Origin of the sequence: Corynebacterium sp. MSK012 (genome assembly GCF_030232435.1) — a bacterium.
GTDB lineage: Bacteria > Actinomycetota > Actinomycetes > Mycobacteriales > Mycobacteriaceae > Corynebacterium > Corynebacterium jeikeium_D.
This window is the reverse complement of record NZ_JASPJU010000007.1, coordinates 115,343-173,013: the sequence shown is the minus strand read 5'-3', so window position 1 is coordinate 173,013 and position 57,671 is coordinate 115,343. Positions and strand designations below refer to the sequence as shown.

The window sequence follows — 57,671 nt, the reverse complement described above, 5'->3', positions numbered from 1 at the left end:
CGGCCTTGGGTACGCCGATCCTTCAATCCGGTGCACCGCGCCCCCTTCGCCCCCGCTTGACGACGATTCCCTCGCCTCCTCGCGGGCTTCCTTCTCTCGGGCACTGGCGGCTTTAAGCTGTTCATCCTGCCGCTGACGCAGCAAGAGTCGCATCTGATCGGCGTCGAGAAGCCCTGGCAAACCCAGGTAATCGGCCTCTTCGGCGGAACCGGCAACGGTTGCGGTGCCGTAGGAGGAGCCGTCGTAGATGAGGTAGTCGAGTTCAGCATCCGCGCCAATGGATTCGTAGGCCGGCAGCAATTCGTCGGGCTCATCCTTGCGACGATTGGCCTCAGCGACCAAGTCATCTTCCCAGCCTTCCGAAGGCCGATCCGGCTTGCCGAGCACGTGGTTGCGCTGCACCTCCATCTGCGAGGCCAAGTCGAGCAGCACCGGAATCGACGGCAAGAAGACGGAAGCAGTCTCCCCCGGCATGCGGCTTCGCACGAATCGTCCGATAGCCTGCGCGAAGAATAGTGGAGTCGAGGAACTGGTCGCGTACACGCCGACCGCCAGCCTCGGCACGTCCACGCCTTCGGAGACCATGCGCACGGCTACCATCCACTCATCGGTGGACTCGGAGAAAGTCTTGATTCGTTCCGACGAGCCCGGTTCATCCGAGAGCACTAACGCCACCGGCGTAGAGGCAATCTGCTCGAGAATGCGTTTGTACGCACGGGCAGTTGCCGCATCGGAGGCGATAACTAGGCCACCCGCGTCCGGGATATGCTGCCTCATCTGCGAGAGCCGGGTGTGCGCTGCCCGCAGCACAGATGGCATCCACTCGCCCTTTGGGTCAAGCGCGGTGCGCCAAGCACGCGTGGTCTCCTCTGGGCTCATCACGGTGCCCAGTCGCGCAGCGAACTCATCACCCGCGCTATCACGCCAGCGAGCTTCACCGGAATAAGCCAAAAAGACCACTGGGCGCACGACGCCGTCGGCAAGCGCATTGGAATAGCCGTACGTGTAATCGGCGACGGAACGCGAGTAACCATCGCCGTCCGGCGAGTAGCGAACAAACGGAATCGCCGCGTCATCGGAGCGGAACGGCGTACCAGTTAGGCACAGGCGGCGTTCGACATCGCCGTAAGCTTCGGAAATACCGTCGCCCCAGCTCTTGGCATCGCCGCCGTGGTGCACCTCGTCCAGAATCACCAATGTCGGCCGAGCGGTGGCTACGGCATGGTGCTTAAACGGATGCACTGCGACTTGGGCGTAGGTCACAACAATTCCCTGGTAGGAGGGGTTTACCACACCCTTGGCGTTAGAGAATTTGGGATCCAACGCAATCCCCGAACGAGCAGCAGAAGCAGCCCACTGCACTTTCAGGTGTTCAGTGGGAACTACGACGATGATGCGCTCGACAATCCGGCGCGACAGCAACTCACTGGCGATACGCAGGGCGAAGGTCGTCTTACCTGCGCCCGGTGTCGCCACTGCAAGGAAGTCCTTGGGGTTAGTCGCCAGGTATTTGTCGAGAGCCTCCTGCTGCCATTTACGAAGCCCGCTCACTTGCGACGCAGGGATTTGTAAATCCGCTCGCAGTCAGGGCATACCGGTGAACCCGGCTTCGCTGACTTCTTCACAGGGAAGGTTTCACCGCACAGAGCAACGACGTAGGAGCCGTTGACCGCGGAGTTCACGATCTGGTCCTTCTTGACGTAATGGAAGAACTTCGGGGTATCGTCCCTCGTCGACTCATCGACGCGGGTATCGGTGCGTTCAATCGTCTTTGTCGTCTTCAATGGAGTGCTCACAGATTCCAATTGTGCCCCATCGGTCAAATTATGCCCAGTGACCCAGGTGCTGGCCGCTGCTGACTGCTGCCTTCCACAGCCATCCACAACATCGCTACGACTACGCGAGCATGCGGCTGCAACGGACATAGCTAGTTGAGACGACCCCACGCCACAGGCGTATGCTAGACAACCATGGCGCGAATCAATGACCGTCGCGACTCCGCGCTGCCGAAACGCGGAAGTTCCCGGCGACGCAAGAAAGACGCGGCGTTGATTACCGACGCCCGCGGCTCTCGGATTCGCAACTATGACCACCGCCGCCACGTCTACGCGGCTCTGCAATGGTCTCGCATTCCGCTGCTGCTTCTTTCCGGCGCTTTTTATCTGTGGTGGGATGTGCCGTGGATTGCAGCGATTCTCATGGTCGTCTCCGTACCCATGCCGTGGATCGCGGTTGTCATCGCCAATGGCGTTGGAGAACCCGCTGACAAGCGTAAGCCGCGCGTCTACAAGCCTGGAGTTGTACGCGAGCAAAACCGCAAATGGGAGGAGCAGCAACGCCAGCGCGCCCTCAAGGAAGCAGAGATGCGCGCGCTCGGTTCTGCCGCCAGTACCGAAGACACCGACGCACCGACGCAGTCCGGTAACGAGACCACCTCAAATCCCTTCGATGACGCAAATGTCATCGATATGCCGGAAGACGACGATTCGTCGTCAAGCTCCCCTAACTAGCCCCTCCGCCCCGCTTTACGACGAAGGTAGTGCCTACGATGACCTTTTCCCCCTCCACCTTCACCCCACCGACTGATCAGCAGCTTCGTGATTTTGTCGACTGTGCGGAGGAATTTGCCACCGCGCTCAGGCGCCTTGAGTTTTCCAGTGAGTCACTGCGTCGAGTCCTAGGCGCCGAGGGACTGGCCGCGCTGGACCGCGGTGAGCCCGGCGTTGTCGATGTTCTACTTACCGAAACTGAGGGCGTTTCTGCGGACACTGTGACCGCGTTGCGTCTTTTCATCCTGGGCGATTTCGCCGACGCACAGCAGCTATTTGGGGCTGAGCTGACAGCCAAGTTACTGGGCAGCGGCATACTTGCCGGCACCGCCACCAACGCACAGGTGTGTATCGATGTGCGCCCGGTCGAGATTGCGGGAGTCGACCGTATTGTCTTTTCCGACCGCGATGCCTCTATGAGCGATCACGTTCCTGGACCCGATCATGTCTTGGGCGTAGGGCGGGCTTCCCGCTCCCTCCTCGATATTTCGCCGACCTCGGCGGTGGAATCCGTACTCGACCTCGGTGCCGGTTGTGGCGTCCAGAGTCTTGCCCAGCCGGATGCAAAGTCGATTGTCGCGACGGACATTCACCCCCGGGCGCTGTTTTTTGCCCGCGCTACTTTCGCCGCAAATGGCTTCGACCAGGCGCAGGCCGTCGAAGGTTCGTGGTTTGAACCGGTTGCAGGCAAGAAGTTTGACCGCATTGTGGCGAACCCGCCGTTCGTCGTAGGGCTGCCAAGTGTGGAACATGTTTACCGTGACTCAGGATTGAATCTGGACGGTGCCACCGAACTTATGATCCGCGGTCTGGCCGACCATCTCACCGACGGCGGCACGGCGCATCTGCTCGGTGCTTGGGCCCATATCGAAGGCGAAAGTTGGCAACAGCGCATCGCCTCTTGGCTCCCTGCTGAAGGCCTCGAAGTGTGGGTAACACAACGAGATGTCGCCACGCCGGCGGAATACATCGGCACCTGGCTTCGAGACGAGTCCATCGACCCCCGCAGCCCAGAAGGCTGCGAGCGCTCCCGTGCCTGGCTGGAGCACTTCCGCAACAGCGGCGTGACAGGCATCGGGTTCGGCTACATCACAGTCCAACGCATTGCCGGCCCGACTTCCGCCGTGTGCGAAGAAATGCCGCAGCCTTTGGCCGCTCCCTTCGGCGCCGAAGCCCAGGAGTATCTCGGCCGCGCCGAATGGCTTCGCGCACAAACTGCTAACACCATCCTCGAAGCTGCCTTTACTGTGCGACCCGGCGTCGCCTTAGAACGCGTTTCGCTTGCCGACGTCGACAGCGGCCAGGGCTTCACTGAGTTCGATACGCGCATCTCACGCACCGACGGCCCCGCCTGGACACACTCAATCGATGAGTCCGTCGCAACCATCCTGGGTGCACTGCATCCCGAAGCTGCCCTGGGCTCCGTCATCGACATCATGGCAATGTTTGGAGCCTTTGATGAGTCCGAAGTCCCTGCAATCAAGGACGCCCTAGTTCCCATCGTCGTTGACTTGGTTCGCCATGGTCTGATTCTCCCCGCCGAGCTCTTGGAGGATAAACAGTAAATGAAAGCCGTTCTCACCCGAGTTAAATCCGCGTCAGTCACTGTCGACGGCTCCGTTGTTGGCCACGTTGACGGAGGCGATACCGGCGCCATTTTGGCGCTCGTAGGTGTTGGCCGCGAGGACACTGCCGATGCTTGGGAAACGATGGCCCGCAAGATTGCGGAGCTGCGCATTCTGGATGGCGAGCTCAGCGCTGTCGACGCTGGCGCCCCGGTGCTCGTTGTTAGCCAATTCACGTTGATGGGGGCGACAAAGAAGGGACGGCGGCCGTCGTGGGTAGACGCGGCTCCGGGCCCAGAGGCCGGACCCGTCATAGAAAAAATTGTCGAGAACTTGCGCAATCGTGGCTTGACGGTCGAAACGGGACAATTTGGAGCGATGATGGAGGTCGCATCCGTCAATGATGGACCCTTTACAGTTCTCATAGAATGCTAGTCGCGGCAGTTTTTCTTAACATTATATTTGCATGGCAAAATTACCCTATTGACATTCATCAACTTTCACGGGAACATTTCCGTAACTCCGTGCGTTGTAGTTATCGAGTCCACTTAAAAATCCAGGAGGCAGATTCATGAAGAGTGCCGATATTCAAAATGACGAACTGGAAGGTCAGCCACGGGACAAGGGGCGCCGCACTGGCAATAACTCCAATCCGTCCGCCGATTTGGTTCGTGTGTATTTGAACGGCATCGGAAAGACTGCTCTTCTCAGCGCTGAAGAAGAGGTGGAACTTTCTAAGCGCATTGAAGCCGGTGTATACGCCGAGCATTTGCTGCAGACCGGCGCGAAAATGACCCGCGCAAAGAAGCGTGATGTCAAGATTTTGGCAAAGGAAGGTAAGGCTGCACGCGCCCACCTACTCGAAGCCAATCTCCGTCTTGTGGTCTCGCTGGCGAAGCGCTACACCAACCGCGGTATGCCTCTGCTGGATCTAATCCAGGAGGGCAACTTGGGCCTCATCCGCGCCATGGAAAAGTTCGACTACACCAAGGGTTTCAAGTTCTCCACTTACGCAACGTGGTGGATTCGCCAAGCTATTACCCGCGGTATGGCTGATCAGTCGCGCACCATTCGCCTCCCTGTTCATTTGGTTGAGCAGGTCAACAAGATTTCTCGTATCAAGCGTGAGCTCTACCAGCAACTCGGCCGTGAGGCTACGAATGAGGAATTGGCAGAGGAATCCGGCATTCCAGAAGCCAAGATTGAGATGCTGCTGCGTCAGTCCCGCGACCCGGTGAGCTTGGACATGCCGGTGGGCACTGATGAGGAAGCTCCTCTGGGAGACTTCATCGAGGACTCAGAGGCAACTGATGCCGAGGAGGCAGTTGTCGCTTCCCTGCGTCACCACGATGTCCGCAAGGTTCTGTCCACTCTCGAGATTCGAGAGCAGGAAGTTATTAAGCTCCGCTACGGTCTCGACGATGGCCTGCCCCGCACGCTGGATCAGATTGGCCGCCACTTTGGCCTGTCTCGAGAGCGCGTCCGCCAGATTGAGCGGGAAGTTATGTCCAAGCTCCGCGAGGGTGACCGTGCTGACAAGCTGCGTGAGTACGCAAACTAACGCCACATGGCGGTGACATCGATAGGGTTCCTAATTTCAGCCCTGAGATAGAGCTGGACTTCAATGCCGACCCCGTGCCGGAGTTTCATCCACACTGGCGGTCGGCGTTTTCGTCTGCACGTCGAACTTTCGACATCGCGTACGCTCCCTTCCGTCTCAGCAGCGCCCACCGAACCAAGCTTTTCGCTGCCTAATCAGCACCAAAGCCACTAGATTTGCGAGCCCTAACATCTTTCTTGCTCAAGTGTGGTTATCCTAATACTTGAGTGAAAACTTTTAAGACTGTGTTATCGGAGGAAAACCGTGAGGGATTTGGTTGACACCACGGAAATGTACTTACGTACGATTTTCGAACTCGAAGAAGAGGGCATCATTCCTTTGCGTGCTCGCATTGCCGAACGCCTTGAGCAGTCGGGGCCGACCGTTAGCCAAACCGTTGCGCGCATGGAGCGCGATGGCCTTCTCGTAGTTGCCCCAGATCGCAGCTTGCAGCTTTCCGACGAGGGCCGCAGGCTGGCCACGGCTGTCATGCGTAAGCACCGCCTAGCTGAGCGCCTACTTACGGATGTCATTGGCCTCGAATGGGACAAGGTTCACGACGAAGCCTGCCGCTGGGAGCACGTAATGAGTGACGAGGTCGAGCGCAAACTTCTCGACGTGCTTGACTCTTACACACGCTCCCCATTCGGCAATCCGATTCCCGGTTTGGGAGACCTCGGTGGGACTCAGTCACCAGAGTCGTTAGAGAACGTTCGCCGACTGTCCGATCTAAACCCCGGCGAGTACACCGTTGAGATCGTCCAGATTAACGAAATCCTGCAGGTCGAGCAGAGCTACATGAAGCGTCTCCACAAGGCTGGAATTATGCCGGGTACTGAGGCACTTGCCGAGGTTGCCGCCGGCCGCGTGACTCTCGCCCGTGGTGATCATTCTCTTGACATTCCGGATACTCTGTCTCACGCAATCATGGTGATTATCAAATGAAACTCCTCGTCACTGGTGGTGCCGGCTACGTCGGTAGCGTGTGCTCGGCAGTATTGATTTCTCTTGGCCACGACGTCACCATTCTGGACAACTTCTCTGTTGGCAACCGTGATGCGGTGCCAGAGGGCGCGACCCTAGTCGAAGGCGATGTGGCGGACAAGGCCTACGAGGTTCTGTCCTCCGACAGCTTCGACGGCGTCGTTCATTTCGCTGCGAAATCGCTTGTTGGCGAGTCTGTTGAGGTTCCTTCCGACTACTGGCACAACAATGTGGGCCAAACCCTGAAGCTACTCGACGCAATGCGTGATACCGGTACGAATAACCTGGTGTTCTCTTCGACAGCTGCAACCTACGGTGAGCCAGAGAAGACACCAATTACCGAAGACATGCCAACCGCACCGACCAACCCTTACGGTGCCACCAAGCTGGCCATGGACTACGCCATCTCGTCTTACGCCAAGGCATACAACATCGGCGCTACCAGCTTGCGTTACTTCAATGTGGCGGGTGCCTGGGGCGGTTTTGGCGAAAACCGTGAGGTGGAAACTCACCTCATCCCCCTGGTACTGCAGGTTGCGCTCGGTCACCGCGACAAGATTATGGTCTTTGGCAATGACTGGCCGACTCCGGACGGCACCGCGGTTCGTGACTACATCCACATCAAAGACCTCGCCGATGCGCACGTCTTGGCACTGGAGTCCAACACGCCGGGAACCCACCGTATCTTCAACCTCGGTTCTGGCGACGGCTTTTCGGTTCGCCAGGTTATTGAGACCTGCCGTAAGGTCACCGGTCACCCGATTCCTGCTGAGGATGCACCGCGTAGAGCCGGTGATCCGGCAACCCTTATTGCCTCTTCTCAGCGCGCCATGGACGAGCTCGGATGGAAGCCCAATCATACGGAGCTGGAAACCATCGTCGCCGATGCATGGGAGTACACCAAGAACCTCGGCGACCGAGCCCACTCGGCGCACCGCTAGGTACTGCAGCACAGCTTGCAGGGTCGCTAATCAATACGCGGCATTTTCACCTTGTATACCCTGCGCAGCACCTCTTGTGCCGCACCAAGAATTGTGCCAACGCACCTCGGCACAATTTGATTGGCGACCGCAATTTCCAGCAACTGAGTCAGTGAATGATTCGGTTGCTCCCCCGCTGCCTCATCGAGAGCTGTTTGCGCATAGTTCTCCAGCCCAGCCGCGAACTTTGCGATGGCAAAACACGCTAAAGCGTTAGCACGCAGGCTGCCGCGGTGGACGATTGCGGCCTCGCGCCAGATTTCTCCCATTGATTGCGCCAACTGCGTAGTAATGAAAATCATGGACATATCGCGCAAGGTGACGTTGGTCAGTGCTGCAGCAATGGCATATCCCGCGGTTTCATCGCGAACCGCCTCATGTGCATCCATCACACCATCGGCCACGTTTTCCACGGCGGCTTTTAGCATGTCGAAATGCTCGATGAGCGCGGGATTGTCCGAACCAATTTTGAGCTTCCTAGGCTGCTCAACGGCTGTCGCTCGTTCCCGGAGGCGTTCAATCAGAGCCCTGTCTTTACTGTCGCGGAATTGGCCACCTCGAAAATAGCTGCGGTACTCCTCATAGTTTTTGAAAATCTGCTCTCCCTGCCGAGAGATTAGATTTGCATTGTCGGTCATCAGACTGTCACCGACAATGCCGACGATCTCTCCCTGCTCGTCCGTGACAACTTCCCCCGCAGCAATAGTGGCAACGCCCGCCAAACGCACCTCATGCAGGCCGCCTTCTCGCAGCCAGCCTGTAATAGGTGTGGAGTCCTTTTCAATCCCCCAGGATTCGTCGATGATAAACACATCTGCGTGAGTGCATCCTTCATCGAGCAGGAAGTCCGCGGCTGCCCGCACCAAGTCAGGATTGTTCTCCATCGAGGCCACATCCTTAATCAGCATCGGGCCAGCATGCGCTGTCGGATCAAACTCGACCTTGCCATCGATGAGATCTTCGACCTGCTGACGATACAACGCCGCAATCACTACCTGCCCCCGCGGATAGAATCCAACGATTCCCGGCAGGTTCGTCAGAAAAACACTCGGCTCAATTTCAGGCTTTTGTCCTGCACCGAAGTTCTGTTTGTTTCCCATTAATTCCTTACCCCTTTTCCCCCATTGGAATAGCTCGACAGCGGACAATCCTCTCGCCATCTGGTGGCTCTCATTGTTATCGAATCCGCAACAGCCTTGCTTGTGCGCGACCGGAAAAATCGGCCCATCTGTGGACTACTTTCTACTTGTGGATAACTGGAATAGTTTCTGCGGTATCGTGGTTGTTTACTTCAAATGACGAAAAATGTGATGCAGGAGGTAGTCGTACGTGAGTGATCCGACCGACAAGCCTCAGGGCAATATGTACGAGGTAGTTTTTCCGGTTCCTGACGTAACGGGAAGCGAGGGCCATCTGACCCTGGTCATTGCACTTAGCGGTTATGCGGATGCCGGTAATGCCGTCTCGGAATCAGCTAGTTTCCTCTTGGATGCTCTCGAGCACCGTCCATTGGTGAACTTTTCTATCGACGAGCTGATTGATTATCGTTCTCGCCGTCCCTCTGTGACGATGAACCACGACCAGATTGTGGATGTATCCGATTTGAACCTGTCACTCAATGTGGTTCGCGACAACGTCGGTAAGCCGTTCTTGCTGCTTTCTGGCCCTGAGCCAGACATGCGGTGGGAGGCTTTCTCGACTGCCGTTGCAGAGTTGGCGGAGCGCTACGATGTCGGTCGGACTGTGTCGCTGTACTCGGCTCCGATGACGGTTCCGCACACCCGACCACTGGGCATCATCGCCCATGGCACAGATAAGCGGAAACTCGGTGATATGCATACCTGGGGAAACCGCGTCACAGTTCCGGGTGCTGCGAGCCTGAACATTGAGTACGAGCTCGCAAGCCGCGGTTGTGATGCCTTTGGTTTCACCGCACAGGTGCCACACTATGTCGCGGCCTCTGAGTATCCGCTGGCGTCACTGCGGCTGTTGCAGGAGGTAGCAAAACTAGCCAAGCTCGAGCTCCCGCTTGAGGCGTTGGAGAAGGAATCCGCGCGGGTGGCGGAGCTGCTCAATACGCAGACGAATGATTCCGGCGAGGTCTCTCAGCTGGTCAATCTTCTCGAGGAACAGTACGACCAGGAAGTTCAACGTCGTCAAGAGCTGGAGACTTCTCCCCTGCTTGGACCTAACGGCGAGATGCCTTCGGCCGACGAGATTGGCGCTGAGTTCGAAAGGTTCCTCGCTTCTCAACCGCTGCGCCCAGTAGAGGATTCTTCCTCGCTTGACGACGAGGCGGAGACCCCGGCCAGCTCGGATTCCTCGGCAACTACATCAGAGGACACTGACGCACACTCGGAAGAATCCGAGTCGGCCTCGGCGGATGATAGGTCTGCGGAGTTTTCTGCAGACGGCACTGCCGAACAGCCTGAGTCAGAACAGCCTCGGGAAGAGCAGGCGGAAAGCGAAGAATCCGGTGAACCGGAACAACCTCGCCGTCGGCGCGGCTGGAAGCCCTGGTTCCGCTTCTAATCCGGGGTTACCGCTAGGGTGGGAAGCGTGTCACTATCTGAAATGCTTCCCGACCTAGCTGAGGTTCCAGAGTCCCTTTTCGACGATGCGATTATGGACTCGTTCATTGCCTGGACCAGGGATCAGGGCATCACGCTCTACCCGGCCCAGGAGGAGGCCGCTATTGGTCTCGCTGGTGGCGACCACGTCATCCTTGCCACTCCGACAGGTTCGGGCAAGTCCATGGTGGCTATTGCTGCCCACTTCTGCGCCCTCGCTCGTGGCCAGCGCAGCTTTTACACAGCGCCTATTAAGGCCTTGGTCAGCGAGAAGTTCTTTGCCCTCTGCGAGGTCTTTGGCGCTGAGAACGTCGGTATGATGACCGGCGATGCCACCGTCAACGGTGGTGCACCCATCATCTGCGCAACTGCGGAAATTGTCGCCAATATCGCCCTGCGCGACGGGGCCGACGCCGATATTGACCAGGTGGTAATGGATGAATTCCACTTCTATGCGGATCCCGATCGCGGGTGGGCATGGCAAGTGCCCTTGCTCGAGCTTTCCCGTTGCCAATTCCTGTTGATGTCCGCCACTCTCGGCGATACTCAAAAGTTTGAGACGGATTTGAAGGAACGCACGGGACTCGACGTCAACCTCGTTACAGGTACGACGCGCCCGGTACCGCTGGATTTCCACTATGTCTACACACCAGTTCATGACACGCTGGCGGAGTTGCTGGAATCCGGCAAAGCCCCAATCTACATCGTCTTTTTCTCCCAGCGCCAAGCAGCTGAACAGGCTCAGGCACTGACCGGTCTGAAGCTGCTGACGAAGGAGGAGAAGGAGCGGATTCGCGAAGAGATTGGCGATTTCCGGTTTACCACGGCCTTTGGTCGAGTTCTTTCCAAGTTGGTGCGCCAGGGCATTGGCGTCCACCATGCGGGAATGCTGCCGAAGTACCGTCGTTTGGTTGAGCGTCTCTCTCAGACTGGTCTGCTGAAGGTCATCTGTGGCACGGATACCCTCGGCGTCGGCATTAACGTGCCTATTCGCACGGTGCTGATTACCGGTTTGGCCAAGTTCGATGGCCGTCGTAGCCGTATTCTCAAGTCACGCGAGTTCCACCAGATCGCTGGACGCGCCGGCCGTGCTGGCTACGACACCGAGGGCACCGTAGTTGTCGAAGCACCTGAACACGAAATCGAAAACGCCAAGCTGCGGCGCCGTGCCGGCCAGGATGAGGCCAAACTGAAGAAGTTGCGGCTGAAGTCCGTTCCCAAGGGCGAAGTGACATGGTCGGAGAAGACCTTCGACAAAATCGTTTCTCAGCCACCGGAGCCGCTGACCAGCCGCTTTGCAGTTACCAACGGTATGTTGCTCAACGTCATTGCACGTGGTGGCGATACCTACGAACACATGCGTCATCTGCTGCGCACCAATCACGACACCCGCCACCAGCAAAATGAGGCTATTCTGACCGCAATTGAGCTCTACCGCGGTTTGGTCAACGCGGGAATCGTCGTCATGCATGGCGAGGGCGATGACTGCCGCCCCGAGCTGACAATGGAGCTGCAGCGTGACTTCGCGCTCAATCAGCCGCTGTCGCCTTTCGCCATCGCCGCGCTCGAACTGTTGGATAAGGACAGCCCGAACTACGCACTCGATGTCATCAGTGTGTTTGAGTCAATTCTGGAAGACCCTCGCCCACTGCTCATCGCGCAGCAGAAAAAGGCACGCGGTGAAGAAATCGCCGCGCTCAAGGCCGAGGGTGTTGATTACACCGAACGTATGAACATCGTCGAAGACATCACATGGCCGATGCCGCTTGCCGACGAGCTGGAGGGCGCATTCGACACCTATGCTCAAGGTCACCCGTGGGTGCGTGAGTTTTCGCTGTCGCCCAAGTCTGTGGTGCGCGAGATGGTGGAAAAGGCCATGACTTTCTCGGACGTGGTATCTGAGTATGGAATTGCCCGCTCTGAAGGTATTTTCCTGCGCTACCTCACCGATGCCTGGCGCACTTTGCGACACACTCTCCCTCCGGAAGCCGCTAACGAGGAACTCCGGGACATTGTGGAATGGCTCGGCGAGCTCGTTGTGCAGGTGGATAACTCCCTGGTGGATGAATGGGCGCAGATGGCCGATCCGGACAAGCCATTGGACGAGGAAACTCTCAAGGAAGCGGCTTTTGGCACCGACGAGTCGCGGCCCCTTACAGGCAACGAACGTGCATTTACCCGTATGGTGCGCAATCTCATGTTTCGCCACGTGCAGCTCTTTGCCTTTGAAAAGGAGGAGGAGCTGGCCGACCTGGACAACTACCTCGACGATGCGCCAGATTGGCCTGCCGCGATGGATGACTACTTCGATGAATACGATGACCTAGGGATCGATGCAAAGGCTCGCGGCGGCGATATGATTTCGATTGACCGCAAGGCTGGTGAGGGCCTATGGCATGTGATCCAGATACTCGATGACCCTGAGGGCGACCACGGCTGGCGCTTTGAAGCGGGCGTTGACTTGGCTGCATCTGATGAATACGGCGAGGTCAGGTTGGCATCGCTGCGAATTATTCAGGGATAAACGCGAAAAACCGGGCTGGAACTACCAGCCCGGTTTTGCTTATTTCATACGCTACTGCGGCATGCGCCAAGAGAGCTTTAGGCAACAGCGTCTATGTAGGCCTGCCGTACCAGTTCAGCAATTCGATTGAACTCGCCGCCGCGTACCGATGATGCGCGGTGAACCAGCCCAATGGTGCGTCCCGGCCGTGCCGGACCTTCGAATCGCGCAACAGCCAGGCCGGGACGGTCGGCCTCAATCTTGACAGCCGATTCCGGTACAAGCGACTGCCCCAACCCACCGGCAACACACTGCACGACGGTCGATAGAGAAGCCGCCCGTGTTTCCAAGCTGGAGGTCTCGCCGTGAACAGCATCGACCTTGCGACAAATATCCAACACTTGGTCGCGCAGGCAATGACCGTCGTCAAGCAGAAGCAAGTCCAAGTCTCTGATTGCCTCAAGCTTTACCTCTTCCTTACCTGCCAGCGGATGATCCTCTGGCACGACGATGTAGAACTCTTCGTCGTAGAGGTAGATCTCTTCAAAGGAAGGCACATCGGACGGCAGTGCCATGATGGCTGCATCAATGGTGCCGGAGCGAAGTGATTCGATGAGGCGCTCGGTCGGCTCTTCGACGATCCTAGGCTTTAGATCTGGCAGCTCGTCACGAACCAACTGGAGGAAGTTGGGCAGCACGTATGGAGCAACCGTAGGGATAACACCAATGGATAGTGGTCCGGACAAATCATCTGTACGGCCAGAGGCGCGAGCAACGATCTCGTCAACAATTTCAGATGCTTGGCGGGCATATGGAATCAGACCGCGACCGAGTGGCGTCACCAGCACTCGGCGAGTCGAACGCTCTACAAGCTGCACCCCCAGTCCCTGCTCAAGGGTGGAAAGCGCTTGTGACAGGCTGGGCTGTGAAATGCCGAGGCGGGCAGCGGCTTGACCGAAGTGACCGGTATCGGCAATCGCGACAAAGGCACGTAACTGAGGCAAAGTGGGCCGATAATCTCTATTACGCATACCTATAAGCCTACACGAGCTTATTAACTTTTTCCTCTTGACGGTTCGGGAATCCATAGGCATAATGGTGTGTGACCCCAAAAGGAATACATTCAGGAGGATTCCATGGCAATTTTGACTGTTGGCGACAAGTTCCCCGAGTTTTCTCTGACCGCTCTGAAGGGCGGCAACCTGCGTGATGCAAACGCTTCTTCTCCGGATGACTACTTCGAGCAGGTAACCAATGAGTCCTACGAGGGTAAGTGGAAGGTCGTCTTCTTCTACCCGAAGGACTTCACCTTTGTCTGCCCGACTGAGATTGCTGCATTCGGCAAGCTGAATGAGGAATTCGAGGACCGTGACACCGTTATTCTCGGTGGCTCTGGCGACAACGAGTTCTCCCACTTCAACTGGCGTGCAACCCACGAGGAACTGCTGGACATCCCGTTCCCGATGTTCTCCGACATCCGCCATGACCTGATGCGTGCACTCGGCGTCGAGAACGCTGACGGTGTTGCAGACCGCGCAACCTTCATCATTGACCCGGACGGCATCATTCAGTTCGTCTCCGTTACCCCGGACGCTGTCGGTCGTAACGTTGACGAGGTTCTGCGTGTTCTCGACGCTCTTCAGTCTGAAGAGGTCTGCGCATGTAACTGGCAGAAGAATGACCCGACCAAGAACATCGACAAGATGGACGTTCTGAAGCAGGAGCTGAAGTAACTCATATGAGCATCGATAACCTTCGTTCCGGTCTACCGGAGTACGCCAAGGACATGAAGCTGAACCTTGGCACTCTCACCCGTTCTACGGAACTCTCCGAGCAGCAGCTGTGGGGTACCCTGCTTGCATCCGCTGCTGCCACCCGCAACGAGACCGTTTTCTCCGAGATCGCTGAGGAAGCCGAGGAGCACCTGTCTGACGAGGCTTTCGAGTCTGCGCTTGGTGCGGCCACCGTTATGGGCATGAACAACGTTGCTTACCGCACTCGCCACATGCTCGGTGATGACTACGCACAGGTCAAGTTCGGCCTGCGCATGAACATCATCTCCAATCCGGGTGTCGAGAAGGAAGACTTCGAGCTGTGGTCTCTGGCAGTTTCTGCCATCAACGGCTGTGAAGCTTGCGTGACTTCTCACGCAAAGGTCGTCCGCGATGCTGGTCTGACCAAGGAGCAGGTCTGGGAAGCTGTGAAGATTGCAGGCACCGTCTCTGGTGTTGCACAGGCTGTCTTCGCTGAGGCTACCCGCTAAATATTCAGAGCTTAGGTTCGGCTTTTGATAGCCGAACGCTCCCCCGCAGGATTACCTGCTGACGAAATAGCGCCCGAGGAACCAATTTTTATCGGTTCCTTGGGCGCTTTTTCTTGTACGTTTTTGGCTACTGCTGTGGCGGGTAATAACCCGGATTCTCCTGGGCTTCATTAACTACTCGACGGCCACCGATGAGCTGACGGTAGATATGTACTTGCACGAGGAGAGCAAGCGGGACTGTGTACAACATACCGATATAGAAGAGCATTGCACCTGCGGAAGAAACAATTGACGTCAGAATGAATGCAACGAGCATCGTCCAATACTGAGGCTTCACCAAGCGCCATGCGACGACCGGAGCCTCAAGTGCTGTTGCTCGACCATCAAAAACAAGAAGCGGCATAGTCGCTGTGATTGGCATGATGAAGATGGACAGCACAAGTACCAACAGGTAGCCGATGGGAATCATCGCAGCTGCAGCTTCACTGCCGTTGGCAGACAGGGATACTCCAGCGATGAAGAGCACCATCCCCGGAAGCATGGCGAGCAGCCCCACCAGGAACGTGACAATGTAGGCACCGATAAGAGATCCCCACCGGTTTACACGGAAGAAAGTACCGTAGCTCGGCACTCGGCCGTCGACAGCTTCGAATGCACCGCGCAGCATAAATGCCTGCATCGCGAACATGCCCACGGCAAATAGGAGTGCCATCGCGCCGAGAGTCGCGAACATTGACCCTAGATCCTCAAACGGAACATCGCCTGGATAGTTCGGCTCAAAGTCCGGATCGAAGTCACCAGTCGCAAAGAGAATTGCCGCTGCGCCAACAATCAGTGCGACTAGTACGGCGAAGAACGTCAGCATGATGCCAAGCCAGGAAGCAAAATTGCTGTTTAGACTACGAAACGCCGCGGAAAAGGCACTTCCAATGTCGACCTTCGTCGGCCCCTGTGCCACAGGCTTCACCGGCGGCTCATCGCCACCTGGCATGTTGACTCCGGGAGCAAGTGCACCGGCTGCAGAAGCCCCGCTGGACTGGTGCTGCCAGTAGCTCGAGTCCGCACCATAGGGTTGCCCGCCGTAACTATCGCGCGACTCGCCAGTTCCATAAGAAGGAATTTCGCCATAAGCCTGTTCACGGCCGTAAGTCTGATTCCACTGTGGCGAATCCTCTGGTCCACGCGGGCCATGTTGTGCGTCCGAATCGAACCCGTAAGGGTTGTAGTCCTGCGAACCATTGTTGGGAAAACCGTGACTCTGGGAGTCATAGTTATTGGACTCATTGTCCCGGCTGCCGTCACCGTAAGAATCGTTGTTGCTATATGGATCGTTTGAGGTATTCATGAAGCAAATTGCTCCTGCCAAATTGACGGATACATACAAATAACGCGCACAACGGACTATACGTGAGACAAGCCCTTGATGAGTTTTTAAAGGCCGAAGTATAAGTCACATTGTGCGCATGGACGTATTTAATTGGACGTTCTTACACGAGCTCCACCGCGGCGACTCCCTCGAACTCGTTCAGCGAATCACCGGCACCCAACGCGCTACCACGCACGATGATGTCATACTTGCCCGGCGCGACTCCTCCGGTCTCCCAAGTGACCTTGGCGGTGGTGTAATTACCGTCCTTGGCAAATTCAATGACAGTTGCCTGGTCCCAGTCGTCAGAAACGATCTCACCGCGGTCATTCTTGATGAGTAGGTAGCCGTCTTCCAGTCGCAAGTCGTTATTCGGATTTGCCGCGACGAATTGGGCAACGGCCTGCTGCCCTACCGTGACGCTTGCAGTCGATTCGAGCACGTCACCAAAATTCTTGCCCATTGGTACGGAATCGATAGTCTTTCCTCCTGCTGGCGACGGCGGGATGATGCCAGTGAGATCACCTGCAGCACTGCCCGGGTCGACAGCCATGCCGTCGGCAAGCGCGTGGGCGAGATCGTGATAGATGGAGATCATCGCACTGAGCGTGTACTTGCCGAAAGCCGTTGCGCCGCCCTCGTAGTCCTGCTGATCGTATTCCTCTGGGGTAACGACGTAGTGTCCATAGCTGTTGGTGTAGCCCTGGCAGATGACAGTGTCGATTGGAACGCCGAGGACATCGGCGACGTGCTGACGCATGCGGTAACCCGACATCGTGGTGGGTTCAAGGCCGTTGGTAATCAAGGTGAAGCCACCGATGCGGGTGATGGAGAACATGTGGGTCTGCTGGAGAAGACCATCGATGTAGCCCACTGGCAGCAGGCATTCTTTCTCGCCCTGAATCTCCCCGATATTTTTCGGGAGTACGACGTTATTGAGCTGACGTACCCACGGTGTGCCTCCACGCTGGCCCTCGTTGAAACCTAGGGCTGGTTCGCCGCCGCCGTCCTCCTGGCTACTGGCTGCGAAGGCCGCACCGAGGATTGCAGGTCCAGTGCGGTGCGGCTGGCCGTCGGGCGTGAATTGGCCGTCAATGTCGACATCGCCGAGGTTGACCCACTTGTGGACGGTAGAGATTCCGCCTCCTGGCAGTGCAATGGTCTGACCCTGGGTAGCGTCAATCTGACGCTGACCGAGAATGCGGGCGGACTCTGCTTCGTCTCCGTTGCCGGGACCCGAATTTGGCACGAGCCCCATGTTCGGGCTGATGTCACCCGGGCACGACATGGTAAATGCGGCGACAAAGGGGGCATCGGCCGGCTCACGGTGGGTAACCCCGCGGTCGACCTCAACCTTCCATGCTGCATAGCCCTTGTTGTCGCCGTCGATGATGGTGTGCTCGGGGCCGAAGGTGGTCGGATGAATTCCATACCAGTTAATGAATCCGACTTCGCGACCACCGCGACTCACGTGCAGTGTATGGCTTTCCGGGTTGACTCCGTCGGGGAAAAGACGCTGTTCTTCCTCGGGGTTACGCCTGAATGCCTCCAGGGAGCGGTTAACACCCGCATCCTTGGCAATCCCCTTGGTCAGGTGGATAGTCGACGGCTGGTAATCAGCGTGTGCACGTTCAATAGCCTTGACCACACCGACGACCACAGCTTCGAAAGTGACGGGACGGAAACCGAGAGTAGTCAGGTCGACCATAAGATGGCCCGATGTACCACCCGGCGCGACATGCGTATGAGATGCGCAGATAAGCACGTTGCCCTCGTGGTAGAGGTCTCCGAAGAGAGCTCGCAGTCGCCGCAGAACTTCCATCTGGATGGACTGGAACATGAGCCCCATATCTGCGGTGACGTGGACGACACGGTTGTCGTTGTCATCACCGAAGATGAATGCACGCGCCATCTGGCGAAGACGCAGACCCGAGGTGGTCTGGTCCATGACCGCATACCCGTTCATGCCAGCGCCGAGTGGCTCGCCTGTCATGTCAGCCATTCCTCGACCGACATTCAAAGTGGTGGTCGAATTCCCCGCGGCGGCAGAAGCCCCGTTTGCAGGAGCGGCGTTTGCCTTTGATGCACCATTTACGGCAGGCATCATACTCGCAGCTGACACGGCAGTTGCTCCGACGAGGAAGCCTCGCCTGCCCACTTGGTACGGGGCGCGTGCGGTTGGTTCTGCCGAATTCGACGATGATGCCATCTGGGGATCGAGCATGTCACATCCTCTTCATATTTCTTTTTGAATATCAATATGTTGGACTTTAATCAGACAATCCCCTACGCGTGGCCTAATAAGCCAAAGTTCCCAAAATTCCCCCCGCGACAGCAGTAACCGATACGACATTCGCAAGGCAGTATCACTACCATGGACACAGTAGAATTTCGCAAGCTTTAGCGCGCTCCTCGCAGACACAACTTCAGAAAGGGCACCATGGCTCAGGCTGTCGGTTTTAACCGCGAAAAGTACATCGAAATGCAATCCGCTCATATTAAGAAGCGGCGCGCAGACATCGCAGGTGAAGGCGGCAAGCTCTATCTCGAAATGGGCGGCAAGCTATTTGATGACATGCATGCCTCGCGCGTGCTCCCCGGCTTCACGCCTGACAATAAAATCGCTATGCTCGATCGCCTCAAAGACGATCTGGAAATCATGGTGTGCATCAATGCCAAGGATTTGGAGCGCCACAAGGTCCGCGCTGACCTCGACATCACTTACGAAGACGATGTGCTGCGCCTCGTCGATGTCTTTCGTGAACGCGGGTTTCTAGTCGACAGCGTCGTCGTCACGCAGCTTTCCGACGACAACACCCTGGCAAAGAACTTCATTGAGCGCCTGCAGCGACTCGGATTGAGCGTAATCCGCCATCGCAATATCGAGGGCTACCCGACAAACACGGAGAAAATTGTCAGTGAAGCCGGCTTCGGGCTGAATGAATGGGCGCAAACGTCGCGGGACTTGGTCGTTGTTACAGCGCCGGGCCCGGGCTCTGGAAAGCTGGCGACCTGTCTATCGCAGATTTATCACGATCACAAACACGGAATTCGTTCCGGTTACGCAAAGTTTGAGACCTTCCCTATCTGGAACCTGGCACTCGAACACCCGGTAAATCTGGCCTACGAGGCGGCAACAGCTGATCTCGATGACATCAATCTCATCGACCCTTTTCATTTGGCCGCCTATGACACCAAGGTCACCAGCTATAACCGTGATGTCGAGGTCTTCCCACTGCTGCGCACTCTGTTGGAGAAGCTCGCGGGCGAGTCGCCGTACAAGTCACCGACCGACATGGGCGTCAATATGGCCGGTTACTGTATCGACGATGACGAAGTGTGCCGAGAGGCATCCAACCAGGAAATCGTTCGCCGTTACTACAAGGCTCTTGTCGACGAACACAAGAACAGCGCAGACGACGAAGTCTCACAGCGCATTGCCATGATTATGAGCAAGGCCAACGTGTCGACAGCCGCCCGCCGAGTCGTCGCACCAGCACTTGAAGTTGAGAAATCTACCGGGGCACCGGGTAGCGCAATCGAATTGCACGACGGCACAATCATCACGGGCAAGACTTCTGAACTACTCGGATGCTCAGCAGCAATGCTCCTCAACGCTCTCAAGAAGCTCGCCAATATCGACCCGGACTTGCACTTGCTCTCCCCAGCTGCCATTGAGCCAATTCAAACGCTTAAGACGCATCACCTGGGCAGCCGCAACCCCCGCTTACATACCGACGAGGTTCTTATCGCCCTTTCCGTGTCGGCGGCCACCAGCGACGATGCCCGCGCAGCCCTCGCCGAGCTGAAGAACCTTCGAAACTGCGATGTCCACACCACCACCATTCTGGGCAGCGTGGACGAAACAATTTTCCGCAACCTCGGTGTGCTAGTGACTTCGGAGCCTAAGTACCAGAAGAAGGCTCTCTATCAGAAGCACTAAGCCATACCAGCAGCTCACGCCGAAAATAGGATAACTGAGAGAGCAGACTAGAATAGTCCCCGTGAGCATCAGCAAGATTCTTCTGTACTACCAGTTCGCCCCACTGTCCGATCCGCGTGCCATCATGCTATGGCAGCGCGATCTTTGCGAGTCGTTAGGGCTCAAGGGCCGCATTCTGGTGTCCGAGCACGGCATCAATGGCACCGTCGGCGGTGATCTCGATGCCTGCAAGAAGTACATCAAGAAAACCAAGCAGTACCCCGCTTTTCACTCCATGCAGTTCAAGTGGAGCGAAGGCGGCGCTGATGACTTTCCAAAACTCTCCGTCAGGGTTCGCGACGAAATCGTCGCTTTCGGTGCTCCGGGTGAGCTGAAAGTCGATGTCGATGGTGTCATTGGCGGCGGCACACATTTGAAGCCGGAAGAGGTCAATAAACTGGTCGAGGAACGCGGCGACGATGTCATCTTCTTCGATGGCCGCAACGCAATGGAAGCCGAGATTGGCAAGTTTAAAAACGCTGTCGTCCCGGACGTAAAGACCACGCACGACTTCATCGACGAACTGGAATCCGGTAAGTACGACTGGATGAAGGACAAGCCGGTTATCTCCTACTGCACCGGCGGCATCCGCTGCGAGATCCTCTCCGCACTTATGAAGAACCGCGGTTTCGAAGAGGTCTACCAAATCGACGGCGGTATTGTGCGCTACGGCGAAAAGTTTGGCAATAAGGGGCTGTGGGAAGGCTCCCTATATGTCTTCGACAAGCGCATGCATATGGAGTTTGGCGATGGCATCGAAGACGAGGACTACGTACAGCTCGGGCACTGCGTCCACTGCGGCAAGCCCACAAACACCTTCCAGAACTGCATCAACGAAGATACCTGCCGTCGTCAGGTGCTTATTTGCGATGATTGCTGGGAGCACACCGAGACACAGCACTGTGGGCGCGAGGACTGCAAGGAAGTTGCCGAAGAGCTAGCAGCCGCAAAGTAGGACGCTCCCTGCTGCCATCGGACTATCTCGAGCACCTCTTAATCAGCACAGATGTGGGTTGTCTCCCCAGACGCGGCTAATCTAGTAGGCAACCATGAGTACTCCTAGCCGTTCTGATAAACCAGCTCCACGTGCCCAGTCGGGAAACCACCACTCCGGCCACCGCAATTCCGCCAGGCCACAGCGCTCTGGCAAACCTGCTAAGGACACGCGTAAAAAGGAGCTCTACCAGCTCGCTGATCAATTGCCGATTCGGGAGGCTCAGTCCTTCCGACGCCGGCTAAAGCGAGCATCCGCGCCGAAGGCGCTGTCTGCAATCTCTGCAGACCTCGACTTTGCGCTGGAGCGGTTAGAAGATCGTCGTAAAGCGATTCCTCGCATCACCTACCCTGCCCAGTTGCCGGTGTCCGCGCGCCGCGACGACATTGCAGAGGCGATTGAGAACAATCAGGTCGTCATTATTGCTGGTGAGACTGGTTCTGGTAAGACTACGCAGATTCCGAAGATATGCCTCGAACTGGGACGGGGCGTACGCGGCAAGATTGGCCATACGCAGCCCCGTCGTATTGCGGCGCGTTCGGTGGCGGAGCGAATTGCTCATGAGCTGGGCGAAAAGATTGGTCAGCACGTCGGCTATGCGGTGCGTTTCGATGACCGTGTCGGCAAGGATACCTGCATCAAACTGATGACCGACGGTATTCTGCTGGCCGAAATTGGCCGCGACCGCCTGCTACGTGAGTACGACACCATCATCATCGACGAGGCGCACGAACGCAGCCTCAACATCGACTTCCTGCTGGGATATTTAAAGCATATTCTGCCGCAGCGCCCAGATCTGAAGATCATTATCACTTCGGCGACGATTGATCCGGAACGGTTCGCCCGTCATTTCGCGCCTGACGACGAGCACCCTGCGCCCATCATCGAGGTGTCAGGGCGCACCTACCCGGTAGAAATCCGCTATCGCCCTCTGGTGCGGACTGTTGTTGCGAAAAATGGGCAAGAAAAGGAAGTCGCCATTGAGCAGATCGATGGTGTTATCGCTGCGTGCGAGGAGCTCATGCGGCTTGGCGATGGCGATATCCTGGTGTTCTTTTCGGGTGAGCGCGAGATCCGAGAAGCAGCCGAGGCCATCGAGGGCAAGCACTGGAAGGGGGTAGAAGCCGTTCCACTATTCGGACGGCTATCTAATGCAGAGCAGCATCGGATCTTCACCCCGCATTCCGGGCGTCGCATTGTGCTGGCGACCAACATTGCGGAAACGTCGCTGACAGTACCGGGTATCGAGTACGTCGTCGATACTGGTACCGCACGCATTTCCCGCTACTCCACCCGCACGAAGGTCCAACGTCTACCAGTCGAGGACATCAGCCAGGCATCCGCGAATCAGCGCTCTGGACGCTGTGGTCGTGTAGCTGATGGCGTGGCGATTCGTCTCTACAGCGAGGAGGATTTTCTCTCGCGCCCCGAGTTTACGGATCCGGAGATTCTGCGCACCAATCTCGCTTCGGTTGTACTGCAAATGATTTCGCTGCGGCTTGGCGCGATTGAGGCCTTCCCCTTTGTCCAGCCACCAGAGCAGAAGGCAGTGCGCGATGGCATTAACCTCCTCACAGAGCTTCAGGCTATTACCACAACGTCGGGGTCTGGGAGAGGCCGTGAATCTGGCTCCGGCTCCAGTGCCGACGCCCCCGAACTGACGGACATCGGCCGACAGATTGCCCGTATACCTGTCGACCCGCGCCTTGCCCGCATGCTGGTCGAAGGGTACGAAAACACCACTCTTGGGGCTGTGACCGTCATTGTCGCCGCGTTGTCTTTGCAGGATGTCCGCGAACGTCCGCTGGAGTGCCAAGCTCAGGCAGATCAGCTACATGCCCGTTTTAAGGACACCACCAGCGACTTCAACTCCCTGCTGAAGCTTTGGCAATACCTGGAGGAAAAGCGCCGCGAGCTTAGCGGTAACCAGTTCCGCAAGATGTGCAAGCGCGAGTACCTCCACTATTTGCGCGTTCGGGAGTGGCAGGACTTGGTGCGTCAACTCCACCAGGCAACGGCTGAGCTGGGCTGGAGTCTTTCGGCCCGCAGCTCAACCAGTGGTGTCGACGATCCCGACGAGGTGGCAAAGTCGCTGTTACCGGGTCTGTTATCGATGATTGGTACGCGCGAGGGCGAGGGCAAGGAATTTACTGGCACCCGAAACACGAAGTTCCTCATTCACCCCTCGTCCGCGTTGGCAAAGAAGCCGCCTCGCTGGGTGATGGCTGCGGAAATCGTCGAGACCTCGCGCACTTTTGCGCGCAACGTAGGCACGATTCAGCCACAGTGGGTAGAGAAGGTAGCCCCTCATCTGCTCAAGCACCAGTACTCAGAGCCTCACTGGTCGACTAAACGCGGTGCAGCGATGGCTTACCAGAAGTCGACGCTCTACGGCGTGCCTGTGGTGGTTGATCGCCTGGTGCCATATCACCGAGTCGATGCCGATGCCGCCCGCTCGATCTTCATTCGCTCTGCGCTTGTCGACGGCGAGTGGAACACACATCACGAGTTCTTCAAGAACAACCAAGACAAACTGGCCGAGGCCGAGAAGATCGAGGAAAAGCAGCGTTCGCGCGGCATTGTCGTCGATGACGACGTGCTCTACGCGTTCTACGACTCCAAGCTGCCCGCCTCTATCACCACGGCCGCCAATTTTGACCGCTGGTGGAAGAAAACTAAGCCCAAACAGCCGAATCTACTGGACTTTGATCCCAATAAGCTTCTCAACCCCGAAGCCGGCGACATCGATGACAATGCCTTCCCCGAAATGTGGCAGCAGGGCTCGGTCGATTTCTCACTGTCCTATAAATTCGAACCGGGCGCCCCTGATGACGGTGTGACTCTCCGTGTCCCCGTGCCTCTTCTTGCGGGTTTGCGTGAAGATGGCTTCGACTGGCAGGTGCCAGGTCTTCGCGCTGAGCTCGCAGAAGCCTACATTCGCACTCTGCCGAAGGCAATGCGCAAGTCCGTTGTCCCCGCACCGGATTTCGCACGCCGCGCGCTGGAGACGATGACTCCGTACTCAGGCCGTTTCGTCGATGTTTTTGCCGATGCTTTACGACGACTCGGAGGCTCGGGCATCAATGGTGCAGACTTTGCGCCTTCGAAGCTGCCAGCACACTTGCGCTTTAACTACGCAGTGGTAGACCGCCATGGAAAGATCGTCGATCAGAGCCGGGATCTTGCTGGGCTTCGAGACAAGCATGCCACGACCGTCTCAACGGCTGTGTCGAAACGTTCGAAGTCTGCAGCTCGCGAAGCTGTGAAAAAGTGGACTTCAGACAACTTGGGCGCCGTCTCAGAAACGGTCAAAAGTACTGTCGACGGTCAGTCCGTCACCATGTATCCGACGCTGGTGACCACTAAGGATGGCGTGGCCATCGAGGTCAAACCAACTAAGGCGCAGGCAGAGGCGACGTTGGCGACCACAAATCTGACAATGCTACTGCGGGAGTGCCCAGTAAATGGTGCACAAATGACTAAGGGGCTTCCACTCCAACAACGTGTTGGCGTGGACGCATGGCCACATGGGGGCGCCGATGGACTTGTCGAGGACTGCCGTGTCGCCGTGATCCGCGACCGTATGATGGCTGCCGGTGGCCCCGTCCGCGATCCGAAGGAATTCGACAAGCTACTCGAACACGTTCGTTCTGGTGTTGCCTCAGAGGTACGTCAATTGGTCGTCGGCGTTGCCCAGGCAATGCCCCGTTATGTCTCGGTGGTGAATCAGCTAAACAAGTGGGAAGGCGATGCCATCGACGATATGCGTCGCCAGCTGGCGTTCATGTTCCCTAAGGGCGCTGTGGCAAGGCACGGTTGGCAGCACCTACGCCATTTGCCGCGTTATCTCCAAGCAATGGAGATTCGATTTGAGGAAATGAACCGTGACCCGGACCGTGATGCTGAACGTGAGGATGAGGTGACTGAGGCCCGCGAATACTTGGCGGCAAAGCTTAAGCAGCTACCTAAGGCACGTTCGAATTCCGCGGAAGTACGGGATATTCAGTGGCTCATCCAAGAGCTGCGCGTCAGCCTTTTCGCACAACGCTTGGGTACCGCCCAGAGCGTATCCCTGACCCGAGTAAAGAAACGTGTGGATAAACTGCGTTAGTTCTTTTTAACCTCGTTGCCATTAGCCTGCGGTCCTTTCCCCTTGCGCATGCTGGCAATCTCTTGCGCGAAATCGTCCGCGGAGGAAAAGGACTTGTACACCGAAGCGAAGCGGAGATAGCCAACTTCGTCCAGTTCTTTGAGCGGCTCAAGGATGGCAAGGCCGATATCGTTTGAGTCCACCCGGGGCGTGCCTTTCTCGCGGAGGCTCTCCTCCACTTTTTGTGCAAGTTTCTTCAGCTGAGACTCTGATACTTCGCGCCCCTGGCACGCACGTCGAACACCCTGGATAACCTTTTCGCGGTTGAATTCCTCAGGGATTCCATCCCGTTTAACGACCATCAGCTGCGAGCGTTCAATCGTAGAAAAACGTTTGCCGCAATTCAGGCATTCCCTTCGGCGACGAATCCCCATACCGTTATCTATCAACCGTGAGTCCAAGACTCGTGTCTGATCATGATGACAAAACTGGCAATACACGGTCTCCAGTCTACGTCCCACCCCAACACCGGAAACTGGAATGATTATTGCGCGGAGTAGGAAGCGTACGTAGACGTAAAGGTGCTTTCGACCGCCTCACTTTGTCCCTGTTCAAAGACCATGCTGCCGAAAACTCCGAAGAAAGCACCAAGCCCTAGAGCCCATACCGCCATCAGGCGAGTCAGGTTAGTGCCTGCGGATACATCACTACGATTGGACTGCTGCGCCCTGCTAACGGATAGAGACGGACGCCCGTAGTTGACCGAGACATGACTGGGCCGCGACCTGTCCCTCCGCATTCGCGCCGATGAAGCCCCATTTCGATTGCGCTGTGCAATACGTGCACGCTGACCGGGCCGAACGATGTGCTGTGTGCAAGACGCACTACGTTCACCCCACACCAACGGAGCTTTCCGTGTCGTCCGAGCAGGGAGCTCGGAAACTTGAGAAAAGTCAATATCAGATGTGCTGCTAACACCAAGTGCGGTTGAAACCGTAGACATCATGTTTTCTCCCTTTCCAACGTTGACTCTCCCACCGTTGCCGGCCTGGAGAGAATAAGAGTTGTACGACCGTTTCCCGACGCTGTGGAGACTATGTCCAAGGGCGGATGCGGAGAATCCGTCTAGACCCTTTCATCAAACGACTGTTCGAGTAACTTGTCATGTTCGATTTATAACACCATGTTCGAATATTGTCTACTGCTATCCGGATTTATTTTCGATTTTCGACATCATCACCGCCTCCGAGCACGGATAATGTACACGTTTTCTAAAGAATTCAAGGGCGCACAGTGTTCGATGCTCGACGATTCGAACAGTTTTGAGTTATGATTCATTCGAAAGAGTTTGAGAAGGGATGTTCCATGGCTCAAAAGAAGAAAGCGAACCCTAAAACACTCACCGATCGGCAGCGTCGGATTCTTGACGTCATTTCGGATGCCGTCGTACTTCGCGGATACCCACCGAGCATTCGAGAAATTGGGGATGCTGTGGGCTTGAATTCCACCTCGTCGGTGGCATACCAACTCAAGGAGTTGGAGAAGAAGGGCTTTCTCCGCCGCGACCCACACAAACCCCGCGCGGTAAACGTAAGGGATTCGAAGTCCTCCGCTGGCACTTTCACTCCGGTAAAGCCTGGGCCAAAGGCTACTGGCACCACCCAAACTCCCGAGATGCCAGAGGACATGCCAGAGCCAATCTTCGTTCCTATCGTTGGACAGATTGCGGCTGGCAACCCTATTTTGGCGGAGCAGCATGTGGAAAGTCACATGGCACTTCCGATGGAGATTACGGGCTCTGGTCAGCTATACCTACTCAAGGTCGTGGGTGATTCCATGGTTGACGCGGGCATTCTCGACGGAGACTGGGTGGTAGTCCGTTCCCAAGACGTGGTCGAACAGGGAGATTTCGTTGCAGCCCTGTTTGAAGATGAAGCAACAGTCAAGGAATGGCACGAAGACGCTGCTGGCAAGTGGCTCATGCCCCATAATCGCGCCTTTGACCCACTCCCCGCGGAGCACGCCAAAATCCTCGGCAAGATTGTCAGCGTCCTACGCAGCCTCTAATTTCCCACATTTTCGTTGCCCGAAACAGACATAAACGGGCATACTGGGAACAGATAGTAAAGCTGAAATTTCTTAACAGCTAAGGAGCGGGGAATGTACGCAGAGGAACGCCGCCGGAAGATTGCGTCTTTGACAGCAGTCGAAGGGCGCGTGACGGTCGCTGATCTTGCGGAAGCTTTCGATGTCACAGCAGAGACGATTCGCCGTGACCTAGCTCAGTTGGATGCAGAGGGCGCAGTTCACCGCGTACACGGTGGCGCTGTGGCTACTCGTTCTTTTCAGACTGTTGAGTTTTCAGTTGCCGCTCGAAAGAACGCGCAAAAGGACGCGAAGCTCTCTATTGCCCGCTGTGCTGCGGATTTTCTGCCTGACTCTGGTGGTGGAATTTTTCTCGATGCTGGAACTACCACCGAGGCTCTTGCAGAGCTGATGGTCCACTCCCCTGATAACCGCCGTTGGTCGGTTGTCACAAACTCTCTTCCCAACGCCATCACACTCGCAGGATCGAACCGCATTGAGCTTCAACTCCTTGGCGGCCAAGTTCGCGTCATTACTCAGGCGGTTGCTGGCGATACGGCACTCCGCACTCTCGCGGTTATGCGTGCCGATGTCGCTTTCATTGGTTCTAATGCCTTGACAATTGACCACGGTCTTTCTACTGCTGATCCGCAGGAAGCGGCGGTAAAGCGCGCGATGATTACGAATGCGCGCAAGGTCATCGTTATGGCGGACTCGACGAAACTTGGCCGCGACTTTCTCGTCAGCTTTGCAGCATTGGAAGATATCGACGTCGTGATTACAGATTCCTCTGCCCCGGAACAGTTCGTCAACGATCTCAGGGAGCAAGGTGTCGAGGTTGTGGTTGCTTCATGATCCTGACCTTGACTGTAAATCCGTCAATCGATCGACTTGCTCGACTCGATACGGAGCTCAAGCGAGGTGGCGTGTTCCGCCTACCAATGGCTGAGGACATGGCTGGTGGCAAGGGAATTAATGTGTCCAAGGCGTTGCACTACGCCGGAGAAAAGACGCTCGCGCTCTACCCGGCATCGGACTCCGGAAAATTCACGCGCCTGTTGGAAGTCTCTGGCATACCCCATGAAGCCATCAACACGACTAACGAAGCCCGCGTTAATCTCACACTCGCAGAGCCAGATGGGACGACCACCAAGCTCAATTCCCCTGGCATGACATTGACGAAAGCGCACCGTAGGCGTGTCCTGGAGAAACTTATCCACCATGCTAAACACGCCACGTGGGTAGTTTTCGCAGGTTCATTGCCCCCTGGTGTCCCCAGGGATTTTTACGTTCAATGCACCGAGGCGGTGTATTCGGTCAACCCGAATATTCGTGTTGCTATGGATACGAGCGACGGCCCACTGACTGAGGTCGTTCGCGCATTTCCAAAGGTGCGACCTTTTTTGATGAAGCCGAACGCCTACGAACTTGGTCAAATCATTGATCAGGACGGCGAAGAACTTGAGGCCGCTGCAGCCGAAGGGAACTATCTTCCCGTAGCGCAGGCTGCTCGTGCGCTGAACGAGCTTGGCGTTTCCGAAGTCCTGGCCACTCTCGGCGAAGCAGGGGCGGTGCTTTCAGTGAAGTCAGGCGGTTGTTTCGCTGCTACCTCCCCCTCGATAGTCGCTCAGTCGACGGTCGGTGCTGGAGACTGTGCTTTGGCCGGCTACGTTATGTCCCGCGAACGCGGTGATAGCTACCAAGATGCACTAACCACCGCCGTAGCTTATGGGGCGGCGGCAACCAGTCTTCCCGGTACGACCATCCCCTATCCAGAACAGGTTCACCCCGAGGCCGGCCGGTTATGGCAGCTCGACACTTAGCTTTTCGATGCCTAGATAAGGAGCATTAGAAAACCATGTCTTCTTCGGCAGATTTTTCCGCTATTGCATCAGACCTAGCCGATGAGTCGACAGTGTTCCTTGACCTAGATATCGGTCCGCAAAAGGAGAAGATCCTTAACTATCTCATCGCTAAAGCTGTAGAGACCGGCCGCGCCACCGACAGCAACGGCATCGTCGCAGCAGCCCTCGAACGCGAAGAGAAGGCCCCGACAGGTCTGTCGGGAGGGATAGCCATCCCCCACTGCCGCCATGAGGACTGGTCGAAGCCGACCCTGATGTTTGCCCGCTTAACCAGCGCTACAGAATTCACCACACCAGATGGGCCGGCGGACCTGCTCTTTTTCATTGGTGTCCCATCTAGTAACAGCGATGTCCACGTCGATATTCTGGCCGCACTCGCAAAAGCACTTCGCGATAAGGGGTTTCGCGCAGCTCTTCGCGGTGCTGAAAGCGATGAAGAGACTGCCCGGATCATTAGCGAGCACGTCACCAAAGCGCCTCGTCGGAAAGCGAAAAAACCTCCGGCGAAGACCAATATCGTCGCCATCACGGCCTGCCCCACGGGCATCGCACACACTTATTTGGCAGCCGAAGCGCTTACTGGCGCGGCAGAAAGCATGTCTGATGTCACACTAACTGTAGAGACGCAGGGCTCGGCAGGAACCCAGGAAGCCCCCGCAGAGGCAATTGTCCGGGCCGACGTGCTAGTAATCGCAGCCGATATTGGGGTTACGGGGCTTAAGCGCTTCAGCGATAAACCACAGGTCAAAGTGCCAATTCGTAAGGCAGTCAATGAACCTACTGCGGTTATTAAACAAGCGAAGGCAAAAGCAGAACAATCACGGGTTCGCGCCTACGACCGAAAGGCGCCGCAACCTAAGGATGACCACGACAAGGAGGCCGGTTCGCAAACCGGTACTACAGGCGCAGACCCTTCATCTGAGAGGGTACAAGCAACTACGAAGGTGGGGGCACATAAATCATCGTTAGGCGGTGACAAAGCCTTCGGACACTGGGTTCGTGATGCCATTATGACCGGTGTCAGCTATATGGTGCCGTTCGTGGCCGCATCGGGGTTGTTGATTGCGCTGGGATTCCTCGTCGGCGGTCATCAGGTTGGTGTAGTAGCTGACGCCGTGACTAGGGATTTGCGGCTGCCGGAGATTATCGGACTCGATGCCCCGATTGCTGTGCCGACAGAAGATCTCAGCACCGTGCTAATTGATCGTAGTGGGCTGTGGCTGTATCTCGGCTCGGCGCTTTTTGCCATTGGCAACCACGGCATGCAGGTCATTGTGGCTGTAATGAGTGCTTATATCGCCTTTGGCATGGCTGGCAGAGCCGGCATTGCACCAGGCTTTATTGGCGGTGCCATCGCGGTCACGGTTGGCGCCGGCTTCCTTGGGGGCCTGGTGACAGGCATCCTGGCGGGACTAGTTGTAGCCCTACTGTTGAGGATGAAAGTCCCGGACTGGCTGCGACCGCTGATGCCGGTTGTCGTGATTCCTATGCTCGGCGCTATGTCCGTTGGGCTCACCATGTACCTGCTGCTCGGGATGCCGCTGGCGTGGCTGATGACGGCTCTGCAGCAGTGGCTGCAATCACTGGATACGACGGCGGCGTTCCTGTTCGGTGGTCTTCTCGGCGCAATGATGTGCGTGGATATGGGCGGAATGATCAACAAGGCTGCTTATCTTTTTGCCGTCGCAAACATCGCCTCAGCAGATCCCGCATCATGGAAGGTCATGGCCGCTGTGATGGCGGCGGGCATGGTACCTCCATTGGCTACATCTCTGGCAGTTGTGCTCCGACCAAAGCTGTTCAGTTCGGCGGAGCGTCAAAACGGCAAAGCGGGCTGGGTGCTCGGTGCGGCCTTCATTTCAGAGGGAGTAATTCCCTTCGCCGCCGCAGATCCGCTACGTGTGATTCCGTCGATTGTGATTGGCGGTGCCGTCACCGGTGGCACCTCAATGGCTTTGGGTGCGGCCACACGTGTTCCGCACGGAGGTATTTTTGTGCTGTTTGCAATCGACAACCCTGTCGCATGGCTTACTGCAATCGTCTTGGGCAGCATAGTGGCAGCAATTCTCGTTGTGGCAGCTAAAAGCCTGTGGCCGCGGCAAGTCAGCACCGATAATCAAAACCTAGAAGCAGACGTTTCAGCGGAAGCGTAGTTTTTACCGCACCGGCTGGTTTATCCCAACGAGCATTTCTACGATTTTCAGCAAACATTCCCCAACCCATCCGGGCAACCTATTAAGCTCAGAAATGGCATCGAGGAAATCGAGAAGCAGAAAGGCAGGATGCCGCTCGCATGGTTACTCAACATGTCCACGTCGGCTCCAAGGTGGGTATTCATGCCCGCCCTGCAACGGTCATCGCTGAGCGTGCCTCCCGTTTTCAGGAAGAAATTCTGGTCGAGCTCCTTGACTCAGACGAGCCCGACAACGAACCGGCCGATGCTTCATCCTCGTTGATGCTCATGGCACTCGGTGCCGAATTCGGCGATGAAGTCACTGTGACCAGTAGTAACGCGGTTGCGGTAGAGAAAATCGCCGAACTCATCGCCCAAGACCTGAGCGATTAAAAAGCAAAAGAGCTTAACGACGAAACATCGTGGCAACGGTCACGGGGTCCGTCGTTAAGCATTCGTGCGAGATTCTGCCCTGGACGGGTGGCCTACGAGCGGTTCTCGCCGATGCGATTGTAGAGCCAGTTCAAAATTGGATAGCCGATAATAATGCCGACCGACCCCCAAGCAATACCCTCCAGCGTCAGCGAACCAATGTCGAGGGTGAGGTTACCGATACCCGCGATCAGCGCGGTGGCGGCAGCGGTGAGATTAACCGGGTTGTTGAAGTCGACCTTTTCGTCCATCCAGATGCGCACACCGAGCAAACCGATCAGGCCGTAGAGCACCATCGTTGCCCCACCGAGCACGCCGGTAGGAATGGTCAAGATGAGTGCGCCGAACTTTGGAATGAAAGCCAGTGCAATGGCGGTGAAAGCTGCCACCCAGTAAGCTGCGGTCGAATAGACACGGGTAGCGGCCATAACACCGATATTTTCAGCGTAGGTAGTGGTACCAGAACCACCAGCTGAACCGGCGATGGTGGTGGCTAGACCGTCTGCAATAAGAGCATCGCCAGCGATGTCATCGAGGTTTCGGCCGGTCATGGCAGCAACAGCCTTGACGTGACCGACATTCTCTGCGATGAGTACTACGATGACGGGCAGACCAATCAGCATCGCATTGAAGTGGAACTCCGGCGCGTGGAATGCGGGCAGACCAATCCAGGCGGCATTGCCGACAGTTTCTGTAGCCTCGGGCGAGAGATTTCCAGTGGCAGCGGCGAAGACCCAGCCGATTAGTACGCCGATAAGGACACCCAGACGGCTGACCATACCGCGGCCAGCGACGGTTGCGAAGACAATGGATGCCATCGTGACAAATGCGACCAACGGCTGAGTGGCGAAGTTCTCCGTGGCGGCAGGCGCCAGGTTAAGTCCGATGAGAGCGACGATGGCACCGGTTACTGCAGGTGGCATCACTGCATCGAGGACACGCTTGCCGGCGAACTTTACAACGCAGCCAACGAGCATGAGCGCGATGCCGGCGCAGAGCACGACACCGAGCTGAACACCAATACCCTGCGCCTGTGTCGCGGTCAGTGGTGCGATGAAGGCAAACGACGAGCCCAGGTAAGAGGGCAAGCGGTTTCGGGTGATTAGCAGGAAGACAATCGTGCCGATACCCGAGAACAGCAGTGTGGTATTGACTGGGAAACCAGTCAACAGCGGCACCAGAAGAGTTGCACCAAACATAGCAATGACGTGCTGTGCGCCAATGCCAATTGTACGAGGCCAATCGAGGCGTTCGTTGGGAGCCACCACGGCTCCCGGTGCAATCTTTCGACCGTCACCGTGAATATCCCAACCGAAAAGACGGCCACGTTCGGCGTTTTCAGCAGGCGGATTTGCGGAGGTTCCCTGTTGGGTCTCCGCGTCAGAAGTAGAATTCATGGTTGTAATGCTAGTGGATGCCCACCGCAGATCACGCCACGGATACCGCATTAAACCCAGGACTGCCGGAGCTCTTTGTCGCTCTCCCTATTCCAACTCCGCTCTCCCTATTCCGACTAGGCGTCGTTGCTACTATCCTCATTCGCATCCGCCGTGAAGTGAGGATCCGCTGCAGGTTCGATGCGGTATGCCGACAGTTCATCCGCGAGGCTAGTGGGCAAACGCACATCCATCTGGGTGCCTTGCTCCGTCCATGTTTCCGACAGCACAGTCGCATCTTCGTGGAGCGTGGAGACAATATTGCCCTTGTCATAGGGAATCAACATATGGACGTGAGACTCCAACTCATTGAGAGCAAGCTCGAGTCGGGTCTCCAGTTCACCAATCCCCTCACCCGTTCGCGCAGAGACAAAGACCGCATCATCGAGCTGGTGGCGCAGTTGCGCCAGGGTAATGCCATCGGCCTTGTCCACCTTGTTGACTACCAACAGCTCGGGCGGAATCTCGGCCTTTTCTTCCTCCGCGATTTCGTTGATGACTTTGTTGACAGCCTTAATCTGCTCCAGCGGGAATGGGTCAGAGGAGTCTACGACGTGCATGATGACGTCGGCTTCGAGCACCTCTTCCAAGGTCGAGCGAAAAGCTTCAATGAGCTGCGTCGGCAAGTGGCGAACAAATCCGACCGTATCGGTCATAATCACCGTGCGACCGTCGCGAAGCTTGGTGCGACGAGTCGTCGGATCCAGCGTTGCAAACAGCGCGTCTTCCACCAGCACACCAGCGCCTGTCAGTGCGTTGAGCAACGAAGATTTACCCGCGTTGGTGTAGCCGACAATTGCCACGCGCGGCAGGTGTCCAGCCTTACGACGTGCGCGTTTAATCTCACGCGCAGTCTTCATGCCAGCTAATTCCTTGCGGATTCGCGCCATATCTTGGCGTAGGCGCTGACGATCGGTTTCGATCTTAGTTTCACCCGGACCACGCAGACCCACGCCGCCGTTGGAGCCCGCGCGACCACCAGCCTGACGCGATAGGTTGCCGCCCCAGCCGCGCAGACGCGTGTACAGGTACTGCATTTGTGCCAGCGAGACCTGCGCCTTGCCCTCCTTGGACTTCGCGTGCTGAGCAAAGATATCCAGAATCAGCATGGTGCGGTCAATAACCTTGGCGTCAAGGCGATCCTCCAGCGCCACCAATTGACCGGGAGACAGTTCACCGTCGCAAATAACTGTATCTGCGCCGGTAGAGGCGACAATATCGCGAAGCTCGTTGAGCTTGCCAGATCCCACGTAAGTACCAGGGTCCGGCTTATCGCGGCGCTGCAGCACCATCTCTAAAACTTCCGAACCTGCAGTCTCTGCCAGTGCGGCGAGCTCCTCCATCGCCACTTCAGCTTCCTGAAGGGTCCCGGATGTCCAGACACCGAGCAGCACCACGCGTTCCAGTCGGAGCTGACGGTACTCGACCATCACTTCTTCAGACTCAGTATGTGCTACTGACCTGGTCAGCCGGCGCAGAGAGGAACGCGCCTCCAGATCCAAATCACCGACGGTAGGTTCCCTTTGCGTGCCGACGTCCGTTGCGAACGCATCCCCGGAGGCACTATCGGCGTTTTCGCCAGCATCGTTAGCGTCGATGAAAAAATCGTCCATCTCGTGCGAGGTGCGAGCTTGCTGCGACGTTTCGTCGCTGACCTCATCAAAGTTGTTGGAAAAATTCGTCATACTAGCTGCTATTGTCGCATGACAAGCCAAATTCTCCGCATTGTGTGCGGAGAATACCGAGCCGAAGCTCAAGACTTAGGCTGCAGAAGGTGGCCTGCGTGTCAGAACCAGTGCGACCGGACCACTCTTAGAACTACCACCAGCACACGTACCACTGTCGGACATTCCACAGTTGGAACAACCTCCGCCTGGGCACATGCCACCGAGGGATTCCCGGCGCAGTTGGCCGGTGTGTTCCATGCGGTCAAGGATGAGGTCTACCGTTGCTCGCTGCAGGCCAGTGATTTCGCAAATCTTGCGTCGGGAGCTAATGCCCTGCGCAATTGCATCCTGAACGGCTTCTGAAGGCCGACGAGTAACCGTCGTATTCTTCCTGGCTCTAAAGAGTCCCACGGCGATAGCTCCTTTCCGTATCGCGATTCTTGTTGGATCTGATTTCTAGTTCGCAAGTGTGACTTAGTAGCTTTGCCGAAGCTACTAGGAATCAACGAGGCTTTACAGGAACAGCTTCAACCCTTGGAAAACAATCACGGCCAGTGCCCATGCAACGACCAGCTGCGCTAGCAAACCGAAGCCCGTCCACTTCACGCCGATCTCTCGACGTTGTGCCGCGAGCGTAGCCACGCACGGTGTGTAAGCCAGCAGGAAGATCATATAGGCCCAGACTGCTGCCAATCCGTGTCCATCGGATGCATTGTCAAAGTCACGTCGAATATTCTCCGCGAGCGGGCTGGAGGCCTGTTCGCTCGAATTGGAGTCGGTGACGTCCTCCACTGCATAGGTCTGTGCCCAGGTAGAAATGACGGCTTCCTTGGCCACAAAGCCCGTCACCAACGGACCTGTCAGAGACCATGTACCGAATCCTGCCGGGTTAAACACAGGAGCAATAGTTTCGCTGACTGCACCGTATGCGGAGTCCTGCGGTGCCAGGTCTTCATCGGCAAAGGAGTGCCCGGAGACAACCGGAATAGACATCAGTAGCCATACGACGATGACGGTGCTGACGATGATTCCACTAGCGGTCTGCAGGAATCCCTTCAGACGCATCCACATCACAGATAGTGCCAGCCGTGCGGTCGGAAGCTGGTAGGTTGGCAGGTCAATGACCAGCGGTTCCGACGGCATGGTGCGCCACAGGGTCTTACGCAGTGCAAGGCCGGTCAGAACGATCAGCAGAATCGAGATCACGTACATAGCGAAGACGACTGTGCCCGCGTGTTCCGGAAAGAACACCGCACCCAACATGACATACACGGTCAGGCGCGCCGAGCAGGAGGTAAACGGAACCAGTAGAGCCGTCAAAATGCGGTGGCGCGGATTACTCAGCACACGTGTTGCCGAGATTGCTGGCACATTACAGCCAAAGCCGACGATGAGCGGAATAAATGCCTTACCCGGAAGACCAATTGCACGCATGACACGGTCCGCCACCACGGCTGCACGCGCCATATACCCTGAATCCTCGAGTACTGCGAGGCACAGGAACATGAGTGCCATTAGCGGAACGAAGGTCAGCACCATGCCGACACCACCGATGATGCCGTTTACAAGCAGCCCGGTGACAATCGGATGGCCCCATCCCACCGCTTCTAATCCACGGGTAACCAAATCTGCGAAATTACCGGTAATAAGGGTTTCCAAACCGTCCTGCAACGGTGCTGCTACCGTCGTCGTGATTTGGAAGACTGCCCACATAACTGCCAGGAACACAATCGGTCCGAGCACCGGGTGAAGAACCACGTTATCAATGCGGTCGGAGAAAGTCTGGCGATCTTCCACCCCGCCCGTAGATGCCGCAACCGCCGCATCAATCGCGGCAAAGCGTGCGTCGTCCCGGCGTTCAATCGATTCACCATCGACCTGGCGAATCGGTGACGACACCGAACTACATCCGTCCAGAGCCGCTGCTACCGCGTCGGCCAACCGCGCCATTCCCGCTTTACGACGGGGATCCAGCGCCACCACCGGCATCCCCATAGCTGACTGCAATGCGTCCGGATTCACATCGATGCCCTTGGCCTTGGCAACATCTAGTTTGGTCAGAGCCAGAACGATGCGCTGGGGCTGTTCCGCCAATTCCGCGGCCATGTAGAGACCACGGCCCAGTGCCGTGGCGTCGACAACGACAACGACGAGATCCGGGCGTTCTTCTTCCGGTTTCTCGATGAGCATCTCGCGAGTGAGCTCTTCGTCCGGACTCATGGCATCCAGCGAGTAGGCACCCGGGAAATCGATGACATCGTACTCAGCGGCATCGGTCTTCCACGCGCCGCGGCTGACCTCTACGGTCGTACCAGGCCAATTGCCCATCTGCGCTTTCGCACCAGTCAAACTATTGAACAGTGTTGACTTACCGGAGTTCGGTGCGCCGACTACTGCGACAACAGGTGCACCATCCTTTGCTGGTGCTCCGCCACTGCATGCATGGCAGCTGGGCGTGGATGCGAATTTTCGCGTTGAGGAATCCGTAGGTGTTGTCATTGTTTACTTTCAGGAGGGAGGTGAGAAAAGAGATGTAGGGGACCTAACCCACGACGGACATCTTGTGCAGCGTGCTGGCATCGATGGCGTAGCGCGTTGCGCCAGCATGGACGATTCGCCCACCGCCGCTGGTGCTCCGTCCCACAGTGACACTCATTCCAGGGCGAAGCCCCAGTTGCGAAAGCCTGCGGCACAGGCGCTCATCCACATGCGACGCTCCCAGAGTGACGGTTACCCCCACCGGGACGTCGGCAAGCGACTGAATGTCATCCGACTGTTTTCGAGACCGCAATCCGAGCATGAGAAACCTCGCTTATATAGATAAGAATTAAGCTAAGCAAATCGTGTTTACGGAGATGAGCTTACTCTTAGGCATGCCTAAATGGAATAAACCGGGCACACCTAAGGAAAGTTATTTATGCCACACTTAATATTTGCCTATTTAGCGTGGCAGAATTGTTAGTCCCATCCGAATAGTTGCCGCGGCGTGGAGGAATGGTTCTAGGTACCCCAGAGCACAATGTGCTCACGTGCGATTCGTTAGTTCGCAGATGAAGATATGGGAAGTATCATCGAAAAGTATGACTACTGACTTGCGAAGCATTGGCATGGACTACCCCAGCTGGCGAGACGCGATGGAAGCCGCGATTGCCAGTGACAATCTGTCGGTCATCGGCGAGGTCCGCGGTGGCCAGCTGGTCCGTTTCGAAGATTCCTCTGGTGCGCGTCTGCACATCCTGGGTGTTGAACCATTTTCTACCTACGCCGGCTTCGCGGGCAGCCCGACCGTCACTGCCCATGTATCCAGCGTGGACGATGTCTTGGCGCTCGTGGAAATCGTCGAGGATGATCCCTCCTCGGATAACTTTGACAAGGTCATCGAGGTCGCTACCTGCCTGCTGTCACAGGGGCCAATGATTGTTGATGCCGGAACTCAGACTTTTGAGCATGTCGCGCTATCAGCTCTGGCAACTGATTTCACCCTCGACGCATCCGCTGAGGAGTACGAAAAGCGCACTGGGGCAACCCCGACAACATTGGACTTCGAAGGTGCTAAGGCAATTGTCGGAGATCAGGTCGGCAAGGCATCGCCTAGCGCAACCGTCAAACTGGCTGGTGTTATCAATAACTCCCGCAAGCATGTCAATGAGCTGACCGGCAAGAAGTTCTGGGTGCTCAACCTTGCTCTTCCGACCCCCATGGACGTACTTGTCCCCGGCGGCGACGAAGCTCCCCAGCCAGGTATGGTCGTCTCCGGCACTTTCTCACTGACCGGTGAGATCATTCCGCCTCAAGGTTGCGGAGGCGGCTGTGGCGATGGCGGCTGTGGTTGTGGCGACGGTGGCTGCGGCGGACACTAGTCCGCTAACTCCCCACCGCTTCCACTACCCTGCTAGGGCTCCTGCTGCACTAGCTACCAGTCACAGGGCTTCCAGCTCAATATCGCCGAGCGTGTGAATCACGCTCGGCCCGGTCAAGGTCGCCGAGAAGTCCCCATCCGCATTGCTGGCCTTGTGGACATCCACAGTCACCACACCGCCAGGCACCTTGACTGTCACAACCCCCTCAGTCCGGCCGGCATCGGCCAGCGCGGCAATAGCTGCCGCAACCGTACCGGTGCCACACGAGCGGGTCTCACCAACTCCACGTTCAATTACTCGCATGGACACCGAATCAGAGGCATCCAGCGGGGTGACAATTTCCACATTGAGGCCGTTCGGGAACATGGCTTCGTCGGCACGCACTGGCTTCGCGACACTACCCGCCGCTTCCAATTCCAGCTCCGCCAGAGCGGCGGCATTTAGGCCAGGCATGACGCAGGCCAAATGCGGATTTCCCACGTCGACACCAATCCCGGCGAATTTCTGGGCATTGTTGCCCGAACCGATGAACGCAGTAGCGAGGCCGAGGACTTCTGGCTGGCCCATATCCACCCCAACGACCGCGTGCCTGCGGCTGAGCTCATCAATCGAAACAGCGCGCAGCCCTGCTCGAGTGCCCACCCGCAAGGTTCCGTCGACGACACTGTCCGGGCTGTGAATCGCGGCAATATAGTGTGCAAAGACGCGGACACCATTCCCGCACATCTCGGCAATAGAACCGTCACTATTGCGGTAGTCCATAAACCAATCGTCGGCTTTAACGCCCTCCGGCAATGCCGCCAAAACACCGGCATCGACGAGTTTCCCCGCACGGGCAACCCGCAGGACGCCGTCAGCGCCAAGACCTCGCTGTCGATCGCACACTGCTGCGACCAGTGATTCGGTCAAATCAATCGACACCAAATCATCTGGAAAAATCAAGAAATCGTTTTGCGTACCGTGGCCTTTGGCAAATGAAACCATGCCCTTGATGCTAGCGGGAGGTCCGAATCTCTTACAGACCAAGTGCGGAAAACGCCTGTCCCGGCACGTCACCGGCAGCGTCTAGCCACATGATCCGATGATCACGGTTGAACCAGGAGCGCTGACGTCGCACATACCTGCGCGTACCAGTAATCGTGCGTTCACAAGCCGTATCCAGGTCGTAAACCCCATCGAAGTAGTCCAGCACCTGCGCATAGCCAATCGCGCGACTAGCGGTCACACCTTCGCGCAACCCTTGCGCAATCAGACTCTCAGTTTCTTCCACCAGGCCAGCGGCAAACATGCCCCGCGTACGCTGTTCAATCCGCGGATTTAGCCATTCCGCCTGCGTGCGCAACCCCAATATGCGAGTGTTCCACCGCGGTGGCTTATCAATCGACGGCTTCGACGCTGCAAAAGGTTTGCCCGTGAGCTCGATGACCTCCAGGGCGCGGACGGTGCGCCGCGGGTCATTGGTCTCAATAATTGCCGCCGCATCCGGATCAATCTCTGCCAGCCGATCATGCAACGCCGCCGGACCGATCTCGTCCTGCACTGTCTCCCACTTCGCACGTACTTCAGGGTCCGTAGGTGGGAACTGCCAGTCGTCCACCAACGCCTGCACATACATCATCGACCCGCCGACAAGGATGGGGACTTTCCCCCGCGCGCGAATGGCCTCAACATCCGCGACCGCCTCACGCTGATACGTCGCCACACTCGCCGGCTGCGTCACGTTCAGCACATCGAGTTGGTGGTGCGGAATCCCCCGCCGCTGGTCCACCGACAGCTTCGCTGTTCCGATATCCATTCCTTGATAGAGCTGCATCGAATCAACATTGACGACCTCACCGCCAAGCTGCTCCGCAAGTACCAGCCCCAAATCCGACTTTCCCGACGCCGTCGGCCCTACCACCGCAATCGGCACCGGCAAGCTCTCACTCTCGAAAGCCGTCACTACCCAGTTCACACTCCTGCACAAAAACTAAAAACGCGCGCTCTTACTTCGCAACACACCGCCAGCTGGCCACGTGGTAGCCGATTCCATAAGGCGCCCCGTCATAGTAAGAACGCTTTACGACGGTCATTCCAGACCCCGTCCAGCTTTCAGCAGCTTTACTCAGCTGCTGCCATAACTCGGCCGCGTACGCGCCGGGAGCTGGAAACACAATATTTTCCACGTTAATGCTTGAGCAGTCCTGACCAGCAATCAGACTGCACAGCGCATCAACCTCCGCTGCACCTTCAATTACGCCGACCGGGGAATCGTCCGCAAGGCCGAATGCGCCGTCGACAAGCACAAGCAGACGCGTGTGACCGGCAGCGAGTGCCTCAGCGATAGAGTCGAAGCACGTTGCCTGAATGACGCGGCCAGTGGGTCCTTCAGAATTCCGTCGCGCGTAGTCTTCGATAAGCCAGCGTCCCAGCAGCTCAGGTAATTCGGTTCCGCCTGACACCGTGACATCAACCCCATACGGAGAAAAACTGCCGGGTGCGCTGGTCTGGTGCGGGGACTTCGCCTGCATCCTGCCAGTGATAATAGCGACCGCGCCGGGCTCCCCGGGTTCGTCATCTGTCCACAGCGTCGCGACGGTTTCACGGGCATGACGGCGCAATTCCGTGGCGGTGGGCGCAAAACCACCTAGCTCCTCGACGATGAGGAGCGCACGCGGAACGATAACAAGCCGAGGCAAACGCGAATTCACGTCCTCAACGCTACCGTGAGGGGCTAGTCGATGCCTTAATCCGGCGGTGTTACGCGCGCTGTGCCAAAATTTTTGGGATACTCGAGCACATACCGTAAGTGTTTGATGGCAGCCGTGTCGCGCGGCAGTTCTGCATGAAGATTGGAAGAGGTTTACCCACTATGACCGGTACCAGCAATTCCCCTAAGCCAGGTCCACGCCCGGGTCCACGCCCGGGACCTCGACCAGGCTCAATGCCGGCTCATCGTAAGGCCCCTGGAGCTACTCCAGCGCCTGCGGGGTCGGCCGCTGTGGCACATGCCGTCCACAATGATCCAAAGAAGTTTGGCCGCATCGACGAAGACGGCACTGTTTGGCTGGTCACCAGCGCCGGCGAACGCAATATTGGCTCCTGGCAGGCTGGCACCGTAGAAGAGGGTTATGCCCACTACGGCAAGCGCTACGAGGATCTGGCCACCGAGGTCGAGCTACTGGAATCTCGTGTAGTCTCCCACCCGCAGGAGGCAAAGACCATTTCTCACAACGCAGTTGAACTGCGTGAGAGCCTTGCCACCGCCACGGTTCTCGGCGATATCGATGCGCTGGATAAGCGCCTTGCAGAGGTCATTGCCACCTCCCACGTCGCAGAGGAGAAAGTCGCTCACGACAAGGCAGAGCGCCGTAAGAACGCCATCGCACGTAAGGAAGAGCTCGCCGCAGAGGCCGAGGAGCTCGCAGAGAACTCCACCGAGTGGAAGGTCGCCGGCGACCGTATCCGCGAGATTCTCACGGAGTGGAAGCAGATTCGCGGCATCGACCGCAAAACTGATGATCAACTCTGGCGCCGTTACTCTCGCGCGCGTGATTCTTTCAACCGCCGCCGCGGTGCCCATTTTGCGGAACTGGACCGCAACCGTGCGGCTGCTCGCCGCGTTAAGGAGGACATCATTGAGCGAGCTGAGGCCCTGAAGACCTCCACTGATTGGGGTGGCACCGCTGCTGCCTTCCGTGACCTGATGGCTGAGTGGAAGGCCGCTGGTCGAGCCCCGCGCGAGGTCGATGACAAGCTGTGGGCGCAGTTCAAGGCCGCCCAGGATGAGTTCTTTGGTGCTCGCAACGCGGTCAATGAAGCTCGAGACAGGGAGTTCGAGGAAAACGCTGCGGCCAAGGACGCACTGCTGGCTGAATACGAAGACCGCATTGATCCGTCCAAGGGCCTCGATCACGCTCGCAACGAACTGCGTCAGTTGCAGGAGAAATGGGAGGCCATCGGCTTTGTGCCGCGTGGTCGTGTGCGTGAGTATGAAAACCGCATTGGCGCACTGGAAAAGCGCGTCTCCGATGCTGCCGACTCGCAGTGGCGCCGTACCGACCCCGAAGCACAGGCTCGCGTCCAGCAGTTCGCCGACCGCGCAGCGGAGTTTGAGCAGAAGGCCGCCGAACTTGAGGCGAAGGGCAAGGCTTCTCAGGCAGCCAAGGCTCGGGAGCAGGCCGAACAGTGGCGACAGTGGGCAGAGCAGGCCGCGGAGACTCTCAAGGAGCTCTAACAGAAGCTAGTTGTGTGTCGGGGAAGCATGTTCTCGCTCTCCGGCGTCCGCAACAGAATCCTGGCTCAGCTACGCGCTGGCAACGCGTCGATGGTTAAAAGTAAGGGGCTCTCTTCCGGAGTGGAAGAGAGCCCCTTACTTACTGCGCTAGTTAAAAAGCCTCACTACTCGTCGCTGACCTGTTCGTCCTGTTCGCCGGTCTGCTGAGAGACATTGTCCGCACTACTGCCCTGCTGGCCGCGATTGCGTCGGCGAGCACGTTCACGGCGGTCGTCGACGACCTCAACATCCGTTGTCGTATTCGGTGTCAGGCCCGCCCGCAGGTAAACCTGCTGCGCGCGCAGTACCGGATCGGTGTCAGCGTGCTTGCGACGTTTCGTCGCGATTGCGAGCTGCTCCTTACTACGTCGGAAAGCGATGAAAGTCACGGAGATGGCCAGTAGAAAACTGCAGAAAATACCGAGCATCAGGCCGAAGGAAATACCCTCGCCGGCCAGTTCCTGTGGACGAGACTGACGCATCCAACCAGCGAAGACTGAGTAGACCATCTGAATACAGGCAAAAAACCAGGTGACGAATGCGAGAATCGTCGTCCGCGTAATCAGCGTGGCAATAGCTAGCAAGACACCTACCACCACGAGAATGGAGTAAATTCGCTCCGGTCGAGTCGTGAAGTACTGATGCGCAACATCCGTATCCAGCAACACATCAAAGCCCAAAACAACGCCCGAGTGCGGAAGGAAGAAACTCGTAATGAGGCCGATGACGGCAACCATCATCGGAATCACCGCACGGCCGAGGTCCAGCTCGCCAGCGGCCTTGCGCTCCTGAACCCGCAACGCCTGCGCGGATTCCACCGACTGCTCGCTAGTGGATTCCATATCACTTTCCGGCGAAGCCTTGTCACTACTCACAGCCGCATCCCTCACTTACACTCGTTTTCTCCGGGCGTCCAATCTTTGGCAAGCCCAGACCAACTCCAATCGGAGCGGTCGTCGGAGTCTGACCGACCTCTATATTATCCCCCGCCTTAGTGCGGCGGTGTGTGAGCACACCGGAGTCAGCAATGAGGAAGTGCGGTGCGGAGTCGGTCACACGCACTGTCACGTAATCACCTGGGCGAATCTTGCGGTCGACGACGCCTGGTTCGCTTTCCGACGGGCTGAAGTGCACCAGGCGGCCATCCCGACTCCGACCTGACATGCGATGAGTCTCCGCATTTTTACGCCCATCGGACTGGCTGACCAGCAGCTCAACTTCCCGACCGACGAGCTTGGCGTTTTCTTCCTCGGAAATACGCTCTTGAAGCGCTAACAGACGACCATAGCGTTCTTTCACAACCTCTGGTGGAACCTGATCAGTCATGGTCGCCGCCGGAGTTCCCGGGCGAGGCGAGTATTGGAAGGTGAACGCCGAGCTAAAACGAGCCTTTTCCACCACGTCGAGAGTTTGCTGGAAGTCCTCTTCGGTCTCGCCTGGGAAACCGACAATGATGTCAGTGGTAATGGCCGCGTCCGGCATTTTTTCCCTAACCTTCTCCAGAATTCCCAGGAATTTCTTGGTGCGGTAGGAACGGCGCATGTCTTTCAGCACTCGGTCGGAACCGGACTGTAGTGGCATGTGTAGCTGATGAACCACATTCGGTGTCTCCGCCATAGCGTCGATGACATCATCGGTGAACTCAGCTGGGTGCGGAGACGTAAAGCGCACGCGCTCCAACCCCTCAATCTGGCCGCAGGCGCGCAACAACTTGGAAAAAGCCGAGCGGTCGCGTTCCATGTCAGGGTCGGCGAAGTTAACACCATAGGCGTTGACATTCTGTCCGAGGAGGGTGACGTCAGTAACGCCCTGCTCCACGAGTGCCTGTACCTCAGCGAGAATCTCGCCCGGACGACGATCGCGTTCCTTACCACGCAAACTGGGGACGATGCAGAAGGTGCACGTGTTATTGCAGCCTACGGAAATACTCACCCAACCTGCGTAAGTGGATTCACGCTTGGCCGGCAGCACCGAGGGAAATTCTTCCAGTGCGTCCTTAATCTCGACTTCAGCCCGGTCATTATGAGCGGCGCGTTCCAACAGTGCTGGCAACGAACCCAAGTTATGCGTACCGAAGACAACGTCCACCCATGGGGCCTTCTTTACGACGACGTCCTTATCCTTCTGGGCCAAGCAGCCACCGACGGCAATCTGCATGCCTGGGTGAGCATCCTTGACTGGTTTGAGCTGTCCCAACGTGCCATAAAGGCGATTGTCCGCATTCTCTCGAACGGCACAGGTGTTGAAAACGACCAGATCAGGATTATCGCCTTCTGCAGCCGCTACATAACCGTTTTCTTCCAGCAAGCCAGACAGTCGTTCCGAGTCATGGACGTTCATCTGACAACCGAACGTACGTACCTCATATGTGCGAGGCGAAGACTGCTGCTGAGAGTTCAAAGAAGGGGTAGTCACGGCAGTTTAGGTTAGCTGTTTATGGCCCATTTCCCCAATCAGCGACCCCTTTAAACCTGACGGGTCCGCAGCCGGCGTGCTAATCCGGCGTGCGGTGGCACCGGCGCTAATCTGTGTCCTCTTCGAGTTCCCGGTATCGCTCTTCTAACTGATCCCGAGCAATGCTCATGGACAATTCAGAGGGGAAACCACGCCGCGCCAGCACACCGACGACTTTGCGTAAATCCTTTTGCTTGGAGTTGAAGTCAGGTGCCACTGTTTTAATAGTGGCCGCTTTCTTCGCCGCTAGCTTCCGGGCGACTTCTTCTTCCGCGTTGTGCGTAATCTGCTCCAACGCATCTGCACGAAGTGAAACATCAATGCCCTTTTCCTGCAGCTCCCGGTTCAAAACCATCTTCGACTTGCCGCGACTGGCAAAGCGCTGCCGCACCCATTCGGATGCGAAAAGCTCGTCGTTGACCAATCCACTTCGGGTCAGGTCATCAACGACTTCTTCAATCATCGAGGTTGGAAACTCCTCGACTGCCTCGAGCCTTTCTACGAGTTCCTTGCGGGAACGCATTCGCTGATCGAGCAAGCGCAGTGCCTTAGCACGAATCGGGGCCTTGGATTCCTCACGACCCGCATCGTAGAGCGAACTACCGTCAGCTTCCGCAATTTGCTGAGCAAGCTTTTCGATAGTCTCCCGCACATCGCGGCCGTTACGATCCTCCACGGTCCTCACTTTTCGTGTGTCGCGGCACTACGCCTCGAGCTAGCTAGTCTTCCAAATCATCGAAGTCGATGTCCGGCACGACATCGACAGGGGCATCGATATCGGTCTCGTCCTCGACCTCCGCGAATTCCCCGACGCCGAGCTTCTTCTTGATCTTGACTTCGATTTCCTGGGCAATTTCTGGATTCTCGCGCAGGTGCATACGAGCCTTTTCCTTGCCCTGCCCCAACTGATCGCCCTCGTAGGTAAACCACGAACCGGACTTCTTGACAATGCCGTTATCAACGCCCATGTCAATCAACGAGCCCTCACGCGAAATGCCCTCGCCGTAGATGATGTCAAACTCTGCCTGCTTGAACGGCGGCGACACCTTGTTCTTGACTACCTTCAAGCGCGTGCGGTTACCCACCGCATCCTGGCCATCCTTCAACGTCTGAATTCGGCGTACGTCACAGCGAACGGAAGCGTAGAACTTCAGTGCTTTACCACCCGTGGTGGTCTCAGGAGAGCCGAACATGACGCCAATCTTTTCACGCAGCTGGTTAATGAAGATGGCAGTGGTACCGGTGTGGGACAGCGCACCCGTCATCTTGCGCAGCGCCTGACTCATCAACCGCGCCTGCAGACCAACGTGGGAATCGCCCATTTCACCGTCGATTTCAGCCTTCGGAGTCAACGCGGCCACCGAGTCAACCACAATGATGTCAATAGCACCGGAACGCACCAACATATCTGTGATCTCAAGTGCCTGCTCACCGGTATCTGGTTGGGATACCAGAAGGTTGTCCGTATCTACTCCAAGCTTGCGCGCATAAACCGGATCCAGCGCATGCTCCGCATCAATAAATGCGGCAATACCGCCCTGCCGCTGCGCCTCTGCAATAGCATGCAGTGCGACTGTGGTCTTACCCGAGGATTCTGGACCATAGATTTCTACGATACGACCACGCGGGAACCCGCCCAGGCCCAAGGCCACGTCGATAGCGATATTGCCGGAGGGAATAACCTGAATTGGAGGACGATTGTCGTCCCCCAGGCGCATAACTGCACCCTTACCAAAGTCCTTCTCAATATTCGCCAGAGCTACATCGAGCGCCTTCAGGCGATCATTGCCCTGGTTCGAAGCCGTAGCCTTCTTACGAGCCATAGTTCGTTGTTCTTCCTCATTGTCATTGTCGCGGTCATTGTCGCGTACGGTATCGGGTTCTGGAGCCGTACTCAGAGAATGTGTCTCCCGATTTTCATCCAAAACAGAAACTTCGCTCACACTTAATTAGGCGCGAAACTAGCCGTTCCGGTTCCAAATTGGTCCGCGACACCTCTACTGCCGGTTACACCCGGAAGTTATACCGAATCAGACGGATTGACTTCATCAGCACTTTCGATAATATGCGAAACCCTGTTCGAATGGCAACGACACGCAAGAGCCGTCGGCAAGCATTCACCGTCGTCTACGCCGGAACCTATTCGTCAGGACCGTACCAGCGGTCTTCGGGAATATCGTGTTCCCTACACAGCGCCCACCAGATATCCCGAGGTTCGACCCCGTCCTCGAGCAATTCCGCGGGAGTTTTTCCATATTCCATCAGTACGTGGGAATGCAACAGCCACGGGCCGTGCTGAGGCCCAAATTCGTGGTTGACGAAGTTGTGAAAATCGGCCAATCGCATGAGACCAACGTACAAGATACCTGTCACTGATACCTACCTGGCCACCCTCTTTTCATAACCTAATCCCCGCTCCCCTGCCTGAACAGTGCTCAACCCATGGGTTTAAGATGAGAGCTGTGAATAATTCCAAGGTGTATGACCTCACTCTTATCGCTGCTTTCGCAGCACTGATCATCGTGCTCGGCGGCATTGCCATTCCCGTTGGCGGCCTCGGCGTGCCAATCGTGCTACAGAACATGGGCATCGCACTGGCCGGGATGATTCTCGGATTCAAACGCGGTGGCCTCGCCACTACCCTGTTCCTGGCTGTTGGTCTCGTGGGCGTCCCAAACATGGCGGGCTGGAAACCACTTCTCGCCGCACTTCCCGGCCCTACCGTGGGCTACATTGTCGGCTACTTAATTGCAGGTTTCGCAATCGGCGCGATTGCCCAGCAAGCACCACGGGCGAAAGTTTCACGAATCAGCGTCTTCATCGGCGCGGGCCTCGTTGGAGTTCTACTACAGTACTTCTTCGGATCTGTCGGATTGGCTTGGCGTATGGGACTTAGCTTCACCGACGCACTGATTACCAACGTCCCGTTTATCCCAGGCGACGTGGCAAAGGTTGTCGTAGCCGCGCTTATTGCTACTGCAGTACTGCAGGCTTTCCCTGATTTGCTTCCCGACGCTGCCAACCGTAAGCAAAGTCGTTTGGTTAAGGAAGCAGCCACCTCGGGCAATTAACCCCACAGAATTAGAAAGGGTCTCGAGTCGCACTATGCCCACCATCGCTTTTGACCGCGCTTCCGCAACCTATTCGGGACGCCAGATACTGAAGCCGACCACGCTAACTCTCACAGAGAAGCGCATTGGCATTATCGGCGAAAACGGTGGCGGTAAGTCCACGCTGGTGCGACTCATTAACGGCCTGGGCCCGGTCACTGGTGGCACGGTCACGTATGAGGGCATGAATGTCGCAAAGCAGGCAAAGGCAATTCGCAAGAATGTCGGCTTCATCTTTTCTGATGCGGATAATCAAATTGTGATGCCTACAGTCGCAGAGGACATTGCCTTTTCACTACGCAAGCGAAAACTACCAAAGGATGAGCGCAACCAGCTGGTGCAGGAAGCCCTCGAGCGGTTTGGGCTTGCCGATCATGCTGACGCCTCGCCACACTTGCTCTCGGGTGGACAAAAACAGCTACTGGCGCTGGCGGCAGTGTTAATTCTTAATCCCACGACCATTATTGCCGATGAGCCCACTACGCTCCTCGACTTGCGCAATCGTCTCCACATTCGGAGTATTTTCGCCCAGCTTGAGCAGCAAATTATCGTGGTCACTCATGATCTGGATTTTCTTATGGACTTCGACCGAGTTATCCGTGTAAGCGCAGGAGAAATCGTCGACGACGGTGCGCCGAAGGAAGTTATTGACCGATACGTCAGCGATATGACTCGTGCGGAAGAAGGCCGCTCATGATTCATCCAGCCGATGTCCCGTTAGGGCTTTACCTAAACCATAAGTCGCCTGTGCACAGGCTCCCGACGGCCCCCAAACTCATCATTGTCATCGCATTTTTATTGCTCACCGGGATTCTCGTGGATACCTGGCTAGGCGGGGCGATTGCCCTGGCAATTGTCACCCTCGCTTATGCGGTGGCCAAGGTGCCACCAATGGTTGCTTTCCGACAGCTCCGTGGAGCCGTAGTCATTTTGGCGCTGCTTTCGCTTCTCCTGTGGTGGCGCGCCGGGGGTGAGCAAGCGCTGACGACCTTCCTCGCGCTTCTCGCCGCAATCGCAGCGGCAATATTGCTAACGCTGACGACCCGCGTCAGCGACATCATGGATACTTTGACCACTGCGATGCAGCCGTTCGCCCGTTTCGGCCTACCAGTCGACACCATCGCGCTCGCACTATCGCTGACGCTGCGTATGATTCCGCTTCAGGTTATGGCCGCTGCCGAGGTACTGGAGGCTCGAAAAGCACGAGGGGCTGCCGGCTCAATCATTGCCTTCGGCGTACCTGTGGTCATCCGAACCATTAATCGCTCGAAGGCAATGGGTGATTCGCTAATCGCACGTGGTGAAGGTGAGTAGGAGAATTAATTGCCCTCACGCAGCTGGCGCATGCGCTCAGCAACAGCAGGGTCAACGTTGGAGGCAGCGCTTCCCTCGATGGACTTCTGAGCCTCGCCACCAGAGAGCTCGTTGCCACCGTTCATTTCTGCGCGGATTTGCTCCAGGCGAGAGTGCCCAGCAAGCTGAACGCCTGCGGCCTCTACCTCAGCCATACGCCCCTGAACCGAGTTCTGAGCTAGCTCGGCCTGACCAAGAGCGTTAGCGTAACGACGCTCAATCTTGTCACGAACCTGATCCAGATTAGGTGTAGCCCCCGAAGAAATCTGATTCATCGACTGCAGGGACTCAGAGACTTTCTCCTGCATCTTTGCTTGCTCCAGCTGGCTGAGGAGCTTTGCGCGCTCCGCGACCTTCTGCTGCAGCTGCATGGAATTACGCTCGACGGCCTTCTTAGCCTGAGCCGCCTGCTGCAGCGACTGATCGTGCAGAGCCTTCAAATCTTCTACCGACTGCTCAGCAGTAACCAACTGAGCTGCGAAAGCCTCAGCTGCGTTCTCATACTCCGTAGCCTTGGCAGTATCCCCCTCAGCACGAGCCTTGTCAGCGAGCTGCAATGCCTGACGAGTGTTCCCCTGCAGCTTCTCAATCTCAGCGAGCTGACGGTTAAGGCGCATTTCCAGCTGGCGCTGATTACCAATCACCGCCGCTGCCTGCTGCGATAGTTCCTGGTGCTGCCGCTGGGCATCCTCGATAGCCTGCTGAATCTGCACCTTCGGATCAGCGTTTTCCTCAATCTTGGAATCAAAAGCGGCCATCAAGTAATTCCACAGCTTTACAAATGGATTAGCCATAGCGTCCCATACACCTTTCTTATTGCAACTACCTCAAAGCAGGTCTGTGCTTATCGCGCACCCAATCTTAACTAAAGCCGAGCGTCTTCGGGTGCTAAGTACCGGAGCAATGGAATGAAATTCCACCGCCGCAACCAATTTCTACATCGCTGCCAATTCTGGGCTCGCCGAATGCAGGGCCATCGCTGTGGCTGCTTCCATCATCAAATCCGACACCGTCACACCAAGCGCCGCGCATACCGACGCCAGCAGCTCAGATGAGACTTCTTTCCGTCCACGCTCAAGCTCAGACAAATAACCAGGGCTAATAGCCGCATTTTCAGAAAGCTCACGCAGCGTCTGTCCACTGCGCGAACGGATATCACGCAGCGTCTCCCCCAGTGCCTCTCGCAGGAGTGGCTCACGGGATTCTCCCCGTTCCGCCAAATCCTGTGCCGTTAACTTTGCAACCGATCCAGGCTGCTCCCCTACAGCCACCCGCGCCGACGGTGCTGTGGCATCCATGGAAGCTTCGAAAGCGGCAGCGCTATCTACCTCTGGGTAGCGAATGGTCATAAGTGCAGTATTGTTGGTCATCACTTTCTCTAACGCTTTAGAAGGCCGACCTGTTCCCAATTTTCAAAAATTCTACTCACCGTCGAGATTCTGCAACAACAGTTCTAACGCCAATACCACTGCTTGACGACGAATCTCCGCGCGCGAACCCTCTTTATTCACCGGCAACCTAACAGCGGTTACCCCATCAAGGTCTGAAACCCCCGGCGGTTTCAGACCACACCAGACTTCACCTACTGGGTGCCCATCCTGCATCGCTGGACCAGCAACGCCAGTTAGCGAAATCCCCCAGCCCGCCACTGTCTTATTCGCCACTCCAAGTGCCATATACCGGGCCGTCAACTCGGACACGGGGCCATATGCGGCCAAAACATCCTTTGGCACGTCGGCAAGCAACGCCTTCGTGTCAGTGGCGTAAGTGACCACGCCACCGCGGAGAACGGCGGAGGCTCCCGGTACGGAGGCAACTGTAGCGCAGAGAAGACCTGCGGTAAGTGATTCTGCGGCTGCAAAAGTCTCGCCACGAGCCGTAAGCGTTTGGACGAGTTGAAGCGAAACGCCATCGACACCGTCAGCGTTTTCGTCGCTCTGGGCGAGGCGTTCGACTGTGTTCACAGCTTTACCCTCCACTTAATTTCTCTACGAGACCTTTCGCGCATCCACAATGTACTGGATACCAGTACCGACGGTGACGACAATGGCGGCAACCATCACAATCCAGGACGGCCAGAACAACCAGTCCACTGGCATCAGGAAGAGCCCCACTGCTACAGACTGCAGGACCGTCTTTATCTTGCCGCCCCGAGAAGCCGGAACAACACGCCCCTGACGCAGGGCGAACATACGCCAGATGGTGATGCCACCTTCGCGAATCACGATGATGACAGTCACCCACCACGGCAGAATGTCGATGATGTTCATACCAATCAGCGCAGCCAGCATTAGAGCCTTATCGGCAATCGGATCGGCAATCTTGCCAAAGTCGGTAATGAGGTTACGGCTACGTGCGAGGTGCCCGTCCAACTTGTCAGTCGCCATCAGAAGCGCGAATACGACAAACGACCACCAGCGCCAATTGGTGGCTTCGCCGCCCTCCTGAAGAAGTACCCACAGGAACACCGGTACTCCGAGGATGCGAAGCACGGTCAGGAAATTGGGCAAGTTCCAGTTGGAAACACGGCTTGTATCAGCACTTGGAGCAGTCACAGTTGTTACCTTATCTCACAATCGTGTTCGATTAACGCCCAGGCTCGTTCTTACCGGTGTGTGAACCGTTAGTTTCGCTTCCGGCCGACGTTGACCCCTCACTGACAGAAGTAGAGGAGGCGTGAGAGCCGAGGCCATCGCGGCTTCCATCATCATCGTGGTGAACACGCGGAAGGGCAATCGCACCCATGTTTTCATCACGCTTGCTCTTGAGCCACGATGCCAGGACAGTCACCACCAGAACGATGACGATGACCGCCAGCGACGCCCAGGTCGATACTTCAGGCACCGACACGTTCTCACCGCTGTTGATAAACGGCAGGTTGTTTTCATGCAGTGCGTGCAACAGCAACTTCACACCAATAAAGGCCAGGATGACACCCAGGCCATAAGCCAGGTACACCAAGCGATCCAGCAGACCGTCGAGCAGGAAGTACATCTGTCGCAACCCCATGAGAGCAAGGGCATTTGCAGTAAAGACGATATATGCCTCATCCGTCAGGCCGTAGATAGCCGGGATAGAGTCAAACGCAAACATCACATCGATAAAACCGATGGACACCAGCGCGATGGCAAGTGGAGTCAAGTAACGCTTGCCGTTTTCCTTAACGGTCAGCTTGTCCTTGTTGTAATGGTCCGAAATTGGGACGATTCGACGCAGCCATTGAATCAGCTTCATATCCGACGGATCGGGTTCCGGCTTATCGACGGCTTCGTCGTACACCGTCTTGATAGCCGTGTAAATCAGGAAGATTGCAAACAGGTAGAAAACGTCAGACCACTTGGCAATAACTGCCGCACCAGCCCAAATGAACAGGCCTCTGAATACCAGCGCCATCGCAATACCGAACAGCAAAACCTTTTGTTGGTACTGGCGCGGAATCTTGAATGCGCCGATGATGAGTGCAAAGACAAATAGATTGTCTACGCTGAGCGCCTTTTCGGTGATATAGCCCGATAGAAACTCAATGCCTCGGTGGTGATCCCATAACAACCACACCATTCCGCCGAAAATTAATGCCAAGACTACGTAGAAAGCGGTCCAGATGCCGGCTTCCTTCATAGTTGGGTTATGCGGCGTGCGAACGTGTGCATAGAAGTCAAAGGCGATAAAACCCATGACGACCACAATGGTGATAATCCATACCAATGCGGGGACATGCATATTAAAAAAAGACCTCCGGTCGTGCGAACATGAACCGGAGGTCTCTCCTGCTTCTGCCATAGTGGCAAAAGTGACGGCACCGGGATTCGATGTGCGCAAGACGAGTCTGTGCGTCCAATCCGTGCTGACGATAACCGTCACGGGCTAGCGGAAAACATCCACTTTTACCGGGGATACTCCCCTCCACGTGTGCCGACTATACACGCAATCAGAAACGGCGGTAAGGCTGGGTCGTCCTACGCCATAGACTGATTCGGATCAGCGTCGACTACGTTTACTTCTTCCTTAGGAGCATCCTCCGGGTTTGCGCCCTTGATCATCCACTTAATGGTTTCGAGCTCCTCTGGTTTGACCAGCACCTCACGTGCCTTAGATCCCTCTGACGGTCCAACCACTCCGCGAGTTTCCATCAGATCCATCAGTCGACCGGCCTTGGCGAAACCGACTCGCATCTTGCGCTGCAACATCGAGGTCGATCCGTGCTGTGCGGTGACCACCAGCTCGACTGCCTGAAGCAAATCTTCCAGGTCATCTCCGATATCGGGGTCAATGTTGCGCTCAGCCTCAGCGCTCTTATCCTCTGTGACACCCTCGGTGTAATCCGGCTCGGCCTGCGCCTTAGCTGCATCGACTACTGCCTGAATCTCTTCGTCTGTGACGAAGGCCCCCTGTAGACGTCGCGGCTTGCCTGCACCCTGTGGGATGAACAGGCCATCGCCCATACCAATGAGCTTTTCAGCACCGCCCTGGTCAAGAATGACGCGGGAGTCCGTGAGTGACGAGGTAGCGAATGCCAATCGCGATGGCACGTTCGTCTTAATCAAACCGGTGACCACATCCACAGACGGACGCTGCGTAGCCAACACCAAGTGGATACCGGCGGCACGGGCCTTCTGCGTGATGCGCACAATCGCATCTTCGATATCGCGGGGTGCGGTCATCATCAGGTCTGCCAGCTCGTCGACGACACAGACAATGTACGGGTACGGACGGTACTCGCGTTCCGAGCCAAGTGGCGTCGTAATCTCACCGGACTTGACCTTACGGTTGAAGTCCTTGATGTGACGGACGCGGGCGGCCTTCATGTCCATGTACCGCTGTTCCATCTCTTCAACCAGCCACTGCAGAGCCGCCGCGGCCTTCTTCGGCTGAGTGATGATTGGCGTAATCAGGTGAGGAATCCCCTCGTAGGGAGTCAGCTCGACCATCTTCGGGTCCACCAGAATCAGTCGGACATCCTCCGGGGTTGCACGCGTCAGCAGCGACACCAACATCGAGTTTACGAACGCGGACTTACCCGAACCGGTCGAACCGGCAACGAGAAGGTGCGGCATCTTCTGGATAGAGTGCGAGATGAACTCGCCCTCAATATCCTTACCGAGCCCAATCAGCATCGGGTCATCGTTCGCAACGGTTTTGGGCGCGTTGAGTACGTCGGCAAGCCGAACCATCTCACGGTCGTTGTTCGGTACCTCGATACCAACGGCTGACTTGCCCGGAATCGGAGTCAGTAGGCGGACATTGTCGGTCGCTACCGCATAGGCAATGTTGGACTGGAGGTTCGTGATCTTCGAGACCTTCACGCCCGGGCCAAGCTCGACCTCGTAGCGAGTCACCGTCGGACCGCGAGAGAAACCAGTCACCGCAGCGTCGACCTTGAATTCTGCGAATACCTCAGTAATCGCTTCAATCATGCGGTCGTTCGTCGCCGTACGTGTCTTGGGGCGCTCACCTGGGATCAACAAGTTAGTCGATGGCAGGTGGTAGTCAGACTCCGGCGTGCGTGCCGACGAACCGGAAGTACCCTCGGCATCCTTTTCCAATTCAGACTTCGGAGTTGTAGCCGGAATCTTAGAGGCATCGATGCCAGAACGAGCGGCAATGGCGTCCATAGTGCGGCGCGTAGCCTCAGAAACCGCATCCCGCGAATCATCGACAGACGACTCGCTCTGCGGCGCACTCGCCGGCGCTGCAGCCTCAGGCTGAACGGGCTGTTTCGGAGCTCGGGAAGCGGAAACACGATTGCGTTCGCTGTTGCTAGCTGCAGCAGCCTCCTGCGTCGGGTACTCGGAGTACTCGTCATACTCCTCGTCGGCAGCGTGGTAGTTCGTTCCCCCGACAGCCGGAATAGTCGATTCTGTCTCGGCGGTGTCCCGATGCACAGCATCCGACTGAGTTTCCTCCACGTACTCAGCCGCCGGAAACGCCGGCTCCACCGGGGAGACTCGGTTGGAGTGCTGTGCCCCATTCCGGACATCAAACACTGTGGTCTTTGCCGAATCGTAGTCGACATCCTCAACCTGACGGGCAGGTCGCGGAGCCTGTCGAGTCCTCTGCGGCTCTTCGTCCAAAAGATCGTAGAGGTTACCGTCAGCATCCGGTTCGTCGTAAGGCGCGGGTTCGGGTGCAGACATACGGCTATCCGCGCCACGGCGAGGAGCTCGGTAAGCAGAGCGATCGGTCGAACGCGACGAGGAATGATGCGTGCGGCCGCTGTGGCTTGGGCGACGCTCGATTAGCTGCGTCGGCTGGTCAAAGTCCTCATCGGCATATGCGGTATCCGAATCCCAGCTCGCACGACGTTCCAGCATGTCATCGACATTGCCGTAGGGATCGTCCGATTCCGGCTCGTCGCCGGCACGACGCGAAGACCATTCGGAAAAGTTGAAGTACTCCTTAGTGGCATCGATAAGTTGACGCACCGTCGCGCCAGAGAGCACCAGAGCGCCGTAAAAAACGATGCCCAGCAACAAAACGACGGCGACCCACGAGGTAAACCCGGCTGCTAGCGGCGAACCGATATAACCACCGATTGCGCCACCAGCTGCACGTCGCCCCGGCCAGTCCGCAGGACGACCAGAGCCGATATGCACAATTGCGAGCAGACCCACCACAATCAGCGAAGCTCCAGTAATGGTAGGTGTCAGACGTTCACGACGCGGCATCGCATCCAGCATCATCAATACGGAAACAACACCGAGCAGCACCGGAAGTACAAAAGCGCCGATACCAATGAGCGTGCGCACTGCCGTTTCAATGAACTCCCCCACTGGCCCTGCCAGGTGGAACCATGTCGAACCAGCCAGCACAATTGCCAACGCCAGCACGAGTAGTGCCAGGCCATCCTTCGATCCCGGTTCGCCACCCTCATCGAAGTCTGCATCGAACTCGTCAGCTGGCACGGAGGCCGGTGCCGGCGGTTCAATTACATCGTCATAGCCGCTAGCTGCTTTACGACGCTTCCTACGGGGCTTCGTCGAAAAATCGGCGTCACTTTCGCGCCGCGACATATTCTCCTCTTCGTTTCGCTTATTTTTGCGACCGCTGACCCGCCAGGCAAGACCGGCCACGCCGCGGGCAGTTTCAGTCCAGGCGCTGGCCAAGCTATTGGCCACGAACGACATGGCGCTAGGAGTGCGCTCGAATTCCTCCGTGGCGCTGTGCACGGGGTATCGCCGCGTGGCATCTGTCTCCGCAGAGCGGGAAGATCCACGACGATTGTCAGTTCTGGTTCGGCTGGTCGCAGACATGACCATTACCTTACAGCTAACACCGGATCGTTTTCACATTAGTCACACGCGTGTCATTGTTTAACAGGCGTGCTGTCGCGACCGTCCAGAACTGAGAACGTGATTTTAAAGACTGTTGCGCTTGATGCCCGATTCGTCACCGTCGATGGTGACGCGTACCTCGTCACGGCCATAGAGCCACAGCACCAGTTCCCCGACGCTTCCGCGGACAGTCACAACTGGAGCACCTTTAGCACTGTTGTCGATTAGGGTCACCGCAACTCCGTCGTCACGCATTAGCACCAC

General features: G+C 56.8%; 49 protein-coding genes and 1 pseudogene (2 of these 50 running past the window's edge). 23 read left to right on the top strand and 27 right to left on the bottom strand.

Going from position 1 to position 57,671, the window contains the following annotated elements; genetic code table 11:
* On the bottom strand, positions 1-1,551 hold the 5' portion of the coding sequence (locus QP977_RS06415) for a DEAD/DEAH box helicase (protein WP_016422648.1). 195 nt of this gene lie to the left of the window's left edge; the window shows 1,551 of its 1,746 coding nt (coding positions 1-1,551); it begins with the start codon at positions 1,549-1,551; its stop codon lies off the left edge, out of view.
* A complete protein-coding gene (locus tag QP977_RS06410) occupies positions 1,548-1,796 on the bottom strand; it encodes a DUF3039 domain-containing protein (protein WP_005509477.1) in 249 nt (82 codons plus the stop codon). The genes QP977_RS06415 and QP977_RS06410 overlap by 4 nt, the downstream gene beginning before the upstream one ends.
* Positions 1,797-1,970: 174 nt before the next feature.
* Between QP977_RS06410 and QP977_RS06405 the strand changes: the two genes are divergently transcribed.
* The 6 genes from QP977_RS06405 (at position 1,971) to galE (ending at position 7,639) form a co-directional block, all read left to right on the top strand.
* A complete protein-coding gene (locus QP977_RS06405) occupies positions 1,971-2,510 on the top strand; it encodes a DUF3099 domain-containing protein (RefSeq protein ID WP_016422647.1) in 540 nt (179 codons plus the stop codon).
* 38 nt (positions 2,511-2,548) lie between these two features.
* Entirely contained in the window at positions 2,549-4,114 is a 1,566-nt protein-coding gene (locus tag QP977_RS06400; protein WP_016422646.1) for a DUF7782 domain-containing protein, read from the top strand.
* Complete coding sequence (gene dtd, locus QP977_RS06395) at positions 4,115-4,549, top strand: D-aminoacyl-tRNA deacylase (RefSeq protein ID WP_016422645.1); 435 nt, start codon at positions 4,115-4,117, stop codon at positions 4,547-4,549.
* 136 nt (positions 4,550-4,685) lie between these two features.
* The gene (locus QP977_RS06390; RefSeq protein WP_016422644.1) at positions 4,686-5,675 is read left to right on the top strand and encodes a sigma-70 family RNA polymerase sigma factor; all 990 of its coding nucleotides are present in this window, start codon (positions 4,686-4,688) and stop codon (positions 5,673-5,675) included.
* Positions 5,676-5,978: 303 nt separating this feature from the next.
* On the top strand, positions 5,979-6,659 hold the full coding sequence (locus tag QP977_RS06385) for an iron-dependent transcriptional repressor DtxR (RefSeq protein WP_016422643.1): 681 nt from the start codon (positions 5,979-5,981) through the stop codon (positions 6,657-6,659).
* Positions 6,656-7,639 carry a UDP-glucose 4-epimerase GalE gene (galE, locus tag QP977_RS06380; protein ID WP_016422642.1) on the top strand — a complete coding sequence of 328 codons (984 nt, stop codon included), beginning with the start codon at positions 6,656-6,658 and terminating at the stop codon, positions 7,637-7,639. Before QP977_RS06385 ends, galE begins: the two co-directional genes overlap by 4 nt.
* A 26-nt stretch (positions 7,640-7,665) precedes the next feature.
* Here galE and QP977_RS06375 read toward each other — a convergent pair whose 3' ends face one another.
* Positions 7,666-8,778: a DUF4192 domain-containing protein gene (locus QP977_RS06375; RefSeq protein WP_049193020.1), complete on the bottom strand. Its 1,113-nt coding sequence runs from the start codon at positions 8,776-8,778 to the stop codon at positions 7,666-7,668.
* A gap of 229 nt (positions 8,779-9,007) precedes the next feature.
* Between QP977_RS06375 and QP977_RS06370 the strand changes: the two genes are divergently transcribed.
* Both QP977_RS06370 and QP977_RS06365 read left to right on the top strand, forming a co-directional pair.
* Positions 9,008-10,210, top strand: coding sequence for a PAC2 family protein (locus tag QP977_RS06370; protein WP_016422640.1), 1,203 nt, complete (start codon positions 9,008-9,010; stop codon positions 10,208-10,210).
* 42 nt (positions 10,211-10,252) lie between these two features.
* Complete coding sequence (locus QP977_RS06365; protein WP_101738652.1) at positions 10,253-12,772, top strand: DEAD/DEAH box helicase; 2,520 nt, start codon at positions 10,253-10,255, stop codon at positions 12,770-12,772.
* Positions 12,773-12,849: 77 nt separating this feature from the next.
* On the opposite strand, the gene QP977_RS06360 is transcribed toward QP977_RS06365, so the two are convergent.
* Positions 12,850-13,782 (bottom strand): hydrogen peroxide-inducible genes activator, encoded by a 933-nt coding sequence (locus QP977_RS06360; protein ID WP_049193018.1) that lies wholly within the window; start codon positions 13,780-13,782, stop codon positions 12,850-12,852.
* A gap of 105 nt (positions 13,783-13,887) precedes the next feature.
* On the opposite strand from QP977_RS06360, the gene QP977_RS06355 reads away from it, so the two are divergent.
* Both QP977_RS06355 and ahpD read left to right on the top strand, forming a co-directional pair.
* The gene (locus QP977_RS06355; RefSeq protein WP_016422637.1) at positions 13,888-14,484 is read left to right on the top strand and encodes a peroxiredoxin; all 597 of its coding nucleotides are present in this window, start codon (positions 13,888-13,890) and stop codon (positions 14,482-14,484) included.
* 5 nt (positions 14,485-14,489) lie between these two features.
* Positions 14,490-15,014: an alkylhydroperoxidase, AhpD family gene (ahpD, locus tag QP977_RS06350; protein WP_284847217.1), complete on the top strand. Its 525-nt coding sequence runs from the start codon at positions 14,490-14,492 to the stop codon at positions 15,012-15,014.
* 127 nt (positions 15,015-15,141) lie between these two features.
* On the opposite strand, the gene QP977_RS06345 is transcribed toward ahpD, so the two are convergent.
* Both QP977_RS06345 and QP977_RS06340 read right to left on the bottom strand, forming a co-directional pair.
* The gene (locus QP977_RS06345) at positions 15,142-16,359 is read right to left on the bottom strand and encodes a hypothetical protein (protein WP_016422635.1); all 1,218 of its coding nucleotides are present in this window, start codon (positions 16,357-16,359) and stop codon (positions 15,142-15,144) included.
* 142 nt (positions 16,360-16,501) lie between these two features.
* Complete coding sequence (locus QP977_RS06340) at positions 16,502-18,604, bottom strand: neutral/alkaline non-lysosomal ceramidase N-terminal domain-containing protein (protein WP_016422634.1); 2,103 nt, start codon at positions 18,602-18,604, stop codon at positions 16,502-16,504.
* A gap of 216 nt (positions 18,605-18,820) precedes the next feature.
* On the opposite strand from QP977_RS06340, the gene QP977_RS06335 reads away from it, so the two are divergent.
* The 3 genes from QP977_RS06335 (at position 18,821) to hrpA (ending at position 25,467) form a co-directional block, all read left to right on the top strand.
* Positions 18,821-20,323 carry a DUF1846 domain-containing protein gene (locus QP977_RS06335; protein WP_016422633.1) on the top strand — a complete coding sequence of 501 codons (1,503 nt, stop codon included), beginning with the start codon at positions 18,821-18,823 and terminating at the stop codon, positions 20,321-20,323.
* Positions 20,324-20,384: 61 nt separating this feature from the next.
* Positions 20,385-21,317 carry an oxygen-dependent tRNA uridine(34) hydroxylase TrhO gene (gene trhO / locus QP977_RS06330; RefSeq protein ID WP_016422632.1) on the top strand — a complete coding sequence of 311 codons (933 nt, stop codon included), beginning with the start codon at positions 20,385-20,387 and terminating at the stop codon, positions 21,315-21,317.
* A gap of 94 nt (positions 21,318-21,411) precedes the next feature.
* Positions 21,412-25,467 carry an ATP-dependent RNA helicase HrpA gene (gene hrpA, locus QP977_RS06325; protein WP_284847215.1) on the top strand — a complete coding sequence of 1,352 codons (4,056 nt, stop codon included), beginning with the start codon at positions 21,412-21,414 and terminating at the stop codon, positions 25,465-25,467.
* Here hrpA and nrdR read toward each other — a convergent pair.
* The gene (gene nrdR, locus QP977_RS06320; protein ID WP_042388651.1) at positions 25,464-25,946 is read right to left on the bottom strand and encodes a transcriptional regulator NrdR; all 483 of its coding nucleotides are present in this window, start codon (positions 25,944-25,946) and stop codon (positions 25,464-25,466) included. The genes hrpA and nrdR overlap by 4 nt on opposite strands.
* Before the next feature lie 865 nt (positions 25,947-26,811).
* Between nrdR and lexA the strand changes: the two genes are divergently transcribed.
* From lexA to QP977_RS06295, 5 genes are all read left to right on the top strand, one after another.
* The gene (gene lexA / locus QP977_RS06315; protein ID WP_016422629.1) at positions 26,812-27,513 is read left to right on the top strand and encodes a transcriptional repressor LexA; all 702 of its coding nucleotides are present in this window, start codon (positions 26,812-26,814) and stop codon (positions 27,511-27,513) included.
* 93 nt (positions 27,514-27,606) lie between these two features.
* Entirely contained in the window at positions 27,607-28,386 is a 780-nt protein-coding gene (locus QP977_RS06310; RefSeq protein ID WP_016422628.1) for a DeoR/GlpR family DNA-binding transcription regulator, read from the top strand.
* Positions 28,383-29,354 carry a 1-phosphofructokinase family hexose kinase gene (locus QP977_RS06305; RefSeq protein WP_016422627.1) on the top strand — a complete coding sequence of 324 codons (972 nt, stop codon included), beginning with the start codon at positions 28,383-28,385 and terminating at the stop codon, positions 29,352-29,354. The genes QP977_RS06310 and QP977_RS06305 overlap by 4 nt, the downstream gene beginning before the upstream one ends.
* Positions 29,355-29,389: 35 nt before the next feature.
* Positions 29,390-31,549 (top strand): PTS fructose transporter subunit IIABC, encoded by a 2,160-nt coding sequence (locus tag QP977_RS06300; protein WP_284847214.1) that lies wholly within the window; start codon positions 29,390-29,392, stop codon positions 31,547-31,549.
* 140 nt (positions 31,550-31,689) lie between these two features.
* Positions 31,690-31,962: an HPr family phosphocarrier protein gene (locus QP977_RS06295; RefSeq protein WP_016422625.1), complete on the top strand. Its 273-nt coding sequence runs from the start codon at positions 31,690-31,692 to the stop codon at positions 31,960-31,962.
* Positions 31,963-32,054: 92 nt separating this feature from the next.
* Here QP977_RS06295 and QP977_RS06290 read toward each other — a convergent pair whose 3' ends face one another.
* The 5 genes from QP977_RS06290 to QP977_RS06270 all read right to left on the bottom strand — a co-directional run bounded on the left by QP977_RS06290 (position 32,055) and on the right by QP977_RS06270 (position 37,904).
* Positions 32,055-33,398 carry a uracil-xanthine permease family protein gene (locus QP977_RS06290; protein ID WP_224433128.1) on the bottom strand — a complete coding sequence of 448 codons (1,344 nt, stop codon included), beginning with the start codon at positions 33,396-33,398 and terminating at the stop codon, positions 32,055-32,057.
* A 116-nt stretch (positions 33,399-33,514) separates the two neighbouring features.
* Complete coding sequence (hflX, locus tag QP977_RS06285; RefSeq protein WP_048733307.1) at positions 33,515-35,122, bottom strand: GTPase HflX; 1,608 nt, start codon at positions 35,120-35,122, stop codon at positions 33,515-33,517.
* Between the two features lie 75 nt (positions 35,123-35,197).
* Positions 35,198-35,515, bottom strand: coding sequence for a FeoC-like transcriptional regulator (locus QP977_RS06280; RefSeq protein WP_101687554.1), 318 nt, complete (start codon positions 35,513-35,515; stop codon positions 35,198-35,200).
* A gap of 102 nt (positions 35,516-35,617) precedes the next feature.
* Positions 35,618-37,603, bottom strand: a complete 1,986-nt coding sequence (feoB, locus tag QP977_RS06275; RefSeq protein ID WP_284847213.1) for a ferrous iron transport protein B — start codon at positions 37,601-37,603, stop codon at positions 35,618-35,620.
* 43 nt (positions 37,604-37,646) lie between these two features.
* Positions 37,647-37,904, bottom strand: a complete 258-nt coding sequence (locus QP977_RS06270) for a FeoA family protein (protein WP_016422620.1) — start codon at positions 37,902-37,904, stop codon at positions 37,647-37,649.
* A 280-nt stretch (positions 37,905-38,184) separates the two neighbouring features.
* Here QP977_RS06270 and QP977_RS06265 point away from each other — a divergent pair, with 280 nt between their 5' ends.
* Positions 38,185-38,964 carry a hypothetical protein gene (locus tag QP977_RS06265; protein WP_016422619.1) on the top strand — a complete coding sequence of 260 codons (780 nt, stop codon included), beginning with the start codon at positions 38,185-38,187 and terminating at the stop codon, positions 38,962-38,964.
* 60 nt (positions 38,965-39,024) lie between these two features.
* On the opposite strand, the gene dapF is transcribed toward QP977_RS06265, so the two are convergent.
* Genes dapF through QP977_RS06250 form a run of 3 tightly spaced genes read right to left on the bottom strand, consistent with a single transcriptional unit; the run spans position 39,025 to position 41,654 of the window.
* On the bottom strand, positions 39,025-39,948 hold the full coding sequence (gene dapF / locus QP977_RS06260; protein ID WP_016422618.1) for a diaminopimelate epimerase: 924 nt from the start codon (positions 39,946-39,948) through the stop codon (positions 39,025-39,027).
* 31 nt (positions 39,949-39,979) lie between these two features.
* Positions 39,980-40,906, bottom strand: coding sequence for a tRNA (adenosine(37)-N6)-dimethylallyltransferase MiaA (gene miaA / locus QP977_RS06255; RefSeq protein WP_370550937.1), 927 nt, complete (start codon positions 40,904-40,906; stop codon positions 39,980-39,982).
* A 43-nt stretch (positions 40,907-40,949) separates the two neighbouring features.
* On the bottom strand, positions 40,950-41,654 hold the full coding sequence (locus QP977_RS06250) for a class III extradiol ring-cleavage dioxygenase family protein (RefSeq protein ID WP_070652950.1): 705 nt from the start codon (positions 41,652-41,654) through the stop codon (positions 40,950-40,952).
* Positions 41,655-41,815: 161 nt separating this feature from the next.
* Between QP977_RS06250 and QP977_RS06245 the strand changes: the two genes are divergently transcribed.
* Positions 41,816-43,180, top strand: coding sequence for a DUF349 domain-containing protein (locus QP977_RS06245; protein WP_016422615.1), 1,365 nt, complete (start codon positions 41,816-41,818; stop codon positions 43,178-43,180).
* A gap of 164 nt (positions 43,181-43,344) precedes the next feature.
* Here the strand turns inward: QP977_RS06245 and QP977_RS06240 are convergent, their stop codons facing one another.
* The 5 genes from QP977_RS06240 to QP977_RS06220 form a co-directional block, all read right to left on the bottom strand.
* Positions 43,345-44,094 carry an Rv2732c family membrane protein gene (locus QP977_RS06240; RefSeq protein ID WP_224433130.1) on the bottom strand — a complete coding sequence of 250 codons (750 nt, stop codon included), beginning with the start codon at positions 44,092-44,094 and terminating at the stop codon, positions 43,345-43,347.
* The gene (miaB, locus tag QP977_RS06235) at positions 44,087-45,634 is read right to left on the bottom strand and encodes a tRNA (N6-isopentenyl adenosine(37)-C2)-methylthiotransferase MiaB (RefSeq protein WP_070652949.1); all 1,548 of its coding nucleotides are present in this window, start codon (positions 45,632-45,634) and stop codon (positions 44,087-44,089) included. The genes QP977_RS06240 and miaB overlap by 8 nt, the downstream gene beginning before the upstream one ends.
* Positions 45,635-45,740: 106 nt before the next feature.
* Positions 45,741-46,349 carry a regulatory protein RecX gene (locus tag QP977_RS06230; protein ID WP_049193012.1) on the bottom strand — a complete coding sequence of 203 codons (609 nt, stop codon included), beginning with the start codon at positions 46,347-46,349 and terminating at the stop codon, positions 45,741-45,743.
* A gap of 43 nt (positions 46,350-46,392) precedes the next feature.
* Positions 46,393-47,496: a recombinase RecA gene (recA, locus tag QP977_RS06225; RefSeq protein ID WP_049170952.1), complete on the bottom strand. Its 1,104-nt coding sequence runs from the start codon at positions 47,494-47,496 to the stop codon at positions 46,393-46,395.
* Between the two features lie 316 nt (positions 47,497-47,812).
* Positions 47,813-48,046: a DUF3046 domain-containing protein gene (locus QP977_RS06220; protein ID WP_005509697.1), complete on the bottom strand. Its 234-nt coding sequence runs from the start codon at positions 48,044-48,046 to the stop codon at positions 47,813-47,815.
* An 80-nt stretch (positions 48,047-48,126) separates the two neighbouring features.
* On the opposite strand from QP977_RS06220, the gene QP977_RS06215 reads away from it, so the two are divergent.
* From QP977_RS06215 to QP977_RS06205, 3 genes are read left to right on the top strand one after another with little or no spacing between them, the layout of a single operon-like run.
* A complete protein-coding gene (locus QP977_RS06215) occupies positions 48,127-48,744 on the top strand; it encodes a biotin transporter BioY (protein ID WP_049170862.1) in 618 nt (205 codons plus the stop codon).
* A 34-nt stretch (positions 48,745-48,778) separates the two neighbouring features.
* Positions 48,779-49,480 carry an energy-coupling factor ABC transporter ATP-binding protein gene (locus QP977_RS06210; RefSeq protein ID WP_049170859.1) on the top strand — a complete coding sequence of 234 codons (702 nt, stop codon included), beginning with the start codon at positions 48,779-48,781 and terminating at the stop codon, positions 49,478-49,480.
* Positions 49,477-50,097, top strand: coding sequence for an energy-coupling factor transporter transmembrane component T family protein (locus tag QP977_RS06205; protein WP_049170855.1), 621 nt, complete (start codon positions 49,477-49,479; stop codon positions 50,095-50,097). Before QP977_RS06210 ends, QP977_RS06205 begins: the two co-directional genes overlap by 4 nt.
* A 5-nt stretch (positions 50,098-50,102) precedes the next feature.
* On the opposite strand, the gene QP977_RS06200 is transcribed toward QP977_RS06205, so the two are convergent.
* From QP977_RS06200 to QP977_RS06170, 7 genes and pseudogenes are all read right to left on the bottom strand, one after another.
* On the bottom strand, positions 50,103-50,930 hold the full coding sequence (locus QP977_RS06200; protein WP_005509356.1) for a PspA/IM30 family protein: 828 nt from the start codon (positions 50,928-50,930) through the stop codon (positions 50,103-50,105).
* Positions 50,931-51,071: 141 nt separating this feature from the next.
* Positions 51,072-51,506: a helix-turn-helix domain-containing protein gene (locus tag QP977_RS06195; RefSeq protein WP_016422607.1), complete on the bottom strand. Its 435-nt coding sequence runs from the start codon at positions 51,504-51,506 to the stop codon at positions 51,072-51,074.
* 51 nt (positions 51,507-51,557) lie between these two features.
* Positions 51,558-52,100, bottom strand: coding sequence for a CinA family protein (locus tag QP977_RS06190; protein ID WP_284847212.1), 543 nt, complete (start codon positions 52,098-52,100; stop codon positions 51,558-51,560).
* Positions 52,101-52,124: 24 nt separating this feature from the next.
* A complete protein-coding gene (gene pgsA, locus QP977_RS06185; RefSeq protein WP_016422605.1) occupies positions 52,125-52,691 on the bottom strand; it encodes a CDP-diacylglycerol--glycerol-3-phosphate 3-phosphatidyltransferase in 567 nt (188 codons plus the stop codon).
* Between the two features lie 31 nt (positions 52,692-52,722).
* Entirely contained in the window at positions 52,723-53,856 is a 1,134-nt protein-coding gene (locus QP977_RS06180) for a TerC family protein (RefSeq protein ID WP_016422604.1), read from the bottom strand.
* A gap of 236 nt (positions 53,857-54,092) precedes the next feature.
* Positions 54,093-55,625: pseudogene (locus QP977_RS11030) on the bottom strand (DNA translocase FtsK); the annotation flags it as partial.
* Between the two features lie 1,866 nt (positions 55,626-57,491).
* On the bottom strand, positions 57,492-57,671 hold the end of the coding sequence (locus QP977_RS06170) for a TIGR03085 family metal-binding protein (protein WP_049170848.1). Its footprint extends 438 nt past the window's final position; 180 of the gene's 618 nt are visible here — the last part of the coding sequence; its start codon lies off the right edge, out of view; its stop codon occupies positions 57,492-57,494.

What these genes read in the sequence shown, in the direction of transcription:
- QP977_RS06405 (WP_016422647.1), top strand. Translation starts at nt 1,971, where the DNA reads ATGGCGCGAATCAATGACCGTCGCGACTCCGCGCTGCCGAAACGCGGA.
- QP977_RS06400 (WP_016422646.1), top strand. Translation starts at nt 2,549, where the DNA reads ATGACCTTTTCCCCCTCCACCTTCACCCCACCGACTGATCAGCAGCTT.
- dtd (WP_016422645.1), top strand. Translation starts at nt 4,115, where the DNA reads ATGAAAGCCGTTCTCACCCGAGTTAAATCCGCGTCAGTCACTGTCGAC.
- QP977_RS06390 (WP_016422644.1), top strand. Translation starts at nt 4,686, where the DNA reads ATGAAGAGTGCCGATATTCAAAATGACGAACTGGAAGGTCAGCCACGG.
- galE (WP_016422642.1), top strand. Translation starts at nt 6,656, where the DNA reads ATGAAACTCCTCGTCACTGGTGGTGCCGGCTACGTCGGTAGCGTGTGC.
- QP977_RS06375 (WP_049193020.1), bottom strand. Translation starts at nt 8,778, where the DNA reads ATGGGAAACAAACAGAACTTCGGTGCAGGACAAAAGCCTGAAATTGAG.
- QP977_RS06365 (WP_101738652.1), top strand. Translation starts at nt 10,253, where the DNA reads ATGCTTCCCGACCTAGCTGAGGTTCCAGAGTCCCTTTTCGACGATGCG.
- QP977_RS06360 (WP_049193018.1), bottom strand. Translation starts at nt 13,782, where the DNA reads ATGCGTAATAGAGATTATCGGCCCACTTTGCCTCAGTTACGTGCCTTT.
- QP977_RS06355 (WP_016422637.1), top strand. Translation starts at nt 13,888, where the DNA reads ATGGCAATTTTGACTGTTGGCGACAAGTTCCCCGAGTTTTCTCTGACC.
- ahpD (WP_284847217.1), top strand. Translation starts at nt 14,490, where the DNA reads ATGAGCATCGATAACCTTCGTTCCGGTCTACCGGAGTACGCCAAGGAC.
- QP977_RS06345 (WP_016422635.1), bottom strand. Translation starts at nt 16,359, where the DNA reads ATGAATACCTCAAACGATCCATATAGCAACAACGATTCTTACGGTGAC.
- QP977_RS06340 (WP_016422634.1), bottom strand. Translation starts at nt 18,604, where the DNA reads ATGCTCGATCCCCAGATGGCATCATCGTCGAATTCGGCAGAACCAACC.
- QP977_RS06335 (WP_016422633.1), top strand. Translation starts at nt 18,821, where the DNA reads ATGGCTCAGGCTGTCGGTTTTAACCGCGAAAAGTACATCGAAATGCAA.
- hrpA (WP_284847215.1), top strand. Translation starts at nt 21,412, where the DNA reads ATGAGTACTCCTAGCCGTTCTGATAAACCAGCTCCACGTGCCCAGTCG.
- lexA (WP_016422629.1), top strand. Translation starts at nt 26,812, where the DNA reads ATGGCTCAAAAGAAGAAAGCGAACCCTAAAACACTCACCGATCGGCAG.
- QP977_RS06310 (WP_016422628.1), top strand. Translation starts at nt 27,607, where the DNA reads ATGTACGCAGAGGAACGCCGCCGGAAGATTGCGTCTTTGACAGCAGTC.
- QP977_RS06305 (WP_016422627.1), top strand. Translation starts at nt 28,383, where the DNA reads ATGATCCTGACCTTGACTGTAAATCCGTCAATCGATCGACTTGCTCGA.
- QP977_RS06300 (WP_284847214.1), top strand. Translation starts at nt 29,390, where the DNA reads ATGTCTTCTTCGGCAGATTTTTCCGCTATTGCATCAGACCTAGCCGAT.
- QP977_RS06295 (WP_016422625.1), top strand. Translation starts at nt 31,690, where the DNA reads ATGGTTACTCAACATGTCCACGTCGGCTCCAAGGTGGGTATTCATGCC.
- QP977_RS06290 (WP_224433128.1), bottom strand. Translation starts at nt 33,398, where the DNA reads ATGAATTCTACTTCTGACGCGGAGACCCAACAGGGAACCTCCGCAAAT.
- hflX (WP_048733307.1), bottom strand. Translation starts at nt 35,122, where the DNA reads ATGACGAATTTTTCCAACAACTTTGATGAGGTCAGCGACGAAACGTCG.
- feoB (WP_284847213.1), bottom strand. Translation starts at nt 37,603, where the DNA reads ATGACAACACCTACGGATTCCTCAACGCGAAAATTCGCATCCACGCCC.
- QP977_RS06270 (WP_016422620.1), bottom strand. Translation starts at nt 37,904, where the DNA reads ATGCTCGGATTGCGGTCTCGAAAACAGTCGGATGACATTCAGTCGCTT.
- QP977_RS06265 (WP_016422619.1), top strand. Translation starts at nt 38,185, where the DNA reads ATGACTACTGACTTGCGAAGCATTGGCATGGACTACCCCAGCTGGCGA.
- dapF (WP_016422618.1), bottom strand. Translation starts at nt 39,948, where the DNA reads ATGGTTTCATTTGCCAAAGGCCACGGTACGCAAAACGATTTCTTGATT.
- QP977_RS06245 (WP_016422615.1), top strand. Translation starts at nt 41,816, where the DNA reads ATGACCGGTACCAGCAATTCCCCTAAGCCAGGTCCACGCCCGGGTCCA.
- recA (WP_049170952.1), bottom strand. Translation starts at nt 47,496, where the DNA reads ATGGCTCGTAAGAAGGCTACGGCTTCGAACCAGGGCAATGATCGCCTG.
- QP977_RS06215 (WP_049170862.1), top strand. Translation starts at nt 48,127, where the DNA reads ATGAGAGCTGTGAATAATTCCAAGGTGTATGACCTCACTCTTATCGCT.
- QP977_RS06210 (WP_049170859.1), top strand. Translation starts at nt 48,779, where the DNA reads ATGCCCACCATCGCTTTTGACCGCGCTTCCGCAACCTATTCGGGACGC.
- QP977_RS06205 (WP_049170855.1), top strand. Translation starts at nt 49,477, where the DNA reads ATGATTCATCCAGCCGATGTCCCGTTAGGGCTTTACCTAAACCATAAG.
- QP977_RS06200 (WP_005509356.1), bottom strand. Translation starts at nt 50,930, where the DNA reads ATGGCTAATCCATTTGTAAAGCTGTGGAATTACTTGATGGCCGCTTTT.
- QP977_RS06195 (WP_016422607.1), bottom strand. Translation starts at nt 51,506, where the DNA reads ATGACCAACAATACTGCACTTATGACCATTCGCTACCCAGAGGTAGAT.
- QP977_RS06180 (WP_016422604.1), bottom strand. Translation starts at nt 53,856, where the DNA reads ATGCATGTCCCCGCATTGGTATGGATTATCACCATTGTGGTCGTCATG.